Here is a 57,671-nt window from a genome sequence, read left to right as displayed (position 1 = left end):
GAAAGTCTTCTCTGCATCCATTTCGGTGAAGGTCCGATCTTGATATTTTTTACGACTCTTGCACAGTAACGTGGGCAAAGGTCTGTATTTTCTACTTTTACTTTGATGTAATCATTGACATCTTCATCATTTCCGGTTGATGTTACAACCGGTGGCTTGAATTCTTTGCGGAATGTAGCTGCAACTTCTCTTGCGATACCAATCACGCTGAAGCAGTCTACACGGTTGGAGGTGATCTCGTATTCAAATACGACATCATCCAGTCCGAGTGCCTTTACTGCACTTTCTCCGACAACTGCGTCATCATCAAAAATGTAGATTCCATATTCCGGTGCTTCCGGGTACATATTTCTGTCTGAACCAAGTTCTTCGATGGAACACATCATTCCGTAGCTGTCGACTCCACGGAGTTTTCCTTTTTTGATCTTGATTCCGCCTTCTACTCTCTGTCCAGGCTCATGTCCGCCCGCAACGCGTCCGCCATCCAGAACAACCGGTACCTTGTCTCCTTCTTTTACGTTCGGAGCACCTGTAACAATCTGTACGGTCTCTGTTCCTACATTTACCTGACAGATGATCAGTTTATCTGCGTCCGGATGTTTCTCAATTTTCTCAATCTGTCCTACTACGATCTTATCCAGATCAGCATCCAGCTTTGTAAAACCTTCTACCTTTGTTCCGGAAAGAGTCATTGCATCTGTATATTCCTGCGCTGTTACGTCAAGTTCCGGAACATACGCTTTAATCCATGATAATGAAGTATCCATTTTATATCTCCTTCTGATTTGTTTATAAATTTCCCTTATTCAGACTCCAAAATCCAGCAGCTCTCCGCGCTGCTCTTTGATTTTGTCATACCGTTCGCACATGAAAGTAAATACTCGCTTCGCTCGTGCTTCCTTTCATTGTGTGCTCACTAGAATTGCTTTAAGAATCTGATATCGTTCTCGTAGAGGAGGCGCATGTCGTCGATCTCGTATTTGAGAAGGGCGATCCTTTCAAGTCCTACTCCGAATGCAAATCCAGTGTATTCTTCCGGATCGATTCCGCACATTTCGAGTACGTGTGGGTGAACCATACCACAGCCGAGGATTTCAATCCATCCTGATCCTTTACAGAAACGGCAGCCTTTTCCGCCACACTTGAAGCATGATACGTCTACTTCTGCACTTGGCTCTGTGAATGGGAAATGATGCGGACGGAATTTTGTCTTGGTATCCGGTCCGAAAAGTTCTTTTGCAAATACTTCCAGAGTTCCCTTTAAGTCAGCAAAGGAAATATTTTTATCGATTACCAGTCCTTCGATCTGATGGAAGGATGGTGAATGGGTTGCATCCACTTCGTCAGAACGGAATACTCGTCCCGGTGCGATCATACGGATCGGGAGCTTGCCCTGTTCCATCACACGTGCCTGAACCGGTGATGTCTGGGTACGAAGCACGATGTCTTTGTTGATATAGAATGTATCCTGTTCATCTTTTGCCGGATGATCTGCAGGAATATTCAGTTTTTCAAAGTTGTAAAGGTCATATTCTACTTCCGGTCCTTCCACAACTTCGTATCCCATACCGATGAAGATACGCTCTACTTCTTCCAGAGCGATCGTATTCGGATGACGATGACCTACTGTATTTTTCTTGGAAGGAAGTGTTACGTCAATAACTTCCTGTTTTAATTTTTCTTCACGGATTGCAGCATCCATTTTCTTCTTTGTCTCATCAAGAAGTTCTTCGATAGCAGCTCTTGTCTCATTCACAAGCTGTCCTACCTTCGGACGTTCTTCCGGAGCTACATCTTTCATTCCTTTTAATACGGCTGTCAGTTCTCCTTTTTTACCAAGGAATTTGACACGTACATCATTTAATTTCTCCGGTACATCAGAAGCCTGGATCTGCTTAATGGCTTCCTGTTTGATGCTCTCAAGTCTTTCTTTCATGATATCCTCCTTAAAACTTGTTTTGGCTATTCATTTGCGACTATAACAGGAAATAAAATTTCCTGTGGAAGAAAAAAGAATGTGCTTTGGCACATTCTGGCACCTGCGGCGATCGCTTGTGACATCTTCCTTATACGCCGCAGTGCACATCCTCGCGGAGCGTTTTTATATATTAGGAAAGAACACTTTCCTAATATATAAAAAAATCGCCCCTAAAAAGGGACGAGATAAATCGCGGTACCACCCTGTTTCCTGCTATTTGAATAACAGGCACTCGGACTGCGTAACGTGCAGGGACGTCGTTTTCTACTTTATTTTCAAAAACGCAGCTCACATGGGAAATTCGTTTCCTGCCTGAACCGGGGAGAACTTACAGCCGGGGATTCTCCTTCTCTGTCGGAAAACAGTTCACTACTTACACGGTCATTGCTTTTATGATATGTCATATACTTAATTATTGTAACATATGATTTTTTTATGTCAAGCGGTTTTATCTGATAGATTCACCGTTTATCTACGCAAAATCATATTCCGGAACCTGGATGCTGCTTTTTGCAGAACTAATCCTTTTCCAGGATATCCCGCTTTGCATCTACCCAGATACAGTTAATAAGCCCTCCCAGCAGCATCACATACATACAGAAATACAGCCACAGCATCACAAGAATGATCGCCGTCATACTTCCGTACAGACCGGAAAATCCTTTGAAGATTGTCAGATACATTGAAAAAACAAACGAGATCACCAGCCATCCCAGAGAACAGAAAATAGATCCCAGAATCAAATCCCAGAACGGAAGCTTCCGGTTCGGCAAAAAGTGATATACCAGAAGCGAAATTCCAGTCATAACAACAAATGAAATCACCGTTCTCAAACGCATGATCATATCCGTCGTCTCCGCAAGAAACGGAATTTTGTGATATATAAAAATACTGATATTATTGCCAAACACAGAAAGTACCAGAGCCATCACAATTGCTGCAATGAACAGGATCGTATAGATGGATGCCCGGATTCTTAAAAATACATAATTTCGTGTCTCACGAAGCTCATATGCACAGTTCAGTCCTGTACTAACCGCAAGTACTCCTTTACCTGCTGACCACAATGCTACAATCGCGGTGATCGGAATGACCGTCTTCGACTGGTTATATACTTCATTTACAATGCCAACCATAAAATCCTGCATATTTGTCTCCGGAAACAAATTTACCACTGCAGTCATAACATCTGCTTTTGTCACCGGAGTATATTGTATGATAGCAAGAAGCAGCAAAATAATCGGGATCATACTCAGCACAAAAAAATAAGCAGACTGGGCCGCGTATGCTCCCACATGCTTTTGTGACACCTGCCCTGTAATTTTCCGAATCTTGTTTATCGTTTTCATCATATAATAACTCCATTTATCTTATCGGCAGTTTCATTTTTCAAAATAGTTTATCACATTTTCGCTTCTTTGAAAACCCAAAAAAACAGTTGCTCTCGCAACTGTCCTTTATCTTTTGTAGTCCCCCGAAATGCCGTTTTCCGTTTTTTGACTCCTAGCACTCCGCTAGGTGGGCGACCGCATCTGCTTTTCTGCCTTCCCCTGCGCAATGAGGGCCTGACATATTACAGAGATATAAGAATCCCGTTTAAAGTATTGTAGGTTCAAAAATACGGAAGTCTCGAACATTCCAGGTTTTCTAAAGCCTATTATAGACCATCAGCCGTGTTTTTTCAACTGTTAATCGTTGAAGATATTTACTTTTTTTACCAGAAATTAAAATACGTTTAACGTACCCATTTCCCGCTTTTTCCACCGGACTTTTCAAGCAGATGGATTTCTCTGATCTCCATTCCCCGGTCAACCGCCTTGCACATATCATAGATTGTAAGAAGAGCGGTATTTACCCCGGTCAGTGCTTCCATTTCCACACCGGTCCTGCCGGTACATGCCGTGTGGCAGATTGCCCGGATCCCATGCTCTTCTTCCAGATATTCAAAATCAATCTCGACTTTGGTAAGGTTTAACAGATGGCACAGCGGAATCAGTTCTGCTGTCTTTTTTGCACCCATGATCCCGGCAATTCTTGCTACGCCAAGAACATCTCCTTTTTTCATGCTGCCTTCCTTTACTTTCTGAAAGCATTCTTCCGACATGCGGATCACCCCTGATGCAAGTGCTTCTCTTTTTGTCTCAGCCTTTTCCCCCACATCTACCATCACTGCATTACCATCTTCGTTAAAATGTGTAAATCCACTCATGATTTTTAACCTCTTTATTTTCTGGCACATTCGCCTTCTGTTCCCCGGAGGATTCCAAGCCCATGTCCAAGTTCAGGAAGCAGAAACTCCAGTGCTTCCTGTACTGCTTTGGGACTTCCCGGGAGATTGATGATCAGCGTTTTTTTTCGGATACCTGATACAGCTCTGCTGAACATAGCACGCTTTGTAATCGTCATCGAATAATTCCGGATTGCCTCTGCTATTCCGTTTGCCATCCGGTCACAGACATTTACCGTCGCCTCCGGTGTTCGGTCCCGCTCGGAGAATCCTGTTCCTCCGGTAGTGAAGATCACATTAAGCTGTCTCTGATCAGCCAGTCTGATCAGCTCTTTTTCCAGTTTTTTCTGCTCATCCGGTAATAAAATCGTTTCTTTAATATCATATCCGGCATCTTTCAACATTTCGACAATCATGGGTCCGCTTTTGTCTTCTCGTTCTCCGGCAGAGCCTTTATCACTTAAAGTAATAACTGCCGCTGAAAATGGACGGTCACTTTTCACCTGTTCCATGACAACTTCATCTCCCACCTTGATATGACCTCCGGTGACGACTTCTGCAAAAACGCCCTCTCTTGGCATAATGCAGTCACCCATTCTCTTATAAATCTGACAATGACTGTGGCATTCTTTTCCAATCTGTGTCATCTCAAGTACCACATCTCCGATATGAAATCTTGTTCCAACCGGAAGCGCGCGAAAATCAAATCCCTCCACGATCAGATTTTCACCAAATGCACCATACGCAACTTCTGCCCCTTTTGCACGAAATTCCTGAATCTTTTCATCGGAAAGCAGACTGATCTGACGATGCCATTTTCCACCGTGCGCATCTCCTTCAATCCCCCAGTCCATTTTGACCATGGCTTCACGAACCTCATGTTTTTCGGTTCCTCTCTTTTCACTGATGCAGATTCCCTTCAGTCTTCCCATTTTTATGTTTATCCTCCGATCTGTGACATATTTTTCTGTTCTGTAATAAAGTTCTGCTCCTCAAAATGATGCATCTTCGGTTTTCCACGGATCGCCTGTTCGAGACATTTCCGGATTTCTTCTTCCGATCCGTGTCTTGCTGCCTCAAAAACGGAGATAGTATCTGCATAGCACAGACACGCTTTTAACTTTCCGGTTGATGTCATCCGGATCCGGTTACATCTGTCACAGAATTTTCCATGCAATGCACTGATCAGACCGATTTTCCCCTGAAAACCAGGCAGTTGATAATACACAGCAGGTCCGTTCCCAAATCGTCCCTCTAACGGATAAAACTCTCCTTCTATCCCATAAGCTTCTTTCAGTTTTCCAAGCACCCAGGCACCGGAAATGCCATTCTCTGCTCTTCCCTGTCCAATCGGCATCAATTCAATAAAACGGACATCCAGCTTGTTCTTTTTCGCCAACTCTGCCAGACTTTTCCATTCCTCATCATTGACTCCTTTTTGCAGGACCGTGTTGATTTTTACCCGGATCTCGCTTTTTTCTGCCATGAAAATGGATTTTCTGACTCTTTCCAGTTCATCTGCCCCGGTAATCTCCTGATATTTTTCCGGAATCAGTGTATCCAGACTGATATTCACCGCATCCAGCCCCGCTGCAAGAAGATCTTCCAGATTCTCACCCAGAAGAACCCCATTTGTCGTCATTGTTACTTCTTCTGTGCCCGGAATCTGCCGGATCATCCGGATCAGATCTGCGCATCCTTTTCTGACCAGAGGCTCCCCTCCGGTAATCTTAAACCTGGTAATCCCGATCTGGACAGCCTCCCTGCAGATTCGTTCAATCTCCTCATAAGTCAGGATTTCTGACATAGGAATCCACTTTGCGCCATCCGGCATGCAGTACCTGCATCGCAGATTACAGCGGTCTGTGATTGAAATTCTCATATATTCAATTGTTCGTCCATAAGAATCTCTCACAGCCTTTTCCATCCTTTCTTAATTCCAGAGTGGTTCCAGTAACACCTCGATCGTACCGCCGCAGACCATGCCTTCTTCCTCCGCATCATCTCCGGTCATATCCACATATTCTGTCTTTAGTCCTGTATTATTTTCATGCATCATGACTCTCGCTTTTCTTAAAACCTCTGCCTCCATACAGCCGCCTCCGATGGTTCCAACACAGCTGCCGTCTTCCAGGATCAGCATCTTGGATCCCACATTCCTTGGTGCAGAACCCTTTCTTGTAATGATCGTTGCAAGCATCTTCTTTCCCGGATGAACGATATCCAGGATTGCTTCCAGCAAGTCTTTCGGATAACCGCAGACTCTCTTGTTCTGATTCTTTACTTCGATAATCTCTGCCATGATCGCCACACCGATCTCCTCCGGTGTCTCAGCACCGATGTTCAGACCAATCGGACTTTTTATCTCGCCGATTACTTCCTGGCTGCATCCTTTTTCAATCAGATTCTGCTTTACCATCGCACTTCTTCGCCGGCTTCCGATCATTCCGATATAAGCATGTTCCTTCCCAACGATCTTCTCCAGACAAACCTGATCATATCTGTGACCTCTGGTCAGTACAACAAAATACGTATCCTTGTCTCCTTCGATCTGATCCAGGGCATCTTCAAACGGCTGGCAGATCACTTCCATTGCACCCGCATTTCTGGCATGATCGGCAAACCGCGGACGATCTTCAAGAACCGTGACTTTCCATCCAAGCATAATCCCGATTTTGATCACCGGCACCGATACGTGGCCACCGCCACAAATGACCAGATGCTCCTGCCCTCCAATTATATCACAAAACACCTGCTGCTCTCTGATTTCATAAAGTCCACATTTTTTCAAGTCACCTGCTTCTGAAAAATGTGCTGAAAAGAAACCGTTTTCCTTACTTTCCCAGATTATTTTTTTCTCTGCCAAAATTGCTTTTTCTCCGGCTGCGGATCCTTTTGCCACTGTCAAAAGAACGTAATCCCCCGGCTTTGGTAAATCTTTTAATATCTCAAATACATTTTCCATCCAATCTCATCTACCCTACTACATATTTATTCAGTCTGTCAAATGCTTCTTTTAATACGGTTCCATCCTGAAACGGATCGGAATCTTCCGGCATTTCATCTTTCGCATGACATTTTCTTTTATCCCCATCACATTTTCTCTGCCATGCAATACTTTTATTGTAACAAATTTTTCCGCCAAATGAAATAAGAAGGTGCAGCTCTTTTTGTCTGCACCTTCCCTTTTCCTTTATTTTGTGATCTGATTTTAAAAATACTTTGCATTCAGCTTTTTGACTGTCCATGCAAACCATACCAGTACCGCAAGTACCAGTACTAACATCACCCAGAATAATTTTCCTGTACTCTGCACGTAAGTATTATACAGATCTTCTGCGCCGTACAGGATCAGCACAACCGCAAGCACAAGAAGTTTCGGTCCTGCTGCTGCCCTGTATGCTTCCTTATCCTTACACTTCTTTATATTCGTATCTTTTGGTACAAGAATTGATGTATTGATGATTCCTTTGAATTTAAGTTGAAACCATGCATACAGGCTGTACAAGCCCGCCCCAATACCAATGATACCGAAAATTCCTTCCATTCCGTTCATTCTTTTGCCTTCTCCTGTCTATTTTACGCCAAGAATATTCTTAACGGTCTGCTCCATCTGATCCACATCACATTCCGTATTGTGACGGATCTCGGCATTCATGATCTCTTTGATGGCATTCGGAATCTCTGTACCGGATACTTTCTGAAGCTCCTCGATCAGTTTGAAATCATCCTGTCCTTTATACTTCGGATCGATCGCTGACATAACGCTTCCTGCAAATTTGTATGGACTTGCTGTGGATGCTATTACTGTCTTTCTGTCATCTTTACTGTCTTCTCTGTAAGCTTTATACACCGTTGCAGCTACCGCCGTATGGGTATCCATTACATAACCGGTATCTTCGTATATATCATGGATTGTCTTTGCGACCTGCTCTTCTGTCGCATATCCTGCCGCAAAATCAGCCAGGTTTGCTTTCATCTCACCTGTAATCGCGTAACTTCCCTTTGTCTTCAGCTCAGTCATAAGATCCGTATCTTTTCTTGCATCTTCTCCTGAGATCTTGTAGATCAGACGCTCTAAGTTGCTGGAGATCAGAATATCCATGGACGGAGATGTTGTAAGAACAAATTCACGGTTACGGTCATAAGTTCCTGTCTGGAAAAAGTCATAGAGAACTTTGTTCTCATTGGATGCACAGATCAGCTTTGCAATCGGGATTCCCATATTCTTTGCGTAGTATGCAGCCAGAATATTTCCAAAGTTACCGGTCGGTACAACTACATTGATCTCTTCATCTTCCGCAATCTCTTCATTCTGAAGAAGCTTCGCATAAGCATATACATAATATACAACCTGCGGAACCAGACGTCCGATATTGATGGAGTTGGCAGATGAGAACTGGTAGCCTGCTTCATTTAACTCTTTTTCCAGCTCTTTGTTCTCGAACATTGCCTTCACACCGCTCTGTGCGTTGTCAAAGTTACCGTGGATCGCAACAACAGAAGTATTGTCTCCTTTCTGTGTTACCATCTGCAGCTCCTGTACTCGGCTGACTCCGTTCTTCGGATAGAATACGATGATCTTGGTTCCTTCTACATCTGCAAATCCTGCAAGTGCAGCTTTTCCTGTATCCCCGGATGTTGCAGTCAGAATGACAATCTCATTCTTCACCTGATTCTTCTTTGCAGAAGTAGTCAGAAGGTGCGGAAGAATGGAAAGTGCCATATCTTTGAATGCGATCGTTGCTCCGTGGAACAGTTCCAGATAATAAGCATCCTCCACCTTCGCAAGCGGTGCAATCTCTTCGGTATCAAACTTACTGTCGTAAGCCTTTGCGATACAGCTCTTCAGCTCTTCTTCTGTAAAGTCTGTCAGGAATTCCTTCATAACTGTATATGCGATTTCCTGATAGGTCATCTCTTTGAGCTCACCAAGCGACACCGGAAGCTTCGGAATCGAAACCGGTACAAATAATCCGCCGTCATCTGCCAGCCCTTTTAAGATTGCCTGGGAAGCTGTTACTGTCTTTTCTGCATCTCTTGTACTCTTATAAAGTAAATTCATGGTTCTCCACCCTTCTTATTCTTTCTGATTCACTTCAGCAATCTGCTAAAGTATTTTCCTATTTAGCGATTATAGCATAAGAACCTTTCAAGTGCAATGCCATCCTTATCTGCGTTTCCACTTTCGTCCACACATCCGGCTCAGAAGAAAACACAGGAGCAGTGCCCCGGTCAGAATAACACCGATCAGAAATATCAGAATCTTTACATAAGATCCATCTCCGGTTGCAACCGTCTTTGCTTTCTCAGTTTCCTTTGGCTTTTCCGGACTTTCCGGTTTTTCCTCTTCTGCCGGCTTTTCCTTTTTATAGGTTACACTCTGTCCTTCGTCCTCCAGATCTGCGTGCGCTGCAACCAGCTTTTCCTCCAGATACACTTCCTCAAATACAACAACCTGTTCTCCTTTAAGCTTCGTTGCATCAAACGTAAATTCCATCTGAATTTCTCCGAAATCTGTATCCGGGATCAGCTTTTTCTCTGCGGTCACTTCTTTTCCATCCTGAAGAACCGGCTTTTTGGTCTCCTTATCCATTAATGTGCCTTTAACTACATATTCTTTTCCAATCTCCAGATTTTTCCATTTTACCTGATCTATGACCGTTACCTGTTCTGTCCGTTTCCCGTTATGCGTTCCCGTTTCCCGGTCAGATGCTCTTGTCCCGATCTCCGGTACGGGATGTTCATCATTTGTCAGTGTCCCCAGATCAATTACTCGCATTTCCTTTGTTACTTCCACCTCAAACGCAGGAATCAGCATCCGGTCTTCATTATTTTTACAAGACAGTTCTTCCACCAGATACGTTCCGTAAGGAAGCGCTCCTCTTGTATTATCCGGAGTTCCTTCCCCAAACCAGATCCCATCTTCACTTGTCTTCCCCTCATTCGTGTTGACGGTATGTGGATTCCAGTACGCACCGGTCGAAGCCTCCCCGTTTTTGTCCGTCAGGATCACATGGCTCTCCCCAGTTGCCTGCGATGTGATCCGAAATGGGATATCCGCCAGTCTTTTCAAAGTTTTATCTGCCGCTTTCACCAGCTTTAAGTCCCCACGGATGAGCTTTTCCTTTATTTCCACTGGATTCCATATTTTCAGGGCTTTATAGCTTCCATTTTGCTCCGTTCCAGTCCTGATACAATGTGTAACGGTGTCCACCAGATACCCTTCCGGCGCATGCATCTCCCATACCGTAATCGTTCCAAGCGGAAGCTCGTTATTTTCAAAAAACGGATCCCCGCTGATCAGGTGCGCCTCATCCATCCGGACCACACCATCCGCATCCGACTTCAGCTTCCAACTCCTGAGCGGCACCTTCACACCGATCTCATTTTGATTGTCAAAAATGCTATCAAAAAATGCCACATGAAATTCTGCTCCCGCAAGAGAAAGTCCTGCCTGCGCCTGCCCTTTCCCTGTTTCCGCATCCTGCTTCCGGATCAGGATTTCCACCTTTGTCTTTTCCGGTTCATCCTGACACTCATAGGTCACGGTCTGTCCGGCATTCACCGTGATCTGCCGCAGCTTTGTGTCCAGTACATAACCTTTCGGTGCTTTAGTCTCTTTGATGTCATAGGAACCCTCCGGCAGATTTTCTGCCTTCCCGTATCCTTTCTTGTCTGTCCGGATTACGCAGACTGCCTCGGATGTCCCACTTTTACAGACGGTATACTCTGCCCCTTCCAGTGAGTAGAGCTGATTATCAGCCGTAATCTCTGACCTTGCAGAGCTCTTCATGATCTCCAGGCTTCCGTTATGGGTTGTCTTAAAAAGATATATCGTTGATCTGGATTTTGCCACAAGCTGTGAAATCTGATTGCCACTCGACGGGATAGATGCCGAATGCCAGAACCGGTTATCGTTGCTATTATCTCCCCAGAAAAATCCGATATGGCAGTCTGCATCTTCTTCCTCCCAGGAAACCGGCTCAAAATAGATCACATCTCCTTTTTGCGCTTTTCCGCCCGCAAGCAGCTCCTCAATGGTGTTGTAATGATAGGATTCCACGGCATTGTCTGTCATCCAATGAAACCAGTTGCTCGCATTGACCTTGCCGCCACGGAGACTTCCTTTGTCAATTCCTGACAGATCCGCTCCACATTTTTCCAGAACATAAGCGACAAACCCGGTACAGTTCATTGCCCCATTTCCACCGTAGGCTCCGTTCGGACGCATGCAGTTCTCTGCTGTCAGAGGATATCCGCTGTAAGGCGTTCCCAGATAATAACCGTCCTTTTCGTGGTTTTTTAACTCCTCAAGCACTTTTCCCGGCTCTGCTCCTAATTTTTCATCAAGTTTTACAATCGTTTCTTTCTTTGCGATTCTCTCTGCTGAGTTTGCAGATACGACAGGCATACTGCTGCCCGACAATGATACTACCGCCAGAATCACACTTAGTATTCCGGCAAAATGATTCTTTATATATTTCATAAAAGTTTCTCCTTCTGCCTTTTCAGGTCAGAAAAGAGAATATAAAAGACGAGTACCCTTACTATAAAGGAAGAGTACCCGCTTGTCAATAGTATTTTATTGTTGATCTGCCTCCAGAACGATCACACTTCTCGGTCCCACAAGAATTCTTTCCTCCGAAATCCGTACCGGATTCTGATAAATTTCCTGCTTTTTATCTCCAGTATTTGCCGCCACATGCCAACTATATCCGCCCGGAAGTTGTGGAAGTTCTACCCAGACACCTTCCCAGTATGGATTCATCAGAAGATACACACAGTCTTCTTTTGCCATTTTATTATCATATCCGGCAAACATGACTGCCGCCGTCCGGATCTCCGGTCTGGAAAAATCCAGTTTCCACGGCACTTCACCGTGAAAGCTGATCTCCGGAAATCCAAGACTGCTCGCCCCTGCATCTCCTGTGATCGACGGATGCCGTTTCCGAAATGCCGTCATATAAGCACAAAAATCAAATACATCCTGAAACTTTTCTTTTCTTGTCCAGTCCAGCCAGGAAATCTCGTTATCCTGACAGTAGGCATTATTATTCCCGAACTGAGTATTGCCAAACTCATCACCTGCAAGGAACATCGGTGTCCCTCTGCTGCAAAGCAGGACCGCAAAAGCATTTTTCATCATCCGGTGGCGCAGTTCAACAACCATAACCTGATCGGTGTCCCCCTCTGCCCCACAGTTCCAGCTCCGGTTATCGTCACTTCCATCAAGATTTCCCCATCCATTAGCCTCATTATGCTTCTGGTTATACGAATAAAGATCATACAGGGTAAATCCATCATGGCAGGTCAGGAAATTCACAGAAGCATGTTTTCCGCGGATTCTGGTATCATAGATGTCCGGAGAACCGGCAATTCTCTGAAGCGCTGCTCCTGCTGCCCAAAGTCCCCCTTTTAAATATTCCCGCACGTCATCCCGGTATCTTCCGTTCCATTCTGACCATCTGCGGAATGCCGGAAAACTTCCGACCTGATAAAGTCCGCCGGCATCCCACGCCTCCGCGATCAGCTTTGTGTCTGCAAGCAGCGAATCATAGGCAAGATTCTTTACGAGTGGTGGATTTTCCATCGGTGACCCATCCTCATTTCTTCCCAGGATCGAGGCAAGATCAAACCGGAAGCCGTCCACCCGGTACTCTGCCACCCAGTATCGCAGACAATCCTGGATCATTTTGATCACCACCGGATGATTACAATTCACAGTATTTCCACAGCCACTGAAATTATAATATTTTCCATCGGGTGTCAACATATAATAAATCTGATTGTCAAATCCTTTAAACGAAATAAACGGTCCGCATTCATTTCCTTCTGCCGTATGGTTAAACACCACATCCAGGATTACTTCAATCTGGTTATCATGCAGTTCCCGGATCAGTTCTTTTAATTCTACTCCTTCCCGGTTGTATTCCGTTGATGCTGCATAGCTCGTATTCGGCGCAAAAAAGCTGACTGTATTATACCCCCAGTAATCAATCAGTTTCTTTCCATCAACCTCACGGCTCCCCTGCAGTTCATCAAATTCAAAGATCGGCATTAGCTCCACCGCATTAATCCCCAGTGTTTTCAGATAAGGAATTTTTTCTTTGATTCCGGCAAAGGTTCCAGGATGACGGACACTTTTGTCCATCTTCGTGAATCCCCTGACATGCATCTCATAGATGGTCAGTTTTTCCATCGGGATCTTATCCGGCTTTTCACTGCCCCAGAAGAAATTATTCCGGACTACTCTGGCACGATATCCCCCTGTATTTAGTGCTTTTCCCCATACACTCTGTCCGGTAACTGCCTTTGCATACGGATCCAGTAAAATATGCTTTTTATCAAACAGCAGACCTTCCTTTGGTTTCCACGGTCCGTCCAGCCTGTACGCATATTCAAATTCTTCAATATCCAGTCCGAATACCATCATGGAAAATACATCCCCGATCCGGCAGTTTTCCGGGAATGGGATCACCGCATAAGGTTCCGGTTCCTTTCTGTGAAACAGAAGAAGTTCACATGTCACAGCCCCTTTTGAATGCACTGTAAAATTAACTGCCGACTGAAATGCAGTCGCACCCTCATCACGATACAGTCCGGGACAGATTTCAAATCCATTTACATTTTCTGTCGGAACCCATCTTGGCATCATTTCTTCCAGCATTTTACCAGCTCCTTCCATGTCATGTTTTCAGTATAGCACATTTTTCCGTTTACACATCTTTCCTTTCTGTATATAATATAAAGGATTACATATTTTTTTGCAGCAGACTCAAGGAGGTTTTTTATGACTGCACAGCATCTATATTATTTATTTCAGTGCTTCTTTATATATGCCTTTTTAGGCTGGTGTACAGAAGTTGCGTTTGCCGCTTTTAAAGAACGTCGTTTTGTCAACCGTGGATTCTTAAATGGCCCGATCTGTCCGGTATACGGTTTCGGCGTGGTTGCAGTCATTCATTTTCTGACACCGCTTCGTTCCAACCTGCTCCTGCTATATCTCGGAAGTGCTATTCTTGTTACTGCAATCGAATGGCTGACCGGGTTCATTCTCGAAAAGGTTTTCCATAACAAATGGTGGGATTATTCTAATATGCCGCTCAATCTGAATGGATATGTGTGCCTTTTGTTTTCTCTGATCTGGGGAGTGTTCTGTGTTTTCATCGTAGATGTATTCCATCCACTGATTGACACACTGCTCTCACACATTCCTTTCCTTGTCGGTATCATTCTTGTATGTATTCTGGTGATTGCCGGACTTGCCGATCTCTATGTAACAGCATCCGGTATCCTTAAGCTCAACAAACGTCTTGAAAAAATGCAGGCCATTGCAGACGAACTTCATCAGATTTCCGACAAGCTTGGTGAATCAATCTACAAGCGTACCATTACAGCTATGGAAAAACAGGAAGAGTTCAAAGATACTGTATCTGAGAAGCAGGAAGAATTTAAATCTGCTATTTCCGAAAAACAGGAAGCAATTTCAGACACCCTTGCCGATGTTTCTGACGAAGTAAAAGAACGGATTGCTCTTCTTCGCAGAAGCTACCTGGAAAATGTCAAAGCAACTTCTCATATGCAGAAGCGTATCATGAAAGCTTTCCCGAAAATGCAGAGCCGCAACTACAAAGAATCCTTTGAAGATCTTAGAAACAAACTGAAGGAAATGTCTCTCAAAAAATAACAGGTTGTAAAAAATCCATCTGGTTTTCTTTTAAAAAAAGAAATCAGATGGATTTTTTATCTTTAAAATTATGATGTGAGTATCAAAAGTAAATTTTGCCACTCACTAATGTTTCCTCTTGATCTTGTCCAGATACGGAATCTCGATTGGATCGATTGCATCAAGTGGCTGTTCTTTATTGATCTTCTTTTTGCGTGTGTGCTTTTTCAGAAGTGCACCACCCCGGTTATAAAACCAGAAAGAAAAGATCAGAAGTTTATTGAATTTTCCAATTTTGTCTTTTGTCGTCTTCGTGTAATACTCCCCACCGGACTGGATCTCTCCTTTTTCCCTGATCTGCCGGATCAGATCCAGCTCTGTCTCAATCCGTACCGGAAATTCCGTATACCCCATGCCGACGCAGTCCAGCTTATGCGCATCACTTCCTCCGGTTCCCGGTTTTCCATATTTTTCAGCAAGATACTTCGCCCCTTCATTGGACTGTGGTGGCTCACATGCATTGAAAGTCTCTATAAAATCAAATTTTTCAATCAACTCCGGAGATTTCTGCCATCTTTTCGTATTCGTAAAACTCAGATACTTTTCCCCACACGGATGTGCCGGTCCACAGATTCCTCCATTGTGATGCACAAAATCAATCAGCAGCGAAAGCGGAAGCCCTCTCAGCTCCAGAAGGCGCATCTTTACTCCCTGTGGCATAATGATCAGAATGTGCCCCGCATCCAGTGTATCATACTCTATTCCTTTCAATACGACAAAATCTTTGTATTTTCTCCCTTTGATCGTATTCTTCCAGTGCCGATATCCATTATAGGTGTCATGATCTGTAACCAGCATTCCGCCAATGCCTTTAGACTGCAGCTTTTTAATAAATTCTTCAATCGGCACTTTGCTGTCAATTGATCCTTCTCTTACATGACAATGCATATCTATCTTCATATTTTCATCTCCAGATCTTATATCGTTGATACTATTTTTATTATACCTCTTTTTTTATAACGCTGCAAGAAATACCGGTTTCTTCCAGCCATTCCTGATCAGATACAAAAGAGGATGTATCACATTCTGATACATCCTCTCATCCATCTTATCTATTCTTCATCCTCGTCATCATCATCATCATCCAGATCGATCAGCATGGTTCTTGCCATCTCTATTTCTTCTTCTTTTGATGTTTCTTTCTTGATCGCATTTGCTCTTCGAACCTGCTTCTTGTTAATCTCACTTGACTTCATGATAAACTGAATCACGATTCCGATAAATGTAATCCCAATCGAAATGATCCACATGAAAATCACATTTTTCAGACCTGCCAGATCATAGATCATCATTCCTGCTCCAAAACCGCCTGCTAATGCCGTCGCAATAATCACAAACGGTTCAAACCAGATCATCGCAAGGATTGCGAAAATCAGTCCGACTGCTCCGCAGACTGCCAGCATGATCCAGTTTCCCGCATTTGTAATCGCAAGCACTGTGCCAGCCATTCCCAGAAAGCATACCCAGAAAGCTCCGAATTTCTTAAATACACTGTTCAGTATTGCAAAAACCAAACCCGCAACTCCGGCTGCGATCAGTACCGGAACAACTTCCAGTCCCATAAGATATGTCACGGCAAATCCAAGCAATGCCCCTGCAACAAATCCAATCACTGCATTCCAGACACGGATCAGCTTCAAACCTAAAATTCCAATGAAAACTGATATAACAATTGATACCGCCGAAACAATCACGGCTTCTTTTCCTGCTATAAATACCGCACTGTTTCCCATGATATCCTTCAATACTATACCTATTGATTCCATCCTAATCTCTCCTCCTGTCGTACTTTCCTGTTGTTAAGTCAGACGCTTATTTTGATGAAGAGTCTGAAGATGTATCTGTATCTTCGGTCGTGCTCTTAACCGTTACGCCCTGATCAGCAAAACTGATCGTATTCCATACTTTTTTATGTACTTTAATATCCGTTTTCTTTTTCCATTTCTTACAAATTGACTGATACTGGTCACTCTTTCTCTGTGATACAATGGACTCTTTCTTGGTATCCGTTGCATCACGGTCAAGAAGGCTGACTACTTTTGCAACATAATAGCCATTGTCTGCTTCGATCACGTCTGTTACTTCGCCTTCTTTTAACTTATCAGCAGCTTTGATCAGATCTTCGTTTGGCGATGTCGTATCCGAGTCAAATGTCAGATCGGTGGCTGATGCACCTACTGCTGTTGCAAATACAGAAAAATCTTCTGCCGAAGCCGCATCTTTCTGGAAATCTTCTGCTTTCTTTTTCACTTCTGCTTTTTCGTCATCTGACATATCTGTCGATTTTCCATCACTGCCCGTTGTCTTTGTAGAGAACAGCACATACTGCATTTTCTTCTGTGCTGCTTCCTCATCGGATACATTCGTATCTACATCCGCAGTCATGGCAGTTTCCATCTTCTTCTGAAGTGTCAGAAGTTCCAGTACTTTCTTTACCGTCTTTTCATCGCCCGATACTGCATCTTTTGCAGAACTGTCATTGCTGTCAGTAAATTTCTTCGCAGCATCCTCGATGCTTTTTTCCTCATCATCACTTAGCGAAACTTTATAATCATCCTTGTGCTCATCCAGAATATACATTTCTTCCAGAGAATCCATGATTGAATCCTTATAATTCTCTTCGTAAGTCTTTCCGTCTGTAACTTCTTTTCCCCAAAAATCATCTCCCAGATAACTGCTATATGTTGTTTCAAACTGCGCCTGCTGATATCTTGCAAAAAAGTTCGCCACATCTGCAGTCACTTTCTCATCTCCGACTTCTACCACTGTATCCTGTCCGTTAAACTTGCTTCCACATCCGTTTAAAGATGCAATGCAGGCAACTGCCAGTATACAGGCAACCACTCTTTTTTTCATTTATAAAATTTCCTCCTTGATCTTCTCTCCATTGTACACACTTCTTCACTATGCACTCGTATAGTATATCTTTTTTTTACCTTACTGGCAATCTTTTTCATAAAAAATACACATTATTCTTCGACAAGTCCCTGTATATCTTCGACAATTTTTCCTACATTTTCAAGAATGTGCTCTGCTTTTTCTTTTTTATTTTTCCGAAGTTTACAATAAATAAAATATGGATTTTCTGCATCTGTCTTAAATGTCAGTTCTCCCTTATATTTTGCCAGCAGTTCCGGAATCTTTGCTACATTTACCCTTGCCTTCTCATACATGGTAAATTTGTATTCATCGCCTTTTTGCTCTACCGAAATTACATAAGCCGCATGTGCTTTCGCCTTCAGCTGCGCGATCATCAGAAGCTGCTGCACCTTGCGTGGCGGATCGCCGAAACGGTCAATCAGTTCTTCTAGCATATCTTCCTGTTCTTCTTCTGTCTCAATTGCTGCGATCCGTTTATAGATATCCAGTTTCTGATACTCATTCGGAATATAAGATGCCGGAATATAAGCATCAATATTCAGATCCACGGTTGTCGCATAGGTTTCTTCCGGGATCTCTCCCTTCAGGTGACGGACTGCCTCACTTAACATCTTACAGTAAAGATCGTATCCCACTGCATCCATATGTCCATGCTGTTCCTCCCCAAGCAGGTTTCCTGCCCCACGGATTTCCAGATCCCGCATGGCGATTTTTACACCAGATCCAAGATCTGTAAACTCACGAATTGCCGAAAGACGTTTTTCTGCAACCTCCCGGAGCATTTTGTCTCTTCTGTACAAAAGAAATGCATATGCCATACGGTTCGATCTTCCAACTCTTCCACGTAGCTGATAAAGCTGGGAGAGCCCCATCCGATCTGCATCATGGATGATCATGGTATTGGCATTGGAAATGTCAAGACCGGTCTCGATGATCGTCGTCGATACCAGAACATCAATTTCTCCATTGATGAAATCGTACATAATATCTTCTAACTTGTGTTCCCGCATCTGCCCGTGTGCATATGCCACATTTGCATCCGGCACAAGTTTCTGGATCTTCGCTGCCATTTCAGCTATATCCTGGACACGGTTATAGACATAGTACACCTGTCCCTGGCGGGAAATTTCTCTTTCGATTGCCTCCCGGACCATCTCATCATTCTCCTCCATCACATAGGTCTGGATCGGCATCCGGTCAACTGGTGCTTCTTCCAGCACACTCATGTCACGGATCCCGATCAGACTCATATGAAGCGTTCGGGGAATCGGTGTTGCCGTAAGTGTCAGAACATCAATATTTTCCTTCAGCTTTTTGATCTTTTCTTTATGCTGTACTCCAAAACGCTGTTCCTCATCAATGATCAGAAGTCCCAGATCTTTAAATGCCACATCCTTACTCAATACCCGGTGGGTTCCGATGATGATATCAACCTGTCCCTTTTTCAAATCTTCGATCGTTTTTTTCTGTTGTGCAGGTGTGCGGAAACGGCATAACAGATCCACCCTTACCGGAAATTCTTTCATCCGTTGCACAAAAGTGTTGTAATGCTGCTGTGCAAGAATCGTAGTAGGGACCAGATAGACAACCTGCTTGTTCTCCTGCACTGCCTTGAATGCTGCCCGGATTGCAATCTCTGTCTTTCCAAATCCCACATCCCCACAGATCAGACGATCCATGATCTTTGGACTTTCCATATCCCGTTTTGTTGCCTCGATTGCAAGCTGTTGATCCTCCGTTTCCTCAAACGGAAACATTTCTTCAAATTCTTTCTGCCAGACCGTGTCCTTTTCATAGACAAATCCTTCTTTGGACTGCCGTACTGCATAGAGTTCCACCAGATCTTTGGCGATCTGCCAGACTGCTGTCTTTACCTTGCTCTTCGTGCGATGCCATTCCTGTCCTCCAAGTTTGTTAAGTTTCGGCTTTTTAGCATCTGCACTGGCATACTTCTGGATCTGGTCAAGCTGTGTGGCAAGAATATAAAGATTTCCACCATCAGCATACGAAATCTTCATATAATCCTTTGTCACCTTATCAACTTCTATCTTTTCAATTCCCCGGTAGATTCCAAGTCCATGATTCTCATGCACTACATAGTCTCCCGGTTTCAGATCCGAAAAGCTGCTTATTTTCTGTCCATCATAACTTTTTCGTTTCTTTTTCTTCTTTGTCTTGCCAAAAATATCTGACTCAGATATGACAATAAATTTAATCATCGGGTACTCGTATCCGACTTCTATATGCCCGTAGCATACCATGATCTCCCCTGGATTCACTTCACGTTCCTGATCCTCACTGTAAAAACTGCTCAGATCATAATCACGTAGATCCTCTGCCAGACGTTTTGCCCTTGTTCTGGACCCAGAAATCAGAACCGCCCGGTATCCGTTCCTTTTCAGTCTTTTGAGATCCTGTGTCAGCATCTCAAAGCTGCTATTATACGGGTTAACGCTTTTTGCCTGGATCCCAAACCGCTTTTTCACAAAAAATGGCTTACATTTCATTTCCAGAGCACACATCCCGATCATACAGAATTTGTTCAGAAATTTTATAATTTCATCAGTCGTAAAAAATTCCGGAGCTTCTTCCATTTCCCCGGTCCTTTCCATTTCTTCTGCACGGTTCTCTCTCGCTTTTTCCACTTCATTTTCTGCCAGACGCCCTTTTTCCAGAAGCCTTGCTGGTTCATCCAGGAACACCAGTGTGTCCTTCGGATCAAAGTAGTTGATAAAAGAAACTTTCCGGTCACTTCCCAGTCTGTCATCTGCCGGATAAATAACGATCTGTTCCAGATTCTCTACAGATCTCTGGCTGTCCACGTCAAAAGTCCGTATTGAATCCACTTCATCTCCCCAGAATTCAATACGGATCGGCAATTCCTCGGTAAGTGGGTAAATATCAATGATTCCACCACGAACTGCAAACTGCCCCGGACCATCCACCTGGGCTTCCCTGTCATATCCAAGTTTTATGATCTTCTCCTTCAGCGATTCAAATTCCAGCGCCTCCCCATTGGAAATGGTCAGAATGTCCCCTTTTATTTCTGCTTCCGATGGCAGTTCATCCATGAATCCGTCAATCGTTGTAATGACCGTAACCTGGCTTTTTGCCTCCATCATCATCTGCAAGGTTTCCATCCGCTGTTTGACCAGCTGTTTTCCGTGGATATCTGCCTGATAAAAAAGGAGATCCTTTGCCGGATAATAGCTGGTATTTTCATTTAAAAAACGATATTCTTCGTATAATTTTTTTGCTTTATCTTCACTGGAAAGAACGATCAATGTATGCCCATAACCTTTTCCAAGCGCATACATCAAATGCGTTTTCTGTGATGTCACACACCCGGAAAGAAGCAGCATGCCCGGTTCCCGTCCACGCTCTTCACAGATTTCTTCAATCTCTGCCAGTTCAGATAAAGGAGCCGTAAGTGCATGCATCGCTTTTTGCCTCCTCTTATTCTTTCTTTTTCTGGTTATATTCGTTCATTGCCTGATCGATTGCTCCCTGCATGATCAGAGCAGAAGCTTCACAGGCAAGATCATATCCTTCTTCCATAAGTACACGGTCCTCTTTGGAAAATTTTCCAAGAACATAATCAGCAAGATCATATCCTTTCGGTTTTTCTCCCACACCTACCTTGATCCGTGGAAACACACTGGTTCCAAGATTGGCAATGATATTTTTGATTCCGTTATGTCCACCGGCACTTCCTTTTCTGCGGATCCTGAGTTGTCCGACTTCCAGACTGATATCATCATAAATTACAAGAAGTTCTTCTTCCGGATCGATCTTGTAATATTCCACCAGACTACGGATACTCTCTCCACTCAGGTTCATATAAGTCTGCGGCTTCACAAGAAGCACTTTCTGTCCCTCGATCACTCCTTTTCCGATGAGGGCACGGTGTTTTTTAGTATCGACTGCTATCTGGTATTTCTCCGCCAGGCGGTCCACCACATCAAATCCAACATTATGTCTTGTCCCCTGATACTTTTCATCCGGGTTTCCAAGTCCTGCAATTATAAACATTCTATTCACCTCTGCTTTTTCTCTTTCCTGATTCTACTAAATCCTTTCTCTTTTGTCACGCATTTCTCATGCATAAACTATTTTTTCTTTTCATATAGTTTATTAAGCGGCATAACCTGCCGAAATTCCATACTGCCTAAGGAGGTTCTTTATGAATTCCAAAACAAAAATCATCGTACTTCACATGAAAGAAATTATCTATACTGTTATTTTTGCCACTTTAGGTATTCTCATCCTCTGCCTTTTATTCTTTATGTTCTCCGGAGACCGGCATTCCTCTGTATCCGACAAAAAATATACTCCCGGCGTTTATACCTCTTCTTTTACACTCGGAAATGAAGATCTGGAACTGGAAGTTTCTGTCTCTGACACCTCTATCAATTCCATCCGCATTTCCAATCTAAGTGAGACGGTAACTGCCATGTATCCTCTTCTTCAGCCATCTCTTGAGAATCTGGCTGACCAGATCTGTAAATCCCAGTCCCTTGATCATCTTACACTTTCAAGTGACAGTCCCTATACTTCTCAGCTTCTTCTCAACACCATCCGTGATGCGCTCAAAAAAGCTGCGGCAACCAACTGATGCCGCAGCTCTTTTCCTTTTATTAACCTTCCACGATCAGATACTGTCCGTTCGGAAGTGCGAATACTTCTGAAGCCTCTTCCAGCTCTTCATCACTCATACCACTGATGTCCGCTCCGCTTTCATCCAGATAATCTCTCACATCCTTGATAGAATCTACAACAACCGCCATACAGTCTTCCAAAAACGCTTCTGCCTCTTCCAGTGTCTCTGCAACCGGCTCATCAAAAAGCTGTGACTGCATATTCAGGAATGTCTGCAGACATTCTTCATCATACTCATACATACAGGCAACCCTCCCTTATCTTTCTCACAGAAAAATTTTCTCATCTGAACTATAAATAGTTAAGCAATTCTTCAGCATGTGCAATTGTTGCATCTGCTCCTGTCTCCACAAGAAGTTCTTTGGTCCGGAATCCCCATTCTGCTCCGACTGTAAACATACCGGCAGCTTTCCCTGTCTTCATATCTACATCCGAGTCTCCTATGTATATTCCTTCTTCCGGTGATACCCCTAATTTATCAAGTATCCACAGAAGCCCTTCCGGATCCGGTTTCTTCGGAAATTCACCCGACTGCCCCTGAATATGGTCAAAATATCCTTTTCCAAATGTACTTTCCACTACATCGATCGCCTGCAAATGTGGTTTGTTGGAAAATACTGCAATCTTTATTCCCTTCTTCTTCAGTGAATCTAACATCTGAACAACGCCATCATAAGGACGTACATGGTACATACAATTTTCTCCAAAGATTCTGCTGTACACTTCCATACCTTCTTCAATCCTCTTAAGCTCTGTGTCTCCGGACGCACGAAGTGCACGTTCCATAAGGCATCTGGCTCCATCCCCAACGAAGCTTCGGCACTGGTCTTTGGTAATCGTCTCAAGTCCCATTTCTTCTAACGTCTTATTCGTTGAATAAGTCAGCGAATCCAGCGTATTTGTCAAAGTTCCATCCAAGTCAAAAATACACGCTTTATACATTGCTGTTCTCCTGTTCTTCTGTTCTATGATTATAATAGTATGAACCTTGACAAATTTCAACTGGAAATCTCTATTTTTCTATTCACTTCGCAGATATTGTCGCATAGCCCTGAGTGCATTCTTTTCCAGGCGGCTTACCTGTGCCTGTGAGATTCCGATTTCTTCTGCTACCTCCATCTGCGTTTTTCCTTCAAAAAAACGAAGTCTGATAATATGCTTCTCCCTTTTTCCGAGTCGGTCCATTGCCGCCTGAAGGGACAGCTTCTCCACCCATCTGTCTTCTTTGTTCCTTTTGTCACTGATCTGGTCCATCACATACATAGCATCTCCATTGTCATTATATACCGGCTCATTTAAGCTGACCGGCATCTGGATCGCATCCAGCGCATAGACGATCTCTTCCTTTGCGATCCCGATTTCCTCTGCAATTTCCTGAACAGTAGGTTCTTTCTGGTTTACTTTGACATAATTTTCTTTCGCGTAAATGGCTTTATATGCCGTATCACGAAGTGACCTGCTAACACGGATCGAATTATTGTCCCGAATGAACCGCCGGATTTCTCCAATGATCATCGGTACCGCATAAGTTGAAAATTTTACTTCCAGCTCCGGATTGAAATTATTGATTGCCTTGATCAGTCCGATGCACCCGATCTGAAACAGATCATCCGGATTTTCACTGCTTCCCGAAAAGCGTTTGATCACACTGAGTACCAGACGCAGATTTCCTTTGATATACTGTTCTTTTGCCTCCTCATCCCCCGCTTTGATCTTCTCAAAAAGCACCTCTTTTTCCCCGTCGCTAAGCAGGGGAAGCTTTGCTGTATTTACACCACAGATTTCTACTTTATTAAGTACCATCTCAATAAACCTCCAAATCTTTACTGGTATAAATTTTTCTCAAAACTGTTTTTATTTATTCGATTCCCACTAAAATATTAAAAATATCGCTCCTTGACTTTTTTCGCACTCTTCTGAAAGGATATACATTTTAGTAATATTGTCTGATTTTCTATCATTTTTCTTTAAATTATAGTATAATATACTAAAATAATTTTTACGCAAAGGGGTTGAGTATATGAAACTTACTTTTATCGGTGCCGCCCATGAAGTAACTGGAAGCTGCCATTATCTTGAAGCATGTGGAAAACATATTCTAATAGACTGTGGACTGGAACAGGGACCTGATCTGTATGAGAATCAGGAAATCCCGATCAATCCTTCCATGATCGACTATATCCTCTTAACGCATGCACACATTGACCATTCCGGCAAGATTCCTCTGCTTGTAAAAAATGGTTTTAAAGGAGAAATCATCTGTACATTCGCCACCTCTGATCTGTGCAGCATTATGCTCCGTGACAGTGCACATATCCAGGAATCCGAAGCAGAATGGCGGAACCGAAAGGCACTTCGTTCCGGTGCTCCGCTTTACGAACCACTTTATACTGTACAGGACGCCATGAATGCAGTCGCACTTCTTGCGCCGATCGATTATAACCAGACGATCCAGCTCTGTGAAGGAATCGAACTCCGCTTCACAGATGTCGGTCATCTGCTTGGTTCTTCCTGCATTGAAGTCTGGATCACAGAAGACGGTGTAAGCAAAAAAATCGTATTTTCCGGAGATGTCGGAAATATTGACCAGCCGATCATCAAAGATCCGCAGCATGTGGATGCAGCCGATTATCTTGTCATCGAATCCACCTACGGAAACCGGGTCCATTCTACTGTAAAACCGGATTATATTAAGGATCTTACCAGAGTCCTGCGCGAAACCTTTGCCAAAGGTGGAAATGTAGTCATTCCATCTTTCGCAGTAGGAAGAACCCAGGAGCTTTTATACTTTATCCGTGAGATCAAAGAAAATAATCTTTTGCCGGAATATCAGAATTTTGAGGTTTATGTAGACAGTCCTCTGGCGATCGAAGCAACCAACGTTTTCCAGAAAAATGTACAGTCCTGCTTTGATGAGGATGCAATGGCTCTGATAAGTAAAGGAATCAACCCTCTTCTTTTCCAGGGACTGAAAACCACGATCACCAGTGAAGAATCTAAAATGATCAACTTCAATGACAAACCAAAAGTAATCATCTCTGCTTCCGGAATGTGTGAAGCCGGCCGTATCCGCCATCATCTGAAACACAACCTCTGGAGAAAAGAATGCACGATCCTCTTCGTAGGCTATCAGGCAGTTGGCACTCTTGGCCGCAAGCTTGTCGAAAGCAAACCGGAATCAGTCCGGCTCTTTGGCGAAAATGTAGAGGTTAATGCCCGTATTGAAGTCCTTGCAGGGATCAGCGGACATGCCGATATGAATGGTCTTCTGAACTGGATTGATGGATTCAAAGAGAAACCATCCCACATCTTTGTTGTACATGGAGAGGATTCGGTTACAGATTCTTTCGCTGCTACCATCACAGACCGTTTCGGCATTCCGGCATTTGCACCATACTCCGGAGGCTGTGTTGATCTCGCAACCGATACCATCCTTTCTGAAGGTATCAGGCTTCCGAAAAAAGCAGTTGAAAAGCCGGCCAAAGCACGTGCTCTTACTGCATTCAACCGCGTGGTTGCGGCAGCCAAACACCTCATGGATGTTGTGCTTAAAAATGAAGGTCTTGCAAACAAAGATCTTGCAAAATTCGAGTCACAGATCCAGAATCTTGCTGACAAATGGGATCGTGACGACAGATAAATACCGATCTTATCTTTCCAGAGACCGGCTTCCGACATGGAACGCCGGTCTTTTTCTGTCTTTTTCGACAATTCTTTAAAAAAATCCAGCATTTCAGCATGTCGAATAAAATTATTCTGTTTTTCCCATCTTCTGACAAAATCTGAAACACATCTTTTCTATAATAAAGCATGCTTAAGTACCAAATCTATTTAGCAGCTAAAGAGAAAGAAGGATAAGACTATGCAGTATGAAGTATATCTGGATGTATTGTTTCTGGAAAATATGATGATGGATTTTCTGATTCTTCTGGCAGTAAAAAAAGTATTTCCATGTTCTGCCACTTATGGAAGTCTTCTTGCCGGTTCCTTTACCGGTTCACTACTGACCTGTGCCATTTTATTTTTTCCATGCCCGGTATGGACCCGCTATATCCTGCTGTTTTTCCTGGTAAATTCCTGTATGACAGTGATCGGATTGAAAATCCGGACATTTCCCGTTTTTTTCAAAGCATGGATTCTGCTCTATCTTGCAAGCTTTCTTCTTGGAGGTATCATGAGTTGGCTCCGTCTTTATTTTGGAAAATTTTTCCGGATCATATCTTTTCTTTTCACCCTTGGCATCTGTGGTTTTTTTCTTTTATATCATGGACTTTTGTTTCTAAAGAAACTATGGAAATCACAAGATCATAGTTTTGATGTGATTTTAACTGTAAATGGAAAAGATTTTCATCTGAAAGCCTTTCTGGACAGTGGTAATCATCTTTCTGATCCACTGACCGGAAAGCCGGTTCATATTATCAGCAAAGACGCCTGTCAGAAGATTTCTTCCCAAATCTCACCTGGAAGACTCCGGTACATCCCGTACCGGACTATACAGAAGACGACCAGTATTCTTCCTGTTTTTTCTGTCAAGAAGATGAGAATAACAGGAGAATCTGAATTTTTGATTCAATCTCCACTGATCGGTATTTCCGAACAGAAGAATTTTGGAAACGGAAAATATGAAATGCTATTGCATCCTGAAGATTGTTAGGAGGATTATAATGATGATAAAAGTTGCTGTTTCAGATTGTTTTAAATTGAAAATGATTCCCTCTTTCCGCAGTGTTTTCTTCCCGGAAAAGCAGGAAATCCATTACATAGGAGGGACAGATATCCTGCCGCTCCCACTTAGCAGTGAAGAAGAAGGTCATGCAATTTCCCTTCTCGGAGGCGGGCAGGATGAAGAAGGAAAAAAGCTTCTTATTGAACATAACCTGCGTCTGGTTGTATATATAGCGAAAAAATTTGACAACACCGGTGTAGGTGTAGAAGACCTGATCTCCATCGGCACAATTGGACTGATCAAAGCAATCAATACCTTCAATCCAGAGAAAAATATCAAACTTGCCACCTATGCCTCCCGTTGTATTGAAAATGAGATTCTCATGTATCTGCGCCGGAATAACAAGACCAAACTGGAGGTCTCCATCGATGAACCGCTCAATGTTGACTGGGATGGAAATGAGCTTCTTCTCTCCGATATTCTTGGAACTGAAGAAGATACCATTTATCGTGATATGGAAACCGAAGCAGAACACAAACTTCTTGGGAAAGCCATCGGACGGCTTTCAAACAGGGAACGGGTAATCGTGCAGATGCGATTCGGACTCGGAACCCCCGACGGGGAAGAAAAAACGCAGAAAGAAGTGGCCGATCTTCTTGGAATCTCCCAGTCTTACATATCAAGACTTGAAAAGAAAATTATGCAGAGACTGCGACGCGAAATGGTACGCTATGAACAGTAAACTATAAAAAACAGGGAAACAGTAATTTCTTACTGCTTCCCTGTTATTTCATTCTTATTTCTTGAAGAAATCCGGAATCTTGATAGACTGCTCTTTCACCTTGCTCTGTGGAGTTCTTGCACTCTGAAGCGGTGGTACCTGTGTAGTCTGCTGCTGTACCGGTCTGCCTCCGTATACCGGTCTTTCTACATTGCTGTATTCTCCCGGATTAAACTGTGGACGTGAAATATTGCTTGCTCCCATTCCAGATCCACCGTTCATCATAGCTGCTTTATGTTCCAGTCTTGACTGAAGCTTGCTCTGTGTTCCACCTACATTGTGAAGACCTGTTGCGATAACTGTGATAGTTGCTTCATCTGACTTGGAATCATCATACATTGCACCGAAGATGATGTTTGCATCTTCACCTGCAAGATCCTGTACATATTCTGCTGCATCACTCGCATCCATAAGAGTGATGTCACCTGAAATGTTGATGATAACGTGAGATGCACCTGCGATGGTTGTCTCAAGCAGAGGACTGGCAACTGCCTGCTTAACTGCTTCAAGAGCCTTGTCATCACCTTTGCCCTGTCCGATACCAATATGAGCAATTCCTTTATCTGTCATAACTGTCTGTACATCGGCAAAGTCAAGGTTGATCAGTGAAGGTACATTGATCAGGTCTGTGATACCCTGGATACCCTGCTGAAGAACTTCATCAGCTTTCTTAAGTGCTTCCGGCATAGTTGTTCTTCTGTCTACAATTTCAAGAAGCTTATCATTCGGAATAACGATAAGTGTATCTACATTTTCTTTTAATTTTTCGATTCCGGCAAGAGCGTTGTTCATTCTTGTCTTGGATTCGAATTTGAAAGGCTTGGTTACAACGCCAACAGTAAGTGCTCCCTGCTCTTTGGCAATACGCGCAACAACAGGAGTTGCTCCTGTTCCTGTTCCGCCACCCATACCACAGGTAACAAATACCATATCAGCTCCCTTGAGTGCTGACTGGATCTCTTCGGCACTTTCCTCAGCTGCTTTTTCACCGATCTCCGGTTTAGCCCCTGCACCAAGACCCTTTGTAAGCTTGTCTCCGATCTGCATAAGAGTCGGAGCTTTACATAACTGAAGAGCCTGTTTATCTGTATTGATTGCGATAAATTCAACACCTGCAATCTGTTCATCGATCATGCGGTTGACTGCATTGTTTCCGCCGCCACCTACACCGACTACAATTATTTTAGCTGCTGCTTCTGATTCATTTGTTTTAATTTCTAACAAGAGTTTCTCCTCCTTCGTCACCTTATTATATTATACACCCTAAATGTCAATATGCGCTTAGTTATACATAAGACTATAATATATTTTTTTCCGAAAAATATCAATAGAATTTTGTATATTTTCCTATTTTTTTATCCACTTGACACAGATTATGTTCCAAGGTCCGGAATCACATCTTTTTCGAAGGTAATTGTAATATTATCTGTGTTAAAATTTTCCAGATACAGGGTTCCTCCCTGATCTCCCAGCTTCTCAAGGATCGGCGATATCTGCATGATCCGTTCTTCCAGATTCGTGTGCCCGACATTGACACATTTGTTTCCAAAAAAAAGATACAGATCTGAACCGGAACAAACAATCTTATCCGGCGCGAGATCACATTTTTTCAGTGTCATCGTCATATCCAGAAGGTTCCCAAATGCTTTTTTGTTCGCCTTGCTGACCGGAAGTTCTTTGTAAAGCTGTACTTTCTTTACTTCCAGCCCTTCAATGCACGGGATTCCATCCCACAGCTCCTTTGTCTTTGCAAGTACGATACCATCCTTGTCAAAATAAATACATTCATCACCTGACACGATATAACCGGCCACACGCTTCTCTTTGATCGTCACCTTCACAGTCCACGGATTCTTCATCGTCACATTTGCCTCTTCCATTGCCGGAAGCAGCTCGTGATTCATCAGGTGGTTCCTGATCATCACATACAGAGAATTGGAAGACCAATTATCATCCTGCACCCAGTCTGCAATCTCCTGTCTGCTAAGATACTGATTTCCTGATACTTCGATTTTCCGCACTTGAAAGAGTAAAAGAAACGTAATCATAGCTATGCAAACCAAAATAATGACCAGAATGGCTTTCATGGCAGTCTGCTTTATGATTCTCTTTTTCCTTTCTTTCTGTATCATCCCATCAGGCATCTTCCTCCTTCCGTCATTTGTATATCTCCTGTTTAGTCTACCACTTGTGACACACTTAGCACAAGTCCCATTTCAATTAAAAGAAACATCACCGATGTTCCTCCATAACTGATAAAAGGAAGTGTAATCCCCGTATTCGGAATTGTGTTCGTCACAACTGCAATATTTAAAATAACCTGAATCATCATATGTGCCATCGCTCCGGTCGCGATCAGCGCACCAAAAAGATCCCTGCTTCCGGATGCGATCAGGAAAAAGCGCCAGATCAGAAGCAGAAACAGAAAAACGATAATCCCAGCACCCGCGAGTCCAAGCTCTTCACAAATAATTGAAAAGATCATATCATTCTGTGCCTCAGGTACAAATCCCAGCTTCTGTACACTGTTTCCGATCCCGACTCCGAATACTCCTCCGGATCCAATCGCGTAAAGCCCCTGCAGGGTCTGATAACCCTTTTCATATTTTTCCGGATTTCTCCAGATAGCAAGCCGTTCCAGCCGATAGCTTTCAAGGGCAAGAAAAATCCCCATAAAGCAGGCGCCTGCGATTCCCATCAAGGCAAATTGCGCATACTTCGGGCTTGCAACAAAGATCAGGATCACACCGATTCCCAGAATAATGATCGCCGTGCTTAAATTACTCGCTCCCACAAGTCCCACGATTGGAAGGATCCAGAACATAATCCTGCAAAGTGTCCACATTTTTCCGATTTTTTTTACGTTCTTCGTCACAAGATCCGCCAGAAAAAGAATCAGTGCAACTTTCGCAAATTCTGATGGCTGAAAAGAAAACGGGCCCAAAGCTAACCATCTTTTGGACCCGTTAATTTCTCTGCCAAACAACATGACCGCAACCGAAAGTGCAACTGCTGCCAGATAACCAAATACTGCCAGTCTCTGCCAGATGTGGTAATCCATCCCTGCCACGAACAGCATCAGTACAATTCCAAGCACCGTCGCAAACGCCTGCTTTTTCAGATAGTAAAAGGAATCATGAAATTTCACCTGCCCGTTATATGCACTGGTACTGTATAAGATCACCAGTCCAATCACAACCAGGAGAACAACAATCAACAGAAGCGTGTAATCCATACGCCCCTTTTTCCCTTTTTCCTCCACTTTGTTTCACGCCCTTTGATACAGATTATATGAAATTATTTTATTTCTTTTATAATGCATTCACGTATTTTTTGAATTCTTCCCCACGCACTTCATAGTTCGGGAACATTCCCCAGCTTGCACATGCCGGTGACAGCAGAACTGCATCTCCGGGTCTTGCAAGCTCCACACAGGTATCGAGTGCTTCTTCGAAAGTATCTTTTAAAATACAGTCATGAAATCCGCACTCTGCTGCTTCTTTCTGAATCTGCTCTTTTGTAGCACCGATCAGTACCAGATAGCGGACTTTTCCATCAAAGCTCTGGATCCATTCATGGAAATCGGACTGTTTATCATATCCACCACCAATCAGGATCGTCGGGCGGTTCATTGCCTGGATTCCCTTGATCGCCGCATCCGGATTCGTTCCTTTAGAGTCATTGTAATAGACAACCCCGTTCTTCTCTGCCACATATTCAATACGATGCTCAACCCCCTTAAATGCAAGTACAGACTTACGGATCACATCCAGATCTACACCGTAAGCCGCTGCCATTGCAACCGCTGCCATAACATTCTCATAATTGTGGACGCCAAGGATCTGTAATTCGCCGGTCTTGCAGATGACCGTTCCTTCTTTCTCCTTTTCCGGTTTGTATACAATGTCTTCTCCGTCAAGATAAATGCCCTGTTCCAGTTTATGCTTACTGCTGAAAAATAGAACACTTGCCTGAAATTCATCTGCCATCTTTCTTGTCTCTTCATCTTCATAATTGAGAACACAGATATCTTCTGGTGTCTGATTCTTCGCAATATTCATCTTTGCACGAATATATGCTTCCATCGTATGATGGCGGTTCAGATGATCCGGTGTGATATTAAGAACTGCGCTTACCTTTGGATGGAAGGTATGAATACTCTCCAGCTGGAAGCTTGAAAGCTCTGCCACGATCACAGAATCTTCTCTGGTATCTGCTGCGGCATTCGTATATGGTGTACCGATATTTCCCACAACAAAAACGCTGTCACGGGCATTTTTCATAATCTCGCCTAAAAGAGAGGTTGTTGTCGTTTTCCCATTGGTTCCGGTAATTCCAAGCACATCTCCTTTTCCACATACATAGGCAAGCTCAATCTCGCCCCAGACAGGAATTCCTTTTTCTTTCATAGTCAGAACAACCGGCAGATCAGTCGGCACCCCCGGACTCATTACAACCAGATCAAGACTTTCCATCTCCTCTTCCGGAAAAGCTCCGAGAACAACGCGGACTTTGCTTCCCTCACCAAGCTGTGCTTTCATTGCCTCGGCATCTTTTTTATCATTTCCATCATACAGAATTACCTCTGCCCCTTCTTTTTCCAGCAATCCGCAGGATCCGATCCCACTGATCCCCGCACCGAATACCAACACTTTCTTTCCTTGTAAATCCATTTTTGTAAGCCTCCTATAATGCCAGCAGTGCAACCAGGCACAGAATTGCAGTTACAATTGAAAAAACTGCAACCACCCGTGTCTCGCTCCATCCACACAGCTCAAAATGATGGTGGATCGGCGCCATTTTAAAGAAACGCTTTCCGCCTGTTTTCTTAAAATATGTTACCTGGATCATAACTGATAAAACTTCTACCAGATAGATCAATCCTACGATGATAATGAATAATGGCATCTGGAGCATGTATGCTGTCGAAGCAACAAATCCCCCAAGAGCCAGTGATCCGGTGTCGCCCATAAATACGCTTGCCGGATAAACGTTGAATAATAAGAATCCCAGCAGCGCACCTACCACTGCACAGGTAATCGGTTCGATCCCACTCTTTGTTCCGATCGCAACAACTGTAAAGAAGGTTGCCACAAGAACTGTTACACTGGATGCAAGCCCGTCCAGTCCATCTGTAAAATTCACACCATTGACGGTACCGATCACTGCAATAAAAAGTACCGGAATGGCAAACCAGCCGATGTTCAGATATTTCCCACCTGAAAACGGTATCAGCATGGTAAGCGGTATCTTTGCCACTTTCACGATGTAAAATGCAAAAATCGCTGTAATCACGATCTGGAGTGCCATCTTCTGCATCGGCATCAGTCCATCTGATCTGTGAAGAACAACTTTCAGATAATCATCCAGAAACCCGACCAGTCCGAATCCAATCGTTACAAAAAGTACCGGAATCACCTTCGGATACTCTCTTACATAGATCAGCGAAGTGACCGCAATCGCAAACAAGATCATCACGCCTCCCATCGTCGGCGTTCCGGCTTTTTTAAGATGCGACTTCACCCCGTCTTCTCTCTCTGTCTGATCCATCTTGAGTCTTCTTAAAACAGGAATTACCACCGGTCCTGCTGCCACACTGAGAACAAACGCGATCAGCACCGGTATGACCATTGTAAAATCCATAATACACCTCTGTCTTTCTTTTGTTTTCAAAATCAACCCTTACCTTAAAGGCACAGATTCTACGCTTTAGTATAATGTATCTGCCCTGTTTTTTCAACTGCTTCACGGGTTTTCTTCCCGTTCGATTCCAAGATAGGGAAGAATATTGTCGAAAATATCGCGCACAACCGGAGCTGCTATCGTCCCGCCATAATAGATACCCTGTGGATTGTAAATAATTGCCATTGCTGCTACCTGCGGATCATCTGCAGGTGCAAATCCGATAAAAGATCCTATATAACGGTTCGCACTTCTTGGCAGCGTCTGGCTGGTCGCTGTCTTTCCTCCGATCCGGTATCCTTCGATCTGTGCTTTTTTTCCTCCTCCCTCGGACACAACCGTTTCCAGTATCTTTCTCATCTTTTCTGACGTTTCTTTAGAAAGAATCCGTTTTCTTTTTCCATAAGAAATCGTTTCTTCTTTCTCTCCACTTTCCGCATCATAAACGGCGATGCCAAAATGAGGAGTGATCCTTTTTCCCTCATTCACCAGAGAACATACTGTTGTTGCCATCTGCATCGGTGTCACCTGAAAAGACTGTCCAAACGACATCGTTGCCAGCTCTACCTGCCCTACATTTTCCTTCTTGTGCATGATCGTTGCAGCCTCTCCCGGAAGATCTACACCTGTCTTCCCCATCAATCCGAATTTTTCAAAATATTTATAAAAATTCTCTGTTCCAAGCCGCATCCCTACTTCAATAAAAACCGGATTACAGGAATTCTGCACCCCCTGTACAAACGTCTCGGATCCATGTCCAGTCGTCCTCGCACACCGGATCCGGCGGTCTTCCACAAGCTTGTATCCAGGACAGTAAAAAGTATCTTCTTCTTTGACCACTCCCTCTTCCAACGCCGCCGAAGCAGTAAATACCTTAAAGATCGATCCTGGTTCATAAGTATCATTGATACTCCTGTTCCGCCACATCTGATTCAGCATTGCCTGTTTTTCTTCATCATTCAAAGCGGCATCTGTTCCCTCCGGTAATGTAAACGGGGCATTCAGATCAAACTCTGGAGCATTGACGCAGGCATAGATTTCCCCTGTTTTTGGATTCAGGATCAAAATCACAACTGCATCTGCCTGTTTTTCTTCCATTACTTTTTCCGCAGCCTGCTGTGCATATTCCTGGATATTATAGTCCAGGCTTACCTGCAGAGTGTCTCCGGAAACCGGTTCTACTCTGTCTTCCAGCGTATCCGCAAGCTCAATTCCTCTGGCATCAGTTGTTGTCAGAATCATTCCGTTCACACCTTTCAGATAATTTTCATACTTTACTTCCAGTCCAATGATTCCCTGATTGTCTCCACCGGTAAATCCAAGAACCTTTGAAGCCAGATTGCCATACGGATAGTACCGTTTAAAATCCTCATCTACCTTCACACCGTCCAGTTCATATGCACGAATCCGGTCCCCGGTCTCTTTCTCCACATTTGTCTTTATTTTTTCTCTAGAAGAAACTTTTTCGACTCTTTTCCGAATCATTTCTTTCTCTATTCCCAGCTCATCGGCAAGAACCTGGATCACTCTCTCCGGATCTGTTATCTGACTATGGATAACAGATATGGTACACACCGCTTTATTGGTCGCAAGGACTTTGCCATTTCTGTCAATGATCTCTCCCCTTGCCGCCTTGATCTCCCTCTCCCTTTCGTGCAACGTTTTTGCTTTCTGCTGATAATACGCAGCATCAAATATCATCAGATACACCAGTCTTGCGATCAGAAAAAAAATCATCAGAAGCGCGCTTAAAAATACTACCAGCATTTTCTTTTTATTATAAGTCTTATTCCGCATAAAAACCCCGAAAAACAGATTCTTACTATTACTGTATTATCTGTCTTCCGGGGTTATACCCAAATTACTCAGCCGGAGCCTTTGTAATATTCAAATATGGAAATGCTTCTGCCATAATATCAGAAGCGAGCTGTGAAATCAGGTTGCTGGTCGCTGACTGATCTGGAGCATTCGGTTCATCGATGACTACATAAATCATAATTTCCGGATTCTCCTGCGGTGCATATCCGATAAAGGATACCACGTTCTTATTCTCTCCACGGGGCAATTTTTCCGCTGTACCGGTCTTACCACCGATATCATAACCTTCTACCTGTGCATATCTACCACTACCGTTCTGAACAACACTGTACATATAACTTTTCAGTTTATCAGAAGTTTCTTTAGAAATTGTCTTCTTCTCCAACACCGGATCAATAGTCTGGATCACATTTCCGTTCTCATCCTGAATGGCTTTTACAAGATGCGGTTCATAATAATCGCCACCATTGATCAGAGAACAAAATCCTGTCGCAAGTTGAAGCATAGTTACGTTAAAATTCTGTCCGAAAGAGTTGGTTGCAAGATCCGTTTTGATCATTCCATCCGGTGACTGCAAAATACCAACCGCCTCACCCGGAAGATCAATTCCCGTATACTGACCGAATCCAAAAATACTCTGGTACTTACAGAATTCTTCCGGTCCGATTGCCAGACCAATCTGCATCAGGGCAACGTTACATGAATTTTCCATAACCTGTGTCAGATTCTGCTGCCCGTGTCCACCATTATCATAAGAGATACATTTAATCTCCCATTCATCGATCTGAAGGGAACCACCGCAGTAATAGGTCTCATCGCCTTTCAGTGCACCAATCTCCAGACCTGTTGCAACCGTAAATGGTTTGATCGTAGATCCCGGCTCAAAAGTATCGCTCACGCAGAAGTTTCTCCAGAGTTCATTCAGAGCATCGATCTTATCGTCACTGCTCATTCCGGTTATTTCTTCCTCTGTATAATACTTGGATAGATCTCTCGGATTATTCAGATCATAGGTAGGTGAGGAAGCCATTGCCAGAACTTCTCCGGTATTCGGGTTCATCATGATCACAGCTCCGTTTTTAAATCCCATCCCCTCCTGCGCTTCATCTGTGTGCGCCTGGTTAAACTCTTCCAGATGCTTTTCCACGATAGACTGCAGGTTCGCATCAATCGTTGTTACGATCGTATTTCCATTTATCGGCTCTTTCACCGTGTTTTCAATTGCCGAGTCTTCATTCTGATAACCATATCTGCGTCCATCTGTTCCATTCAACGTTGAATTATAGGATGCTTCCAGTCCGCTTGCTCCCACATTCCCTGATACGCTGAATCCCAGGACATCGCAGGCAAGTGTATTATATGGATATTTTCTGACATAATCCTCTTCCAGCCAGACTCCTTTGATCTTGGAATTTTTCTTCTCTGCCGCTTCAAATGCCTTCGCATCATCGTAGGAAATTCCTTTTTTCAGAATATTGTACCGACTGTCCGGACTGTCCGCGATAATTGCATCCACTGCCGATGCCTTGATCTGAAAATAACTTTTCAGCGCTTTTTTCGTAGCTGCTATGTTTTCAGCTTTTTTTGTCTCGTCTGAAAGTAAGACCTTTGCATCCAGAATCACATTGTATACACGCTCACTTGTCGCAAGCTTTGTGCCGTTTGTGTCTACAATATCTCCACGCTTGAACGGAATCGACCGACTCATATACTGCTGCTGATCCAGTACTGTCTTGGTATAATCTTCTCCTGACGAGGCATTGATATAGGTAATTCTTCCGACAAGAATAACAAAAGCCAGTAATATCGCTATAAAGAGCATTACCAGCTTTTTCTGCATTCCAATCGTGAATTTATGCCTCAGAACGGAAGGCTTTCTTTTTCTTCTTTTTGACATGTTATTCACCTTTGTTCATAAACCTATTTATCTGTTGTCTGTCCAAGCACTCCGCTTTTCGGAATACTTTCGTACTGTTTTACATAATCATTAACCGGGTTCTGATATTCAATAATCTGATCCGAAGTCGCATATCCCATACCCAGATCATTAATTGCACGGTCTCTTACTTCTTCCAGATTCACAGAATCCATTACTACGTTATATCTAGTTGTATTCTCTTCTTTTGCATCTGCCAGTTCCTGCTGCAGCTCGGTAATATGCTCTGTCCGGCTTGTAAGCTCTGCACGTACCTGCAGATACCATACACAGACTACAAGTGCTGCCACTGCCGCAATTGAAAGAAACATCACATATGCAGGATTCATCCGCATTGCTTTTCTTCGATTTTTCAAAATCTGTCTGTCCAGTTTTTTCTTTTTATGTTCTTTTCTTGGTTCCTCTTGTCGCTGTGGCATGACTTCTGCCTGGCGAACTGTATTTCCGTATATGTACATTCCTCGGCTTGTTACTGTACGTCTGTCTGCCTGTATTCTATGACTGTATTTTGCCATACAGCACCACCCTTTCAAATTCTATACGCGCTCAAAGATACGCAGCTTCGCACTCTTAGAACGACTGTTCACTTCCATCTCTTCTTCACTTGGAAGAATCGGTTTTTTCGTAATGACTTTTCCTTTGGAAACTTTTCCACACACACATACCGGAAAAGTACTCGGACACGTGCATGGATTCTCATTCTTTTTAAAAATTCCTTTGACAATTCTGTCCTCCAGGGAATGGAACGTGATGATGCATATCCTTCCTCCCGGATTTAAAATATCAATCATATCGTCAAGTGAATCCCTGAGCACCTCCAGTTCCCGGTTACATTCAATCCGGATTGCCTGAAAGGTTCTTTTTGCCGGATGCCCCGACATCTTCTGAAACTTCATCGGTATAGACTGTCTGATAATCTCTGCCAGCTGCCCGGTTGTTTCAATAGGACCTTTCTCTCTTGCCATAACAATATGTTTTGCTATATTCTTCGCAAATTTGTCCTCACCATAGTCGCGAATAATCCGAAAAAGGTCCATCTCACTGTAGCCATTGACAATCTCCTTTGCAGATAAAGTCTGGCGTGTGTCCATCCTCATATCCAAAGGCGCATCTACACGATAGGAAAAACCACGATCTGCCGTATCTAACTGATAAGATGATACGCCCAGATCGAGTACGATTCCATCGACCTTGTCAATCCCTTTTTCATGGAGCCTCGACTTCATATCACAATAATTGCTCCTGATTATTGTAACTCTCTCCCCGAAGTCGCTTAATCGGGTGCCTGCCGCTTCAATCGCCGCTGCATCCTGGTCTATTCCTATAAAACTCCCCTTGTTGTTTAAACGCCGACATACTTCGTATGCATGTCCGCCTCCTCCAAGTGTGCCATCAACATAAATACCGTCCGGCTTGATGTTCAGTCCTTCGATTGTCTCATCCAGTAATACTGATTTATGCTTAAATGCCATGGTGTCCTCCTAATTAAAAGATCTATTTAGATGCTAAGTCCCAAATCTTCCATGTCACTTGCAATGTCCTCGATATTTTCCTCAACATCAGCTGTACGCGCTTCCCACGCCTCTTTACTCCAGATCTCGACCTTGTCCAGCACACCTGCTAGAACAACCTCTTTTTCAAGATCTGCATAAGCGCGAAGAGAAGAAGATATCAAAACTCTCCCTTGTTTGTCAAGTTCTCCTTCCGTAGCACTTCCAAGAAAGAAACGCTTAAAGTCTCTGGCTTTTTTGTTTGTAAGCGGTAAGGTTCTAAGCTTCTCTTCAAAGGCTTTCCATTCGTTGTCCGGATACAGAAATAAGCAGCCGTCCATCCCTTTCGTAATTACGAAATGTTCTCCCAGACTCTCTCGTAATTTGGAAGGAATAATCAGCCTGCCTTTTGAATCAATACTATGATTAAATTCTCCAGTCAACATAGGATCACCTTCTTTCAAAGTGGTCTGCCACTTTCCATGCCACTTTGCTCCACTTCGCTCCACTTTCTACCACTTGTATCCATTGTACCCCACTTTTCCGCCCTTTTCAAGCACTTTTTCGAATTTATCCATTCTGAAAAAAGTCCGATAAATCATATTTTTTCCCATTTTTCATTCATTTTGTGGTGAAAAGTGGAGCGTTTTATACTCCATTCCCCACACAGTGCATAAAAAAAGTGGAGAAACCGTTCCACAATGGAACCATCTCTCCACTTTCTTCTTTTCATCTACTCAGCAGTGTTAAGTGACTGGACATAATCACTTACAGCAGAATAATCAACTTCTGCTACTGCTCTTGGCTGCTTTGATTCATACATATCATAAGCGGACCATCCAATCCAGACAACGATTGCAAGTGCAATCAGCCCAAGGATCGTATAATCAAAAGCTTTTCGCAAGTTTTTCTTTTTTTCTTCACGCTTTCTATTCGCTTTTGCCTGTTTATAATAATCTACTTTTTTCTGACTCATATCTGCAAGTCTCCTTTGCAATCATCTAACCAGTATATTTTATCACACTTTTACGATTGATACAAGCTATACTGCAATAATTACTCCGCCATCATTCGCATACATGCTGCTGACACCTCTGGTATCCAGAATAATAATATCTTTTAATTTCACACGTTCTTCCAGCATCTTCTTCACATCCTGTGCTCTCTGCGGGCAGTTACAATGCGAAATTGCAAGTACCTTGCTCTCCGGATCTTTCAGATCTGCGATCACACAATCCACCATATTCTTAAGTGCTTTTTTAATTCCGCGCGCCTGACCCAACTGACAAATCTCTCCCTTCGGAGTAGCCCCCATCACCGGCTTAATATTCAGTACTGTTGCCGCAATTGCTTTTAATCCTGTAAGTCTTCCATTCTTACGAAGAGTCTCAAGCGTCTCAAGAACAAAATATGTGTGCTGCTCTTCAATATATGTTTCTACAGCAGCTACCACTTCCTTAAATGTCATGCCCCGCTCTTCACACTGCGCAATCTTCATCCCGATGAGCGTCTGTCCTACTGATGCAGATTTTGAGTTGAACACATAAATATCTTTCTCACCATATTCTTCTTCATATAAATTCTTGCCCAGTACGGCACTGTTATAAGAACCGCTCAGTTCAGAAGACAACGTAACAGCATATACATGCTCCGCATCACAGTGATATCCTTCCATAAACGTCTCCGGAGACGGACAACTTGACTTTGGACATGTCGGGCATTCAGCTACGTTCTTCAAAAATTCAGCCTGATTGAAAGATTCATCATCAATTATATGACAATCTCCAACCTCCAGTCCCAGTGATGCTGTCTCAAACCGACCTGAAGCTTTCATCTCTGCTGTCAATTCTCCACAGCTGTCCACAATCACTTTATAACTCATAATCCAAACCTCCGAAACGTGTCATTTGCATCCATTATACGTGGTTTTCATTACCACTTATAACATCATATCACACTTTTCTTTGAAAAAAAAGCTTTTTTTACCCTTCCAGTTTAATTCTTCTGGAAATTCCAAGTGCCATTCCCATCTCTATCATCAGGAACAGGATGGATGTACCACCATAACTGATAAAAGGCAATGTAATTCCGGTATTCGGCATCATGTTCGTAACTACCATAACATTGAGAATTACCTGGATCGCGATATGTGACATAATCCCTGTCATGATCAGTGCTCCATACAGATCAGGTGCGTTCTGTGCAATAAAAAGCAGTCTGTAGATCAAAAGACCGAACAAAACCAGGATAATGATCGCTCCAAACACCCCAAGCTCTTCACAGATTGCTGACAGGATCATGTCGTTCTGCACTTCCGGTATTACCGTCTTTTGCACACCATTTCCCAGTCCTTTCCCGAAAAAGCCACCTGATCCGATCGCATATAGTCCCTGTACCGTCTGGAAAGAAATCGTTGACGCATATTTTTCCGGGTTCAGCCAGGCAATGATACGTCTGAGTCGGAAGCTGGTGCTGTTCTCAAGAAGTCTTCCGAGGATATATGATCCCGCCACAAAAACAGCCACCCCGCCTCCTGCAATCCACAGAAAAATCTTCTGCTTCTTATGTACGACAAAAAGGATACAGCAGGAAATTCCCATTACAATGATCGCAGAGCTTAGATTATCAGTCAGCACATAAACTCCCAGTGCTGCCAAACCTCCCCACTCCACAACTCCCAGCGATCCTTTCAGGGTGTGTACTTTATTCCCCATTCTGCAGATCAGGTATGGGATAAATACGATCACAGCGATCTTCATAATCTCTGCCGGCTGGAATGACTGGTTAGCCGGAAGCCGGAACCATCTTCGTGCACCATTTACCTCAATACCAAGTGGTGTAAATTTAACAAGTGCAAGAAGAAGCATGGATCCCCAGTAGCTCATTGCTGCATATTTGGAAAACATATGATAATCCAGGCGAGAAACCCACATCATCACAACAATACTTCCAAGTCCGATGAGACCCTGTCTTTTCAGGAAGTACATCCCATCTCCGTATTCCGTTCGTGCTTCATAGGAACTGATACTGTACAGCATTACCAGTCCAAAACACATCAGAAATATAATAATCGCCAGAAGACTGTAATCAAAATAATGAACCGCCTGCTTTTTTACAGCCTTCCTTCGTCTGCTTTTAATTCTTTGTGCCATTTATTCACACTCCTACTTAAGCTATAACTACAAAGTCTATATCTTATAAAGTATACCATAATATCCCCCAGACGCACAAGCTTTCTGCACGAAAATAGAGCAGGCTAACTTCTATTCGATTTGTATACAAAAAAATGGTGCCGCTTCTTTGCGACACCATCTTTGTTTTACCAGCTATTCTTTATTTTTTAGCAGCAACTGCTTCTTTGATCTGTTTGGTAAGTTCTGGTACAATCTTATTCAGATCTCCAACGATACCATAGTCAGCTACATCAAAGATCGGAGCTGTCTCATCTTTGTTGATTGCAATGATCAGATCAGATTCTTCCATCCCTGCTACATGCTGGATCGCTCCGGAAATACCGATTGCAAAATATACCTGAGGACGAACTGTCTTTCCTGTCTGTCCTACCTGAAGATCTTTTGGTTTCCAGCCATTATCTACAACTGCACGTGAGCAGCTTACTTCTCCGCCGAGTGCTTCTGCAAGATCTTCCAGGATCTTGAAGTTTTCTGCACTTCCGACTCCACGTCCACCGGATACAAGAATCTTGGCATCCATGATATCAACCGTCTCAGATACAGATTTGACAACTTCCATGATCTCAACGTATTTATTATCCGGTGTAAATCCAGGATTAAACTCTTCTACATTTGCCTTTGCACCTTCGATCTTAGCGATCTTCTGCATAACACCAGGACGAACGGTTGCCATCTGCGGACGATTATCCGGGCAGGCGATGGTAGCGATCGTGTTTCCACCAAATGCCGGACGAGTCATAAGAAGCTGATTGTGCTTCTGCTCTTTTCCTGCTACCGGGTTGATCGGGAAATCACCGATCTCAAGCTGTGTACAGTCTGCTGTAAGACCTGTCTGTACTCTTGCGGATACTCTAGGACCAAGATCACGTCCGATTGCAGTTGCGCCGACTAACATGATCTCCGGTTTATATTTTTCGATAACAGATGCCAGTGCATGTGCGTATGGCTCTGTTCTATATTCTTTCAGTTCCGGATCATCTACTACGATTACTTTATCTGCTCCGTATGCTGCAAGCTCATCTGCAAGTCCTTTTACGTCAGAACCGATCAGAACGGCTGCTACTTCTGCATTTAAGTCTGCTGCAAGGTCTTTTGCTTTTCCAAGAAGTTCAAATGCGATTCCGCTCAGTTTGTTGTCTACCTGTTCAGCAAAGACATATACTCCCTTATATTCTTCTAAGTTCATGATATTCACCACTTTTCCTTCTTATTAAATGATATGTTTCTCTGTTAATTTTCCCATCAGGTAAGATACTGCTTCTTCCGGATCAAGAGTAACTTTTTCTCCTGCCCCTTTTCTTACTTTGTCAGATGCTTTCGCAATCTTTGTAGGTGATCCTGCAAGACCGATATTTGCATCATCCAGGGTAGTAAGATCTGCTCTTCCCCATGTTGTGATCTCAGCATCACAAGCATCAAAGATTCCGCCTGGTGTCATATAACGTGGTTCATTTAATTCTGAAAGTGCAGTGATAAGGCAAGGCATTTTTGCTTTCAGTACATGATATCTGTCTTCGAACTGACGCTGTACGATCACGCTGTCGCCTTCTACTTTGATATCCTGTGCATAAGAGATTACCGGGATGTCCAGATGTTCGGAAATCTGCGGTCCAACCTGTGCTGTATCACCATCGATTGCCTGACGTCCTGTGATGATCAGGTCATAATCGAGTTTACGGAGTGCTGCTGCGATGGTGCTTGATGTAGCCCATGTATCAGCTCCTCCAAGTACTCTGTCTGTTACAAGAATTGCCTTATCAGCTCCCATTGCAAGTGCTTCACGAAGCACATCGGCTGCTTTTGGAAGTCCCATTGTAAGTACAGTTACTTCTGCTCCATACTGGTCTTTTAATCTAAGTGCGGCCTCAAGACCTGCTTTGTCATCCGGGTTCATAATTGCAAGCATTGCAGCTCTGTTAAGTGTACCGTCCGGATTAAACTGAACTCCGCCTTTTGTATCCGGTACCTGTTTTATACAAACAACTATCTTCACGATTCGTACCTCCTATTTCAATAAGTTTCCAGAAATAACCATACGCTGAACTTCTGAAGTTCCTTCGTAGATTTCTGTAATCTTTGCGTCACGCATCATACGTTCTACATCATATTCTCTGATGTATCCGTATCCACCATGTAACTGAACAGCCTTTGTGGTAACTTCCATCGCTACTTCTGCTGCATAAAGCTTAGCCTGTGCAGCTTCGACAGAGTAAACTTTCTGTGTAGCTTTTGCCATGGCAGCTTTGTATACCATCATCTTTGCAGCTTCTACCTTTGTAGCCATATCTGCAAGCTGGAACTGTGTATTCTGGAACTGGCCAATCGTGCGTCCGAACTGTTTTCTTTCTTTTACATATGCGATTGTTCTGTCAAGTGCACCTTCAGCGATTCCAAGTGCCTGAGCGGCAATACCGATACGTCCGCCATCCAGAGTATGCATGGCGATGCCGAAGCCCTTGCCCTGTGCTCCAAGGAGATTTTCTTTTGGAATACGGCAGTCTTCAAAAATAAGCTCGTATGTTGAAGATCCACGGATACCCATCTTCTTCTCTTTGGTTCCGAATGTGAATCCCGGAGTGTCTTTCTCTACGATGAATGCAGAAATCTCTTTCATCTTTCTGCCACGTTTTTCAACAATACCTGTTACGGCGATAATGATGTAAACATCTGCTTCTTTACCGTTTGTGATAAAGCATTTTGATCCGTTTAATACCCATTCATCTCCGTCAAGAACAGCCTTAGTCTGCTGTCCCTGTGCATCTGTACCTGCCCCAGGTTCTGTAAGGCCGAAAGCTCCAAGCTTTCTTCCTGATGCAAGATCCGGAACGTATTTTGCTTTCTGCTCCGGTGTTCCGTATGTCAGGATCGGGTCTATACAAAGAGAGGTATGCGCAGATACGATTACAGATGTTGTGGCACAAACCTTTGCAAGTTCTTCTACACACATTACGTATGTCAGTGGATCGCATCCCTGTCCCTCGTATTCCTTCGGTACCGGAATACCAAGAAATCCATATTTCGCCATTTTTTCAACTGTTGCTCTTGGGAAAACTTCTGTCTCGTCCACTTCCTGTGCAAGTGGTTTTACTTCGTTTTCTGCGAATTCTTTAAACAGAGTTCTCGCCATTTCGTGTTTCTTATCTAATCCGAAATCCATTTATTCTTCCTCCATGTCTTTATTTAGAACATCCATTACTGTGCATCAACCGGAGTTTTTGTGCGGTCTGCATTGTATACATAGAATCCTTTTCCGCTCTTAACTCCAAGGTTTCCACCACGGACCATCTTACGAAGCAGCGGGCATGCACGATATTTGCTGTCGCCTGTTTCTGCATAAAGTACATCCATGATAGCAAGGCAGATATCAAGTCCGATGAAATCACCAAGCTCCAGAGGTCCCATTGGATGGTTTGCACCAAGCTTCATTGCTGCATCGATTCCTGCGATATCAGATACACCTTCCATCTTGATGAAAGCTGCTTCATTGATCATCGGAACAAGGATACGGTTTACTACGAAACCTGCTGCTTCATTAACCTGTACAGGTGTCTTTCCGATTTCTTCTGCGATCTTCTTGATTGCATCTACAGTTTCAGCCGGTGTATTTACGCCTGCGATCACTTCTACTAATTTCATACGGTCTGCCGGGTTGAAGAAATGCATACCGATCATTGGACGGGTAAGTCCGTTGCCGATTTCTGTGATAGAAAGGCTGGAGGTATTTGATGCGAAAATGCATTCAGGTTTTGCGATCTTATCAAGTTCACCGAATGTAGTTTTCTTAACTTCCATGTTCTCAAATGCTGCTTCTACAATCAGATCACAATCTGCGCAGAGATCTTCTTTGAGTCCCGGAGTAATTTTTGCAAGAATTGCATCAACTGCTTCCTGAGTTAATTTTCCTTTCTGAACAAGTCTGTCATAGCCTTTAGCGATTTTAGCTTTTCCGCCTTCTGCCCATTCCTGTTTGATGTCACAGAGTGCTACTTCATATCCATCTACCTGAGCAAATGCCTTTGCAATGCCCTGTCCCATTGTTCCTGCACCAATAATTCCTACTTTCATTGAAATTACCTCCATTTTATAAATTTAAATTTCCAGGGGAGAGTTAATTCTCCCCTTTATTAAACGAACTTATTTATTAAGGAAAGCTTCTACTTTTCTCTTTTCAAGGAATGCTGCCATTCCTTCTTTCTGGTCGTAAGATTCAAAGCATCCGCCGAAGAGCTTTTCTTCTACTACGATTGCCTCATCCATTCCCTTTTCAAGACCTTCATTGATTGCCTGTTTGCAGTGTCTTACTGCGATCGGTGCATTCTTTGCAATGCCTGCTGCCATCTTCTTTGCTGCCGGCATCAGTTCTTCCTGCGGATATACGGCATTTACAAGACCGATTCTGTAAGCTTCGTCAGCTTTAATATTTCTTGCAGTGTAGATCATCTGTTTTGCCATACCAGGTCCGACAAGTCTTGCAAGTCTCTGTGTTCCACCAAATCCAGGTGTAATTCCAAGACCAACCTCCGGCTGTCCGAATACTGCATTGTCTGAACAGATACGGATATCACAGCTCATGGAGATTTCACATCCACCACCAAGAGCGAATCCGTTAACTGCTGCGATTACCGGGATCGGAAGTGTTTCGATCTTACGGAAAATATCATTTCCTTTCTTACCAAAAGCTTCTCCCTCTTCTTTTGTAAGAGTACTCATCTCAGCGATATCTGCACCGGCTACAAAAGATTTTTCTCCTGCTCCTGTAAGGATCAGGCATCTGACTGCATCAAGATCAACACCGTCGATCGTTGCATCAAGTTCATCAAGAACTGCACTATTCAGTGCGTTCAGTGCCTTTGGACGGTTAATGGTAATAATTCCAACCTGTCCTTCTACTTCATATGTAATAAATTCCATCATCAACATCTCCTTTTGATCTGGTTTATTAATCACGTTCTACGATTGTAGCGCATCCCATTCCGCCACCGATACAAAGTGTTGCAAGACCTTTCTTTGCATCACGTTTCTGCATCTCATGAAGAAGTGTAACAAGGATACGGCATCCTGAAGCTCCTACCGGATGTCCGAGAGCAATTGCTCCACCGTTTACATTTACTTTATCCATGTCGAATTTCAGATCATGTGCTACTGCAAGTGACTGTGCTGCAAAAGCTTCGTTTGCTTCGATCAGATCCATATCATCTACGGAAAGCCCTGTCTTAGCCATTACTTTATTCGTAGCTGCAACCGGTCCGACACCCATGATAGATGGATCTACTCCGCCGAGTGCTCCTGCTACCCATGTTGCCATCGGTGTAACGCCGAGCTCTTTTGCTTTTTCTTCACTCATAACAACGATTGCTGCTGCTCCGTCATTGATGCTGGAAGCATTTGCTGCTGTTACAATACCATCTTTTTTGAATGCCGGACGAAGTCTTGCGATTCCTTCTGCTGTTGTTCCCGGACGCGGTCCTTCATCTGTATCAACTACGATGGTTTCTTTTTTCTTCTTCACTTCTACAGGAACAATCTCATCTTTGAATTTTCCTGCTTCGATTGCTGCGCAGGCTTTCTGCTGGCTTGCTGCTGCAAATTCATCAAGCTGTTCTCTTGTGAGTCCCCACTGTTCTGCTACATTCTCAGCAGTGATTCCCATGTGATAGTCATTGAATGCATCCCAAAGTGCGTCATTTACCATTGTATCGATCATCGGTGCATTACCCATTCTGTATCCATAACGTGCGTTTTTCAGTGCATATGGAGCCATAGACATATTTTCCATACCGCCTGCTACAACGATATCAGCATCTCCTGCCTGGATCATCTGTGCAGCCATGTTCACACAGTTAAGTCCGGATCCGCAAACAACGTTAACCGTAACTGCCGGTGTCTCGACCGGAAGACCTGCTTTTAAAGAAGCCTGACGTGCAACGTTCTGTCCAAGACCTGCCTGAATTACACAACCCATATATACATGATCAACCTGTTCTGGAGCAACACCTGCTCTATTTAAAGCTTCTTTGATAACGATAGATCCTAATTCCGGTGCCGGAGTTGTAGAAAGAGCTCCACCCATACTTCCGATTGCTGTACGACACGCACCTGCTAACACGATTTTCTTTGCCATCACTTTTTCCTCCTTTTACATCTTAATGGTAAGTATCACTTCTTATTAAATATATACTGTTTTACTTTCCGTTTTTAAGATTTTCGCAAGGGACTTTTTTGTCCTCTTTTTTTAATATACTACCCATTTCCTGTTCTGTCAAATATTTATCAATCATTTTTTATCATTTAATTTTCTTTTAACATTTTCACCAACATTTTTTTACAATACATCTGCATTATTCGTCATTTCCAACACACCACTTTTATATTGACCTTTCCCAGATATGGTGCTACACTTAAGATTGTTAAAAATTATTCAACCAGAATACTATAATTAAATTATGAATGAGAAGGTGTGAAAATGAGCAAAAGTTTTGAAGAATTAATCTCAAAAGCAAATCAAAAAACCTTAAAGAAAGTCTCTGTTTCCAACGCACAGGATGAGCCGGTACTGCAGGCTGTCAAAGCTGCAAAAGAGCAAAATATCGCAACAGCCATCCTTGTCGGTGATGAAGCCAAGATCCGCGAGATTGCCGCTTCTATTGATATGGATCTGACAGATTTCGAGATCATCAATGAGCCTGATACCGAAGCAGCTGCATTAAAGGCTGTTGAGCTTGTACACAACGGCAAAGCTGATATCCTTTTAAAAGGATTGCTTGAAACAAAGACATTCTTAAAGAGCGTATTGAATAAAGAAGTCGGACTTCGTACCGGAAAGATGCTTTCCCATGTATGTGTATTTGAGATTGAAGGCATTAACCGTCTTCTGTTCTTTACAGACGTAGCTTTCAATACATATCCAACCCTTGCAGATAAAGTCAATATCATCAACAATGCAGTAGAAGTCGCACATGCATGTGGCATCGAATGCCCGAAGGTTGCTCCTCTGTGTGCAGTTGAGACAGTGAATCCAAAGATGCAGCCAACAGTTGATGCCGATAATCTCACCAAGATGTACGAGGGTGGCGATTTCAAAGGATGCCAGATCTACGGACCACTTTCCATGGATCTTGCGATCGATCCGGAAGCAGCTGTTCACAAAGGTGTGACTAATCCAGTAGCCGGACATGCTGATATTCTCCTCTTCCCGAATATCGATGCAGGAAATATCACATATAAGATTCTTGTCCGCACTGCAAAGGTCAAGATCGGTAACGTACTTGTCGGAACAAGCGCTCCGGTGGTTCTTACTTCACGTTCGGACGATTTTGAAACCAAACTGAATTCTATTGCACTTGCGACCGTAATCGCAGGATCGATCACAGACTAAGGAGGATCTTTTTATGAGCTATAAAATTTTAGTAATCAACCCGGGATCTACTTCTACCAAGATCGGTGTGTACGAAGACGAAACTTTGTTATTCGAAGAAACACTCCGTCATTCCACCGAAGAGATTGCAAAATATGCAACCATCGTTGACCAGAAAGATTTCCGTAAAGAACTGATTGTAGATATTCTCGCAAAGAACAGCTTCGACATCAAATCTCTGAATGTTGTAGTAGGACGAGGCGGACTTTTAAAACCGATCCCAGGTGGAACCTATCCAGTATCTGACGCACTTCTTGCTGACTTAAAAGCAGGTGTGCAAGGACAGCATGCATCGAACCTTGGAGGCATCCTTGCCCGCGAAATCGGTGATGAGATTGGAGTTCCTTCTTACATTGTTGACCCGGTTGTTGTCGATGAGATGGAACCTGTTGCAAGATATTCCGGAATCCCGGAACTTCCGCGTATCAGTATCTTCCACGCACTGAACCAGAAAGCAGTTGCCAAACGCTACGCCAAAGAACAGAATGTATCTTATGATTCCCTGAATCTTGTAGTTGTACACATGGGCGGCGGTGTATCTGTCGGTGCTCATAAAAATGGCAAAGTTGTCGATGTCAACAACACGCTTGACGGAGACGGACCTTTCTCACCGGAACGTTCCGGCGGTGTACCGGCAGGCGCACTCGTAAAAATGTGTTTCTCCGGTCAGTACACACAGGCTGAAGTATATAAAAAGATCAACGGGAAAGGCGGTCTCAACGGATACCTTGGAACCAACAACATGCGCGACGTTGCAGAACGTGCCTTTGAAAAGGGTGACGAAGAAGCAGCCGGTGTATTCCACGCATTCACTTACCAGGTTGCCAAAGAAGTCGGCGCCATGGCAGCCGTACTTAACGGCAAAGTAGACCAGATCCTTCTCACCGGCGGTATCGCATACAGCGACTACGTTACATCTGAGATCAAAGAAAAGGTCGGCTTCATCGCCCCAATCACCGTCTACCCGGGTGAAGATGAACTCCTCGCCCTCGCTCAAGGCGCTCTCCGTGTATTAAACGGCGAAGAAAAACCTCTGGTATATTAATTTTTTTCAAAGCCCTAAAAGATGCAAAACGCATATATCTCATCGTAGAAAAAAGTCTGGCACACCTCGCCAGACTTTTTTAGTTACTACGCTTTTATTTAATAATGTCAATAGCTTCGAGGGACGCATTATCTTTTGCCCAATTTGTCAACACAACCTAAATTATTCAAAAAAAGAGCAGACACTAAAAAAGTATCCACCCTTTTTTTCTATCCCTAATCTCTTTTAACTACAGCAGAGCATCCCATTCCGCCACCAACACAAAGTGTTGCAAGTCCTGTATGTACATCTTCTTTCTGCATCTCATACAACAAGCTTACAAGGATTCTTGCACCTGAGCAACCAACCGGATGTCCGAGAGCAATTGCTCCACCATTGACATTCAGCTTACTAAGGTCAAATCCAAGATCTTTTCCAACTGCTACTGACTGTGCTGCAAATGCTTCGTTTGCTTCGATCAGATCAAAATCTCCGATCTCCATTCCCAGCTTCTTCATAACCTTACGTGTTGAATAAACCGGTCCGATTCCCATGATCGCCGGATCACATCCTGCGAGTTCTCCGCCGATCCATGTTGCCATAGGTGTTACGCCAAGCTCTTTTGCTTTTTCTTCGCTCATAACGATAAGTGCAGCTGCACCATCATTGATTCCGGATGCGTTACCTGCTGTAACCATACCGTCTTTCTTAAATGCAGGACGAAGTTTTGCAAGACCTTCTTTTGTGATTCCTTTACGAGGACCTTCATCTGTATCTACAAGAATCGTTTCTTTTTTCTTCTTCACTTCGACCGGAACAATCTCGTCTTTAAATTTACCTTCTGCCATTGCTTTTTCACATTTGTTCTGAGACCATGCTGCAAATTCATCCAGTTCTTCTCTTGTAAGTCCCCACTGTTCGCAGATATTTTCTGCTGTGATTCCCATGTGATAATTATGGAATGCGTCGGTCAGACCATCCTTGATCATAGCATCTTCGATTGTCGCATTTCCCATACGATATCCATAACGTCCGTTTCTCAACATGTACGGAGCCATTGTCATATTTTCCATACCACCTGCAACGATGATATCTGCATCTCCAGCTGCGATCAGCTTCGCTGCAAGGTTTACACAGTGAAGACCGGATCCACAAAGTACGTTGATAGTTGTTGCCGGTACTTCATTCGGGATTCCTGCATATACAGCTGCCTGACGTGCCGGGTTCTGTCCGTTGCCTGCCTGGATAACATTTCCCATATACACTTCGTCAACCTGATCCGGAGAAACGCCCGCTCTTTTGAGAGCTTCTTTGATTACGATCGTTCCAAGTTCTACAGCCGATGTATTTGCAAACTGTCCGCCCATTACACCGATTGCTGTACGACATGCTCCTGCTAAAACAACTTTTCTTGCCATGATAAAAATCCTCCTTTATTTTGTAAATCACCTGATGTTTTTATTATAATCCTCTAAAAAACAGAATTCAATAGATGCTTGATATTTTTTTAACATTTTTTATATTCTATTCCAGGTACATGCCTCAATTCGATTGAGAGATTTCTTGATAAATGTTAAACTTTTCTCGGTATTTATACTTATTGACATTCACATCATTATTATGTTTTTTCAAAAAAACAAATTTGTCATTGACATTTATATAGCAATTTGTTAAATTAAAGTTGCTCATATGACTGACGGAAGTGGAATGAACCACAGGGAAATATGAGGATTTGATTATTTAGCCGACCGTCTGGGCGATTCAGCTCAGATGCCGGCTTTTTTTACGCATTTTTATAAGATTATCATAAATCAGGGCTATATAAAAGGCGTAAACATCCATCGGTTCTTCTGGCTGAACCTTTTCATATGTCTGGAATTTGCCAGAACTTTCCGGGCATAAATTGCAGCAACACAGTGTATAATAACCGGGTCATAGTTACTATGGCTCACCCACAAGAAGGAGGAATAACCAAATGATGCAGAAAGAACAATGGCAGGGATTTGAAGGAAGACTCTGGAAAGAAGAAATCAACGTTCGTGATTTCATCCAGAACAACTACACACCTTACGAGGGAGATTCTTCATTCCTTGCAGACCCGACCGAAGCAACAAACCAGCTCTGGGGCAAGCTTCAGGAACTCCAGAAAGAAGAACGTGCAAAAGGCGGCGTTCTGGATATGGAAACAGAAGTTGTATCTTCTCTTACCGCTTACGGTCCAGGATATATCTGCGAAGAACTGAAAGATAAAGAACAGGTTGTGGGGCTTCAGACTGACAAACCTCTGAAACGTGCATTTATGCCGTTCGGCGGAATTAAAATGGCTGAGGAAGCATGCAAAACTTACGGATATGAACCAAACCCGAAATTCCATAAAATCTTTACAGATTATCATAAAACACATAACCAGGCAGTATTTGATGCCTATACTCCGGAAATGAAAAAAGCACGTCACAATAAGATCCTTACAGGTCTTCCGGATACTTACGGACGTGGACGTATCGTCGGTGACTACCGTCGTGTTGCTCTTTACGGCATTGATCTTCTGATCGCTATGAAGCAGGACGATCTCGCAAACTGCGGATACGGATCCATGCGTGACAATGTCATCCGTCAGCGAGAAGAACTTGCAGAACAGATCCGTGCCCTCAAGGGTATGAAAGAAATGGCTGCTGTCTACGGATTCGACATTTCCGAGCCAGCAAAAAATGCAAAAGAAGCATTCCAGTGGCTGTACTTCGGATACCTTGCAGCAATCAAGACTCAGAACGGAGCTGCCATGAGTGTCGGACGTGTATCTACCTTCCTTGATATCTACATCAAGAGAGATATGGAAGCAGGAATCCTTACCGAAGAAGAAGCTCAGGAATTAGTTGACCATATGACAATGAAATTCCGTATGGTTAAGTTCGCACGTATCCCATCTTACAACCAGCTCTTCTCTGGTGACCCGGTTTGGGCTACACTGGAAGTCGGCGGAATGGGACAGGACGGACGTTCTATGGTAACAAAGACAGACTACCGTTTCCTGCACACCCTGGAAAACATGGGACCTTCTCCGGAACCGAACCTGACTGTACTTTACACAGAACGTCTTCCGAAGAACTTCAAGGACTACGCTTCACATATTTCTATTGAAACAAGTTCTATCCAGTATGAAAATGATGATGCAATGCGTCCGGTATGGGGCGATGACTATTCTATCTGCTGCTGCGTATCTGCAACACAGACAGGTAAAGAAATGCAGTTTTTCGGAGCAAGAGCAAACCTTGCAAAATGCCTTCTTTACGCGATCAACGGTGGTGTCGACTGCAAGTCAAAAGATCAGGTAGGACCGGCTTACACACCGATCACTTCTGAATACCTTGATTATGATGAAGTAATGGCTAAATACGACAAGATGATGGACTGGCTCGCCGGACTGTATGTAAACGTACTGAACCTGATCCAGTACATGCATGACAAATACTACTATGAAGCATCTCAGATGGCACTGATCGATACCGATGTACGTCGTACATTTGCAACAGGTATCGCAGGATTCTCTCATGTAGTTGACTCCTTAAGTGCGATCAAATATGCAAAAGTGAAAACAATCCGTGACGAAAACGGACTCGTTGTAGATTTCGAGACAACCGGTGATTTCCCGAAATACGGAAATGATGATGACCGCGCAGATGATATCGCAGTATGGCTTCTTCAGACATTTATGAAGAAACTGAAAAAGCATCACACCTACCGTGAATCCGAACCGACAACTTCTATCCTTACCATTACCTCAAACGTTGTATATGGAAAAGCTACCGGTGCTCTTCCGGACGGAAGAAAAGCAGGCGCACCGCTTTCACCTGGAGCAAACCCAAGCTACGGTGCAGAACAGAACGGACTTCTTGCTTCCCTGAACTCCGTTGCCAAGCTGCCTTACGAATGGGCACTTGACGGAATCTCTAACACCCAGACCATCAACCCGGATGCAATCGGACATACTCCGGAGGAACGCATTAACAACCTGGTAAATGTTATGGACGGATACTTCTCTCAGGGTGCTCACCATCTGAACGTCAACGTATTCGGAACAGAAAAACTTCTTGACGCTATGGAACATCCGGAAAAAGAAGAATACGCAAACTTTACGATCCGTGTATCAGGATATGCGGTTAAGTTCATCGACCTTACACGCGAACAGCAGCTCGATGTGATCGCAAGAACCTGCCACGATCGTATGTAATTACCGAACTTACACTCTTTTGCCAAACATATCGTTATGCTGGAAGTCATGCATTTTAAAGTGCATGACTTTCGGCACATACGGAGATGCTGCTGGCAGCTTTTCCTGCATACTAAGGCATTTAAAAGACTCTGCCTGATCCGCAGTTTTCCAATCACACAATGAAAAAGGAGATTTTCATATGACTCAAATCAAAGGACTTATTCACTCTACAGAAAGCTTTGGTTCTGTTGACGGGCCTGGGGTACGTTTTATTATATTTGTTCAGGGATGTCCACTGAGATGTCAGTTCTGCCATAACCCTGACACCTGGAATATGACAGATAAAAACGGCGCCACCTGGCGCAGTGCCGATGAGCTTCTTGCGCAGGCTCTGCGTTACCGCACTTACTGGAAAAATGGCGGTGGAATCACCGTAAGCGGCGGAGAACCCCTCCTACAGATTGATTTTCTGCTGGATCTTTTCAAAAAAGCAAACGCAAAAGGTATTCACACAACGATTGATACTGCAGGCGGTCCTTTTACCAGAGAAGAATCATTTTTCTCCAAATTTCAGGAGCTGATGCAGTATACCGATCTTCTTCTTGTTGATATCAAACATATCGATGAAAAAGCTCACAAAGAACTGACCGGAAAAACGAATAAAAACATTCTGGATATGATCCGTTTTCTCTCCGATATCAAAAAACCTGTCTGGATCCGCCATGTGCTCGTACCGGAGCGCAGCGACTATGATGAATACTTAAACCGGTTAAATGATTTTATCCAGACACTTGATAATGTAGAAAGAGTAGAAATCCTGCCTTACCACACACTTGGTGCCTACAAATGGAAAGAGCTGGGACTTGATTATCCACTCAAAGGGATCAATCCACCTTCGAGAGAACGCGTAGAAAATGCAAAGAAGATCCTGCACTGTTCGTAAGACATATTTAAAAAAATAGATGGCAGCTTTCTCTTCATATTTTGCCTGTAATGTGCTATGATTGGTGTAGTGTATTTAAGAGAGGAGAATTATAGCAATGAACGAAAGACTGGAACGCGTATTGCAAAAAATGGAAAAAAAAGGAATCGATCAGTTACTTGTATCTGATCCGCTCAGCATCCGCTTTTTAACGGGCATCATGGTACATCCGGGGGAAAGATTGTACGCTCTGTTGCTTCGTACAAACGGAAAGCACACCATGTTCTTGAACTATCTGTATTATGTATCTGATACAGGATTTGAAGAAGTATGGTTCAGTGATATGGATGATCAGATTGGGGTTCTGACAGAACATATCGATACCAAGGGCGTAATCGGTATCGACAAAACATTTCCTGCTCGTTTCCTGATCCCGCTTCAGGAACGCTGCCCGGAACTGAAAACGGTATGGGGATCTGACTGTGTAGACGGTGTTCGTGCTGTTAAGAATGAAGAAGAAATCAAGATCATGAGACAGGCATCTGTAATCAATGACATGGTTATGGAAAGAGCTGCTGCCTACATTAAAGAAGGCATGACAGAAAAACAGATTGCTGATTTCATTGAAGCAGAATACTACAAAGAAGGCGCAACAGGACTCAGCTTTGATACAATCGTATGCTTCGGTGCTAACGCTGCTGACCAACATCACTCACCAAGCGAGACAAGAACTCTGAAAGCCGGAGAATGCGTTCTGATCGATATGGGATGCATCTGGAACGGTTATTGCTCAGATATGACAAGAACCTTCTACTGCAAGAGCGTAGACGAAGAACAGGCCGCAATCCATGACCTTGTTCGTACAGCGGTTGAGAAAGCAGAAGCCATCATCAAACCAGGCGTACGTTTCTGTGATATCGATGCGCAGGCAAGAGATCTCATCGGCGAAGCAGGATACGGAGAATACTGGAAGATTCGTCTTGGACATTTCATCGGCCAGGAAGACCATGAATACGGTGATGTAAGCCCGATCAACAAGAACGTAGCTGAACCGGGTATGATCTTCTCGATCGAACCGGGAATCTACATCGAAGGCAAATACGGTGTACGTATCGAAGACCTCGTTCTCGTAACAGAAGACGGATATGAACTTCTTAACGTAGTAGATAAAAAATATAGAACAGTTGGTTAATTGTTCTTCCATTACTTCAATATAGAACCAAAAAAAGACACGCATTACTGCGTGTCTTTTTTGGTCAACCCCTGGATCGCGTTAACAATTTCCATATACGTTTCTTCGATTGCATCCTGTCCGGGAACCCCACGTAAAAGTGTATTTCCCTTCTCTACAGCTGCTTTCAGCTCATTTACGGATTCATCGGTATAGGTCTCTGTATTAATAGATTCTGTGTTGTCAATTAATGCTTTTAACTGCGTCTTGTCTAACTTCTGTGGTGTGATGGTAATTGTATCGCCAACTTTTTGTGTGGTATTCTTTCCCCCATTCAAATTTTGCCGTACAAAATAAATACCTCCACCAATCACCACACATGCAAGAAGTATGACAAGAACAGAACCTATCTCTGTCCCGCGGTCACGATGAGTTTTCTTTGGTCTTTTTACGATAGTTAGATTCGTATGCTTATTCATATAGAAATATCCTTTATAAACTTCAGGTAGCTGTGAGAGAACTCACAGCCACCTGATTAAATTCACATCATCTGTGCTTATTGCTAAGACCAGATTATGCGTTTCTTCTTCTGAAGAATGCTACAACTGCTGCAGCACCTGCAATAAGAAGTGTTGCTACGTATACGAATACGTTGCTATGATCACCAGTCTGAACTGTATCAGATTTTTGCTCATTTGCTTTCTTAGCAGATTCCTTCTTGTTTGTCTTTTTGTCATCTTTTGCTACTGTTGTAGATGTTTTGTCATCTTTCTTGTTCTCTTCAATTGAAGTACCCGGTTTTTCTTCTGGAGTACTTGGTTTTGAAGGATCAACTGATGGCTGATCCGGATCAACTGGAGTTTCATTCTTTTCAAGAACAGCTGTTACTG

Annotated in this window: 52 protein-coding genes, 1 other RNA gene, 1 riboswitch and 1 other annotated feature (1 of these 55 running past the window's edge); of the genes, 10 read left to right on the top strand and 43 right to left on the bottom strand. The window is 43.4% G+C overall.

The window, feature by feature from the left end:
- The 13 genes from pheT to glgX all read right to left on the bottom strand — a co-directional run.
- Nucleotides 1-767 carry the start of a phenylalanine--tRNA ligase subunit beta gene (pheT, locus tag PGZ10_RS02855; protein ID WP_270540636.1) on the bottom strand. The gene continues 1,654 nt to the left of window position 1, outside the view, so only the first 767 of its 2,421 coding nucleotides appear in the window; its start codon is at nucleotides 765-767; the stop codon falls past the left edge of the window.
- A gap of 149 nt (nucleotides 768-916) precedes the next feature.
- Nucleotides 917-1,936 carry a phenylalanine--tRNA ligase subunit alpha gene (gene pheS / locus PGZ10_RS02850; protein WP_008371846.1) on the bottom strand — a complete coding sequence of 340 codons (1,020 nt, stop codon included), beginning with the start codon at nucleotides 1,934-1,936 and terminating at the stop codon, nucleotides 917-919.
- Nucleotides 1,937-2,151: 215 nt separating this feature from the next.
- Nucleotides 2,152-2,372 (bottom strand) — a binding site (T-box leader).
- A gap of 124 nt (nucleotides 2,373-2,496) precedes the next feature.
- On the bottom strand, nucleotides 2,497-3,330 hold the full coding sequence (locus PGZ10_RS02845) for a YihY/virulence factor BrkB family protein (RefSeq protein WP_270540634.1): 834 nt from the start codon (nucleotides 3,328-3,330) through the stop codon (nucleotides 2,497-2,499).
- Nucleotides 3,331-3,445: 115 nt separating this feature from the next.
- A non-coding RNA gene (gene ssrS, locus PGZ10_RS02840) (6S RNA) lies at nucleotides 3,446-3,626 on the bottom strand.
- Nucleotides 3,627-3,713: 87 nt separating this feature from the next.
- Entirely contained in the window at nucleotides 3,714-4,187 is a 474-nt protein-coding gene (moaC, locus tag PGZ10_RS02835) for a cyclic pyranopterin monophosphate synthase MoaC (RefSeq protein WP_055246514.1), read from the bottom strand.
- A 14-nt stretch (nucleotides 4,188-4,201) separates the two neighbouring features.
- Entirely contained in the window at nucleotides 4,202-5,137 is a 936-nt protein-coding gene (locus PGZ10_RS02830; protein WP_008371852.1) for an MOSC domain-containing protein, read from the bottom strand.
- A gap of 8 nt (nucleotides 5,138-5,145) precedes the next feature.
- On the bottom strand, nucleotides 5,146-6,120 hold the full coding sequence (gene moaA / locus PGZ10_RS02825; protein WP_117555970.1) for a GTP 3',8-cyclase MoaA: 975 nt from the start codon (nucleotides 6,118-6,120) through the stop codon (nucleotides 5,146-5,148).
- A gap of 18 nt (nucleotides 6,121-6,138) precedes the next feature.
- Nucleotides 6,139-7,170, bottom strand: a complete 1,032-nt coding sequence (locus PGZ10_RS02820) for an XdhC family protein (protein WP_270540632.1) — start codon at nucleotides 7,168-7,170, stop codon at nucleotides 6,139-6,141.
- Nucleotides 7,171-7,180: 10 nt separating this feature from the next.
- Nucleotides 7,181-7,453, bottom strand: a complete 273-nt coding sequence (locus tag PGZ10_RS02815) for a hypothetical protein (RefSeq protein ID WP_117555738.1) — start codon at nucleotides 7,451-7,453, stop codon at nucleotides 7,181-7,183.
- On the bottom strand, nucleotides 7,417-7,761 hold the full coding sequence (locus PGZ10_RS02810; RefSeq protein ID WP_022220753.1) for a hypothetical protein: 345 nt from the start codon (nucleotides 7,759-7,761) through the stop codon (nucleotides 7,417-7,419). The genes PGZ10_RS02815 and PGZ10_RS02810 overlap by 37 nt, the downstream gene beginning before the upstream one ends.
- A gap of 18 nt (nucleotides 7,762-7,779) precedes the next feature.
- Nucleotides 7,780-9,270 (bottom strand): threonine synthase, encoded by a 1,491-nt coding sequence (gene thrC / locus PGZ10_RS02805; RefSeq protein ID WP_117555736.1) that lies wholly within the window; start codon nucleotides 9,268-9,270, stop codon nucleotides 7,780-7,782.
- 105 nt (nucleotides 9,271-9,375) lie between these two features.
- Nucleotides 9,376-11,694 carry a VaFE repeat-containing surface-anchored protein gene (locus PGZ10_RS02800; protein WP_270205347.1) on the bottom strand — a complete coding sequence of 773 codons (2,319 nt, stop codon included), beginning with the start codon at nucleotides 11,692-11,694 and terminating at the stop codon, nucleotides 9,376-9,378.
- A gap of 96 nt (nucleotides 11,695-11,790) precedes the next feature.
- Nucleotides 11,791-13,875: a glycogen debranching protein GlgX gene (gene glgX, locus PGZ10_RS02795; RefSeq protein ID WP_270205346.1), complete on the bottom strand. Its 2,085-nt coding sequence runs from the start codon at nucleotides 13,873-13,875 to the stop codon at nucleotides 11,791-11,793.
- Nucleotides 13,876-13,998: 123 nt separating this feature from the next.
- Between glgX and PGZ10_RS02790 the strand changes: the two genes are divergently transcribed.
- Nucleotides 13,999-14,895 (top strand): putative ABC transporter permease, encoded by an 897-nt coding sequence (locus PGZ10_RS02790; RefSeq protein WP_008371868.1) that lies wholly within the window; start codon nucleotides 13,999-14,001, stop codon nucleotides 14,893-14,895.
- Nucleotides 14,896-15,000: 105 nt separating this feature from the next.
- Here PGZ10_RS02790 and PGZ10_RS02785 read toward each other — a convergent pair whose 3' ends face one another.
- From PGZ10_RS02785 to pth, 5 genes are all read right to left on the bottom strand, one after another.
- Nucleotides 15,001-15,834 carry a PHP domain-containing protein gene (locus tag PGZ10_RS02785; protein WP_117555728.1) on the bottom strand — a complete coding sequence of 278 codons (834 nt, stop codon included), beginning with the start codon at nucleotides 15,832-15,834 and terminating at the stop codon, nucleotides 15,001-15,003.
- Between the two features lie 152 nt (nucleotides 15,835-15,986).
- A complete protein-coding gene (locus PGZ10_RS02780) occupies nucleotides 15,987-16,700 on the bottom strand; it encodes a hypothetical protein (RefSeq protein ID WP_173686710.1) in 714 nt (237 codons plus the stop codon).
- Between the two features lie 46 nt (nucleotides 16,701-16,746).
- A complete protein-coding gene (locus tag PGZ10_RS02775) occupies nucleotides 16,747-17,790 on the bottom strand; it encodes a peptidyl-prolyl cis-trans isomerase (protein ID WP_270205345.1) in 1,044 nt (347 codons plus the stop codon).
- A 113-nt stretch (nucleotides 17,791-17,903) separates the two neighbouring features.
- Nucleotides 17,904-21,254 carry a transcription-repair coupling factor gene (gene mfd, locus PGZ10_RS02770; protein ID WP_270205344.1) on the bottom strand — a complete coding sequence of 1,117 codons (3,351 nt, stop codon included), beginning with the start codon at nucleotides 21,252-21,254 and terminating at the stop codon, nucleotides 17,904-17,906.
- A 16-nt stretch (nucleotides 21,255-21,270) separates the two neighbouring features.
- The gene (gene pth, locus PGZ10_RS02765) at nucleotides 21,271-21,846 is read right to left on the bottom strand and encodes an aminoacyl-tRNA hydrolase (protein ID WP_195251599.1); all 576 of its coding nucleotides are present in this window, start codon (nucleotides 21,844-21,846) and stop codon (nucleotides 21,271-21,273) included.
- Nucleotides 21,847-21,997: 151 nt separating this feature from the next.
- Here pth and PGZ10_RS02760 point away from each other — a divergent pair, with 151 nt between their 5' ends.
- Entirely contained in the window at nucleotides 21,998-22,429 is a 432-nt protein-coding gene (locus PGZ10_RS02760; RefSeq protein WP_055246492.1) for an FMN-binding protein, read from the top strand.
- Between the two features lie 22 nt (nucleotides 22,430-22,451).
- Here the strand turns inward: PGZ10_RS02760 and PGZ10_RS02755 are convergent, their stop codons facing one another.
- From PGZ10_RS02755 to sigG, 3 genes are all read right to left on the bottom strand, one after another.
- Nucleotides 22,452-22,715, bottom strand: coding sequence for a hypothetical protein (locus PGZ10_RS02755; protein ID WP_008371877.1), 264 nt, complete (start codon nucleotides 22,713-22,715; stop codon nucleotides 22,452-22,454).
- A 49-nt stretch (nucleotides 22,716-22,764) separates the two neighbouring features.
- Complete coding sequence (locus PGZ10_RS02750) at nucleotides 22,765-23,415, bottom strand: HAD family hydrolase (protein WP_117555718.1); 651 nt, start codon at nucleotides 23,413-23,415, stop codon at nucleotides 22,765-22,767.
- Between the two features lie 78 nt (nucleotides 23,416-23,493).
- Nucleotides 23,494-24,276 carry an RNA polymerase sporulation sigma factor SigG gene (gene sigG / locus PGZ10_RS02745; protein WP_118217550.1) on the bottom strand — a complete coding sequence of 261 codons (783 nt, stop codon included), beginning with the start codon at nucleotides 24,274-24,276 and terminating at the stop codon, nucleotides 23,494-23,496.
- Between the two features lie 217 nt (nucleotides 24,277-24,493).
- Between sigG and PGZ10_RS02740 the strand changes: the two genes are divergently transcribed.
- From PGZ10_RS02740 to sigE, 3 genes are all read left to right on the top strand, one after another.
- Nucleotides 24,494-26,113 (top strand): MBL fold metallo-hydrolase RNA specificity domain-containing protein, encoded by a 1,620-nt coding sequence (locus PGZ10_RS02740; protein WP_117834438.1) that lies wholly within the window; start codon nucleotides 24,494-24,496, stop codon nucleotides 26,111-26,113.
- Nucleotides 26,114-26,335: 222 nt separating this feature from the next.
- Nucleotides 26,336-27,127 (top strand): sigma-E processing peptidase SpoIIGA, encoded by a 792-nt coding sequence (locus tag PGZ10_RS02735; protein ID WP_008371882.1) that lies wholly within the window; start codon nucleotides 26,336-26,338, stop codon nucleotides 27,125-27,127.
- Between the two features lie 10 nt (nucleotides 27,128-27,137).
- A complete protein-coding gene (gene sigE / locus PGZ10_RS02730; RefSeq protein ID WP_008371883.1) occupies nucleotides 27,138-27,881 on the top strand; it encodes an RNA polymerase sporulation sigma factor SigE in 744 nt (247 codons plus the stop codon).
- Nucleotides 27,882-27,935: 54 nt separating this feature from the next.
- Here the strand turns inward: sigE and ftsZ are convergent, their stop codons facing one another.
- The 19 genes from ftsZ to PGZ10_RS02635 form a co-directional block, all read right to left on the bottom strand.
- Nucleotides 27,936-29,144, bottom strand: a complete 1,209-nt coding sequence (gene ftsZ / locus PGZ10_RS02725) for a cell division protein FtsZ (RefSeq protein ID WP_022220760.1) — start codon at nucleotides 29,142-29,144, stop codon at nucleotides 27,936-27,938.
- Between the two features lie 149 nt (nucleotides 29,145-29,293).
- Nucleotides 29,294-30,052, bottom strand: a complete 759-nt coding sequence (locus tag PGZ10_RS02720; protein WP_182450896.1) for a cell division protein FtsQ/DivIB — start codon at nucleotides 30,050-30,052, stop codon at nucleotides 29,294-29,296.
- A gap of 44 nt (nucleotides 30,053-30,096) precedes the next feature.
- Nucleotides 30,097-31,182: an FtsW/RodA/SpoVE family cell cycle protein gene (locus PGZ10_RS02715; protein ID WP_195196389.1), complete on the bottom strand. Its 1,086-nt coding sequence runs from the start codon at nucleotides 31,180-31,182 to the stop codon at nucleotides 30,097-30,099.
- 49 nt (nucleotides 31,183-31,231) lie between these two features.
- On the bottom strand, nucleotides 31,232-32,593 hold the full coding sequence (murD, locus tag PGZ10_RS02710; protein ID WP_270205343.1) for a UDP-N-acetylmuramoyl-L-alanine--D-glutamate ligase: 1,362 nt from the start codon (nucleotides 32,591-32,593) through the stop codon (nucleotides 31,232-31,234).
- A gap of 13 nt (nucleotides 32,594-32,606) precedes the next feature.
- Entirely contained in the window at nucleotides 32,607-33,563 is a 957-nt protein-coding gene (gene mraY / locus PGZ10_RS02705) for a phospho-N-acetylmuramoyl-pentapeptide-transferase (RefSeq protein WP_055157373.1), read from the bottom strand.
- 102 nt (nucleotides 33,564-33,665) lie between these two features.
- Complete coding sequence (locus PGZ10_RS02700) at nucleotides 33,666-35,399, bottom strand: peptidoglycan D,D-transpeptidase FtsI family protein (protein ID WP_270205342.1); 1,734 nt, start codon at nucleotides 35,397-35,399, stop codon at nucleotides 33,666-33,668.
- A 64-nt stretch (nucleotides 35,400-35,463) separates the two neighbouring features.
- Nucleotides 35,464-37,317 carry a peptidoglycan D,D-transpeptidase FtsI family protein gene (locus tag PGZ10_RS02695; RefSeq protein ID WP_270205341.1) on the bottom strand — a complete coding sequence of 618 codons (1,854 nt, stop codon included), beginning with the start codon at nucleotides 37,315-37,317 and terminating at the stop codon, nucleotides 35,464-35,466.
- Nucleotides 37,318-37,340: 23 nt separating this feature from the next.
- On the bottom strand, nucleotides 37,341-37,871 hold the full coding sequence (locus PGZ10_RS02690) for a hypothetical protein (protein WP_008371901.1): 531 nt from the start codon (nucleotides 37,869-37,871) through the stop codon (nucleotides 37,341-37,343).
- A 21-nt stretch (nucleotides 37,872-37,892) separates the two neighbouring features.
- Nucleotides 37,893-38,828, bottom strand: coding sequence for a 16S rRNA (cytosine(1402)-N(4))-methyltransferase RsmH (gene rsmH, locus PGZ10_RS02685; protein ID WP_008371903.1), 936 nt, complete (start codon nucleotides 38,826-38,828; stop codon nucleotides 37,893-37,895).
- 26 nt (nucleotides 38,829-38,854) lie between these two features.
- The gene (gene mraZ, locus PGZ10_RS02680; protein WP_022220764.1) at nucleotides 38,855-39,292 is read right to left on the bottom strand and encodes a division/cell wall cluster transcriptional repressor MraZ; all 438 of its coding nucleotides are present in this window, start codon (nucleotides 39,290-39,292) and stop codon (nucleotides 38,855-38,857) included.
- 287 nt (nucleotides 39,293-39,579) lie between these two features.
- A complete protein-coding gene (locus tag PGZ10_RS02675) occupies nucleotides 39,580-39,822 on the bottom strand; it encodes a hypothetical protein (RefSeq protein ID WP_008371907.1) in 243 nt (80 codons plus the stop codon).
- A 66-nt stretch (nucleotides 39,823-39,888) separates the two neighbouring features.
- A complete protein-coding gene (locus tag PGZ10_RS02670; RefSeq protein ID WP_270205339.1) occupies nucleotides 39,889-40,728 on the bottom strand; it encodes a DegV family protein in 840 nt (279 codons plus the stop codon).
- Nucleotides 40,729-40,828: 100 nt separating this feature from the next.
- Nucleotides 40,829-41,998, bottom strand: a complete 1,170-nt coding sequence (locus PGZ10_RS02665; protein WP_173825624.1) for an FtsW/RodA/SpoVE family cell cycle protein — start codon at nucleotides 41,996-41,998, stop codon at nucleotides 40,829-40,831.
- 181 nt (nucleotides 41,999-42,179) lie between these two features.
- Complete coding sequence (locus PGZ10_RS02660; protein ID WP_008371912.1) at nucleotides 42,180-43,226, bottom strand: electron transfer flavoprotein subunit alpha/FixB family protein; 1,047 nt, start codon at nucleotides 43,224-43,226, stop codon at nucleotides 42,180-42,182.
- Nucleotides 43,227-43,250: 24 nt separating this feature from the next.
- Nucleotides 43,251-44,033, bottom strand: coding sequence for an electron transfer flavoprotein subunit beta/FixA family protein (locus PGZ10_RS02655; RefSeq protein ID WP_055246468.1), 783 nt, complete (start codon nucleotides 44,031-44,033; stop codon nucleotides 43,251-43,253).
- A 12-nt stretch (nucleotides 44,034-44,045) separates the two neighbouring features.
- Entirely contained in the window at nucleotides 44,046-45,197 is a 1,152-nt protein-coding gene (locus tag PGZ10_RS02650; RefSeq protein WP_008371917.1) for an acyl-CoA dehydrogenase, read from the bottom strand.
- A gap of 35 nt (nucleotides 45,198-45,232) precedes the next feature.
- Entirely contained in the window at nucleotides 45,233-46,105 is an 873-nt protein-coding gene (locus tag PGZ10_RS02645) for a 3-hydroxyacyl-CoA dehydrogenase family protein (RefSeq protein ID WP_055246466.1), read from the bottom strand.
- Between the two features lie 69 nt (nucleotides 46,106-46,174).
- Nucleotides 46,175-46,951, bottom strand: a complete 777-nt coding sequence (locus PGZ10_RS02640; RefSeq protein ID WP_022220767.1) for an enoyl-CoA hydratase-related protein — start codon at nucleotides 46,949-46,951, stop codon at nucleotides 46,175-46,177.
- A gap of 28 nt (nucleotides 46,952-46,979) precedes the next feature.
- Entirely contained in the window at nucleotides 46,980-48,161 is a 1,182-nt protein-coding gene (locus PGZ10_RS02635; RefSeq protein WP_022220768.1) for an acetyl-CoA C-acetyltransferase, read from the bottom strand.
- A 342-nt stretch (nucleotides 48,162-48,503) separates the two neighbouring features.
- Between PGZ10_RS02635 and ptb the strand changes: the two genes are divergently transcribed.
- Both ptb and buk read left to right on the top strand, forming a co-directional pair.
- The gene (gene ptb / locus PGZ10_RS02630) at nucleotides 48,504-49,415 is read left to right on the top strand and encodes a phosphate butyryltransferase (RefSeq protein ID WP_117555700.1); all 912 of its coding nucleotides are present in this window, start codon (nucleotides 48,504-48,506) and stop codon (nucleotides 49,413-49,415) included.
- A gap of 13 nt (nucleotides 49,416-49,428) precedes the next feature.
- Nucleotides 49,429-50,499 carry a butyrate kinase gene (buk, locus tag PGZ10_RS02625; RefSeq protein WP_055246465.1) on the top strand — a complete coding sequence of 357 codons (1,071 nt, stop codon included), beginning with the start codon at nucleotides 49,429-49,431 and terminating at the stop codon, nucleotides 50,497-50,499.
- Between the two features lie 215 nt (nucleotides 50,500-50,714).
- Here buk and PGZ10_RS02620 read toward each other — a convergent pair whose 3' ends face one another.
- The gene (locus tag PGZ10_RS02620) at nucleotides 50,715-51,896 is read right to left on the bottom strand and encodes an acetyl-CoA C-acetyltransferase (protein WP_022220828.1); all 1,182 of its coding nucleotides are present in this window, start codon (nucleotides 51,894-51,896) and stop codon (nucleotides 50,715-50,717) included.
- 261 nt (nucleotides 51,897-52,157) lie between these two features.
- A riboswitch (ZMP/ZTP riboswitch) is annotated at nucleotides 52,158-52,243 on the top strand.
- Between the two features lie 210 nt (nucleotides 52,244-52,453).
- On the opposite strand from PGZ10_RS02620, the gene pflB reads away from it, so the two are divergent.
- The 3 genes from pflB to PGZ10_RS02605 all read left to right on the top strand — a co-directional run bounded on the left by pflB (nucleotide 52,454) and on the right by PGZ10_RS02605 (nucleotide 56,802).
- Nucleotides 52,454-54,706, top strand: coding sequence for a formate C-acetyltransferase (gene pflB / locus PGZ10_RS02615; protein WP_117555698.1), 2,253 nt, complete (start codon nucleotides 52,454-52,456; stop codon nucleotides 54,704-54,706).
- A gap of 181 nt (nucleotides 54,707-54,887) precedes the next feature.
- A complete protein-coding gene (gene pflA / locus PGZ10_RS02610) occupies nucleotides 54,888-55,631 on the top strand; it encodes a pyruvate formate-lyase-activating protein (RefSeq protein ID WP_270540631.1) in 744 nt (247 codons plus the stop codon).
- A 97-nt stretch (nucleotides 55,632-55,728) separates the two neighbouring features.
- A complete protein-coding gene (locus PGZ10_RS02605; protein ID WP_270205335.1) occupies nucleotides 55,729-56,802 on the top strand; it encodes a M24 family metallopeptidase in 1,074 nt (357 codons plus the stop codon).
- A gap of 44 nt (nucleotides 56,803-56,846) precedes the next feature.
- Here the strand turns inward: PGZ10_RS02605 and PGZ10_RS02600 are convergent, their stop codons facing one another.
- Nucleotides 56,847-57,260: an FIVAR domain-containing protein gene (locus PGZ10_RS02600; RefSeq protein ID WP_008371948.1), complete on the bottom strand. Its 414-nt coding sequence runs from the start codon at nucleotides 57,258-57,260 to the stop codon at nucleotides 56,847-56,849.
- A gap of 94 nt (nucleotides 57,261-57,354) precedes the next feature.
- Nucleotides 57,355-57,671, bottom strand: a 317-nt coding sequence (locus tag PGZ10_RS02595) for an LPXTG cell wall anchor domain-containing protein (RefSeq protein WP_270540630.1), incomplete at its 5' end; no start/stop codon positions are given.

It is taken from the genome of Coprococcus sp. AF102-57, from assembly GCF_027686195.1.
GTDB classification, from domain to species: Bacteria; Bacillota; Clostridia; order Lachnospirales; family Lachnospiraceae; genus Allocoprococcus; species Allocoprococcus comes.
The sequence above is the reverse complement of the archived record's forward strand: the minus strand, read 5'-3'. Positions and strand labels throughout refer to the sequence as shown.

Coding starts and splice junctions, on each gene's coding strand:
- buk (WP_055246465.1), top strand. CDS start 49,429: ATGAGCTATAAAATTTTAGTAATCAACCCGGGATCTACTTCTACCAAG.
- PGZ10_RS02810 (WP_022220753.1), bottom strand. CDS start 7,761: ATGAACGGAATGGAAGGAATTTTCGGTATCATTGGTATTGGGGCGGGC.
- PGZ10_RS02605 (WP_270205335.1), top strand. CDS start 55,729: ATGAACGAAAGACTGGAACGCGTATTGCAAAAAATGGAAAAAAAAGGA.
- PGZ10_RS02700 (WP_270205342.1), bottom strand. CDS start 35,399: ATGCGGAATAAGACTTATAATAAAAAGAAAATGCTGGTAGTATTTTTA.
- PGZ10_RS02675 (WP_008371907.1), bottom strand. CDS start 39,822: ATGAGTCAGAAAAAAGTAGATTATTATAAACAGGCAAAAGCGAATAGA.
- PGZ10_RS02740 (WP_117834438.1), top strand. CDS start 24,494: ATGAAACTTACTTTTATCGGTGCCGCCCATGAAGTAACTGGAAGCTGC.
- pheS (WP_008371846.1), bottom strand. CDS start 1,936: ATGAAAGAAAGACTTGAGAGCATCAAACAGGAAGCCATTAAGCAGATC.
- ptb (WP_117555700.1), top strand. CDS start 48,504: ATGAGCAAAAGTTTTGAAGAATTAATCTCAAAAGCAAATCAAAAAACC.
- mfd (WP_270205344.1), bottom strand. CDS start 21,254: ATGCATGCACTTACGGCTCCTTTATCTGAACTGGCAGAGATTGAAGAA.
- PGZ10_RS02820 (WP_270540632.1), bottom strand. CDS start 7,170: ATGGAAAATGTATTTGAGATATTAAAAGATTTACCAAAGCCGGGGGAT.
- PGZ10_RS02735 (WP_008371882.1), top strand. CDS start 26,336: ATGCAGTATGAAGTATATCTGGATGTATTGTTTCTGGAAAATATGATG.
- PGZ10_RS02650 (WP_008371917.1), bottom strand. CDS start 45,197: ATGGATTTCGGATTAGATAAGAAACACGAAATGGCGAGAACTCTGTTT.
- PGZ10_RS02790 (WP_008371868.1), top strand. CDS start 13,999: ATGACTGCACAGCATCTATATTATTTATTTCAGTGCTTCTTTATATAT.
- PGZ10_RS02620 (WP_022220828.1), bottom strand. CDS start 51,896: ATGGCAAGAAAAGTTGTTTTAGCAGGAGCATGTCGTACAGCAATCGGT.
- PGZ10_RS02645 (WP_055246466.1), bottom strand. CDS start 46,105: ATGAAAGTAGGAATTATTGGTGCAGGAACAATGGGACAGGGCATTGCA.
- PGZ10_RS02670 (WP_270205339.1), bottom strand. CDS start 40,728: ATGAGTTATAAAGTGATTGTGGACAGCTGTGGAGAATTGACAGCAGAG.
- PGZ10_RS02755 (WP_008371877.1), bottom strand. CDS start 22,715: ATGTATGAGTATGATGAAGAATGTCTGCAGACATTCCTGAATATGCAG.
- PGZ10_RS02815 (WP_117555738.1), bottom strand. CDS start 7,453: ATGGACAGTCAAAAAGCTGAATGCAAAGTATTTTTAAAATCAGATCAC.
- PGZ10_RS02660 (WP_008371912.1), bottom strand. CDS start 43,226: ATGAACTTAGAAGAATATAAGGGAGTATATGTCTTTGCTGAACAGGTA.
- PGZ10_RS02600 (WP_008371948.1), bottom strand. CDS start 57,260: ATGAATAAGCATACGAATCTAACTATCGTAAAAAGACCAAAGAAAACT.
- PGZ10_RS02750 (WP_117555718.1), bottom strand. CDS start 23,415: ATGTATAAAGCGTGTATTTTTGACTTGGATGGAACTTTGACAAATACG.
- PGZ10_RS02695 (WP_270205341.1), bottom strand. CDS start 37,317: ATGTCAAAAAGAAGAAAAAGAAAGCCTTCCGTTCTGAGGCATAAATTC.
- sigG (WP_118217550.1), bottom strand. CDS start 24,276: ATGGTACTTAATAAAGTAGAAATCTGTGGTGTAAATACAGCAAAGCTT.
- moaC (WP_055246514.1), bottom strand. CDS start 4,187: ATGAGTGGATTTACACATTTTAACGAAGATGGTAATGCAGTGATGGTA.
- mraY (WP_055157373.1), bottom strand. CDS start 33,563: ATGGATTTTACAATGGTCATACCGGTGCTGATCGCGTTTGTTCTCAGT.
- PGZ10_RS02635 (WP_022220768.1), bottom strand. CDS start 48,161: ATGGCAAAGAAAATCGTGTTAGCAGGTGCGTGTCGTACAGCAATCGGA.
- pflA (WP_270540631.1), top strand. CDS start 54,888: ATGACTCAAATCAAAGGACTTATTCACTCTACAGAAAGCTTTGGTTCT.
- glgX (WP_270205346.1), bottom strand. CDS start 13,875: ATGCTGGAAGAAATGATGCCAAGATGGGTTCCGACAGAAAATGTAAAT.
- PGZ10_RS02720 (WP_182450896.1), bottom strand. CDS start 30,052: ATGATACAGAAAGAAAGGAAAAAGAGAATCATAAAGCAGACTGCCATG.
- PGZ10_RS02690 (WP_008371901.1), bottom strand. CDS start 37,871: ATGGCAAAATACAGTCATAGAATACAGGCAGACAGACGTACAGTAACA.
- mraZ (WP_022220764.1), bottom strand. CDS start 39,292: ATGTTGACTGGAGAATTTAATCATAGTATTGATTCAAAAGGCAGGCTG.
- murD (WP_270205343.1), bottom strand. CDS start 32,593: ATGGATTTACAAGGAAAGAAAGTGTTGGTATTCGGTGCGGGGATCAGT.
- rsmH (WP_008371903.1), bottom strand. CDS start 38,828: ATGGCATTTAAGCATAAATCAGTATTACTGGATGAGACAATCGAAGGA.
- pflB (WP_117555698.1), top strand. CDS start 52,454: ATGATGCAGAAAGAACAATGGCAGGGATTTGAAGGAAGACTCTGGAAA.
- PGZ10_RS02760 (WP_055246492.1), top strand. CDS start 21,998: ATGAATTCCAAAACAAAAATCATCGTACTTCACATGAAAGAAATTATC.
- thrC (WP_117555736.1), bottom strand. CDS start 9,270: ATGAATTTACTTTATAAGAGTACAAGAGATGCAGAAAAGACAGTAACA.
- pth (WP_195251599.1), bottom strand. CDS start 21,846: ATGTTTATAATTGCAGGACTTGGAAACCCGGATGAAAAGTATCAGGGG.
- PGZ10_RS02830 (WP_008371852.1), bottom strand. CDS start 5,137: ATGGGAAGACTGAAGGGAATCTGCATCAGTGAAAAGAGAGGAACCGAA.
- PGZ10_RS02845 (WP_270540634.1), bottom strand. CDS start 3,330: ATGATGAAAACGATAAACAAGATTCGGAAAATTACAGGGCAGGTGTCA.
- sigE (WP_008371883.1), top strand. CDS start 27,138: ATGATGATAAAAGTTGCTGTTTCAGATTGTTTTAAATTGAAAATGATT.
- PGZ10_RS02665 (WP_173825624.1), bottom strand. CDS start 41,998: ATGGCACAAAGAATTAAAAGCAGACGAAGGAAGGCTGTAAAAAAGCAG.
- PGZ10_RS02800 (WP_270205347.1), bottom strand. CDS start 11,694: ATGAAATATATAAAGAATCATTTTGCCGGAATACTAAGTGTGATTCTG.
- PGZ10_RS02640 (WP_022220767.1), bottom strand. CDS start 46,951: ATGGAATTTATTACATATGAAGTAGAAGGACAGGTTGGAATTATTACC.
- PGZ10_RS02775 (WP_270205345.1), bottom strand. CDS start 17,790: ATGAAAAAAAGAGTGGTTGCCTGTATACTGGCAGTTGCCTGCATTGCA.
- PGZ10_RS02785 (WP_117555728.1), bottom strand. CDS start 15,834: ATGAAGATAGATATGCATTGTCATGTAAGAGAAGGATCAATTGACAGC.
- PGZ10_RS02780 (WP_173686710.1), bottom strand. CDS start 16,700: ATGGAATCAATAGGTATAGTATTGAAGGATATCATGGGAAACAGTGCG.